The following is a 57004-nucleotide window of genomic DNA, read 5'->3' as shown; positions in this document are numbered from 1 at the left end:
CTGGCGTTGATTTTTGGCACGCTGTTGAGTTCTCAAGGAACGGACGCTTCCTTTGTACTCACCCTCTCGGGCTTTCCTCCGGGCGCTTCCCTTCGGTCTTGCGTTTCCGACTCTATCAGATCTTTTCTCGACCCGATTTCCTCGGTGCTTTCCAGGTTCCCGCTTTTGTTTCGCGGCTTCCTTTCCGGCGGTTCCGACTTTATCAGAAGTTCCGGGCCGCTCTGAACGGCCACTCGTTTTCCGATTCATCGGGAGGGGGCTTCTGCGGAATCAGCATTCCGAGTCGCCGATAGGTTCTCACCGTCACCGACCGGGTAGCACCCAGTTCCAGGCAACTGTTCGAATCTACCTCCCCGCGCAGTCCGTGTCAACGGCTCTTGCGGGGCGAAGAGGACAGTAGCAGCTCAGCGGGGTCGTTCGCACATCAGGCGGCTGTCGGCACGCTGGCGCTGCGTTCGGCGGCCTCGACGTCGCCCGTGTCGCCGGCGCGGACGGCCCTGGCGCCGAGTACCTGCACGTACACGAGGAAGGCCAGTTCGGCCGCGACGCCGATGGTGATGCGGGCCCAGGTGGGCAGGCCCGAGGGGGTGACGAAGCCTTCGATGGCGCCCGAGACGAACAGGACCAGGGCGAGGCCGATGGCCATGGCGATCGCGGCTCTGCCTTCCTCGGCGAGGGCCGTGCGCCGGGAGCGCGGGCCGGGATCGATGACGGTCCAGCCGAGGCGGAGTCCCGTGCCGGCGGCGACGAAGACCGCGGTCAGTTCGAGCAGACCGTGCGGGAGGACCAGGCCCAGGAAGGTGTCGAGCCTGCCCGCCGAGGACATGAGGCCGGCGCCGATGCCGAGGTTGAGCATGTTCTGGAAGAGGATCCAGAGCACCGGGAGACCGAGGAAGACACCGAGAACCAGGCACATCGCGGCGGCCTGGGCGTTGTTCGTCCACACCTGGGCGGCGAACGCGGCGGCCGGATGGCTGGAGTAGTAGGTCTCGTACTGGCCGCCGGGGCGGGTGAGCTCGCGCAGTTCGTCGGGGGCCGCTATGGACGCCTGAACGTCCGGGTGGGTGCCGATCCACCAGCCCAGGAGGGTGGCGACGACGGTGGAGAGAAGTGCGGTGGGGATCCACCAGTGGCGGGCGCGGTAGACGGCGGCGGGAAAGCCGGCGGTGAGGAAGCGGGTGACGTCTCGCCATGAGGCGCGGCGGGTTCCGGTGACGGCGCTGCGCGCGCGTGCCACGAGTGGGGTGAGCCGGCCGATGAGCTGGGGGTCAGGGGCGCTGGACTGGATCAGGGAGAGATGTGTGGCGGTGCGCTGGTAGAGGGTGACGAGTTCGTCCGCCTCGGCTCCGGTGAGGGTGCGACGGCGGCGCAGGAGGGCGTCGAGGCGGTCCCATTCGGCTCGGTGGGCGGAGACGAAGACGTCGAGGTCCATCGGTGTGCCTGCTCCTCGGCTGTTCGTCGGCTGCCGGTGGTGGATTCAGCTTGTCGTACTGCGGCGCGATGTGCCCTCAGCTTGGCAGACTGGCTGTTCCAGGGGCAGGCGGGGAAGGGGCGGCGGGCGTGAGTGAGCAGCTGGTGACGGGTGAGGCGGTGGCCTTGGAGCTGCAGCCCGCGAGGCTGCCCAGCAGGGCGCTGGCCACGTTGCTGGACCTGCTTCTGGTCCTGGTCGTCTATGTGGTCGTGAGTGTCGCGCGGCTGCTCGCTACCGCTTCCCTGGACGAGGCGGCGCGGACGGCGGTGTCGATCGCGGCGTTCCTGCTGGTTCTGGTGGGTGGCCCGATCGCGGTGGAGACGCTCAGCCGGGGGCGGTCGCTGGGGAAGATGGCGTGCGGGTTGCGTGTGGTGCGGGACGACGGTGGGCCGATCCGGTTCCGGCATGCGCTGGTGCGGGGTGCGCTGGGGGTGGTGGAGATCCTGCTGACGTTCGGGGTGGTGGCGTGTGTCGCCTCGCTCGTGTCGGCGCGGGGGCGTCGGCTCGGTGACGTCTTCGCCGGGACTCTGGTCGTGCGGGAACGGGTTCCGGTGGCGCGGGGTGGTTTCCTGCCTCCTCCGCCGCCGTGGCTGGCGGGGCTGTTCCAGGAGCTTGATCTGTCGGCGGTGCCGGACGGGCTGTGGTTGGCGGTCCGCCAGTACCTGGGGCGGATGCATCAGCTGGATCCGCAGGTGGGCTGGGAGTTGGCTGGGCGGCTGGCGGGCGATCTGGCGGAGCGGACGGGTGTCGCGGTGCCGCCGGGGGTCGCGCCGGCCGCGTATCTGGCGGCGGTGGTGCAGGAGCGGCAGGTGCGGGAGGCGCGGCGGGCCTTCGGGGGTGGTGCTGTGGCGGGCGGCCCGGGCGGGGGTGGGGCTGCGGCGGTCGGTGGGGCGGTCGCCGGGGCGGCGGGGGTCTTCGCGCCGCCGGCGCCGTCCGGGGCCCCCTCGGCGTACGGGCCTGCGGTGCCGTCCGGTCCCGCGGCTGTGTCCGGTGCCTCGACGGCGGGTGAGCCGTCGGTGGCGGTGGAGGGGGCGGAGGAGGTTCGGGAGAAGGGCCGGGGCACCGGGTTCGTGCCGCCTGTGTAGGGGGTGGGGTCGCGTTCAGGTGAACGTCGACGGGGGTGATTCGAGGTCCTCGAGTTCGATGCCGGGGGCGGCGAGGACGACGTCGCCGGCGATGTGCACGGCGTGCTGTTCGCCCGTGTCCAGGGCTGTGACCTGGTATTCGTCCACGGTCAGGGGGGCGTTGTCAGTGGCGTGTGTTTCTCTGTTCACCAGGGCCCAGGACTGGTCGACGGTGCGTGGGGCGAGGACGGGGTCGGTGAAGGCGACGAGGCGTACGCGGGTGGCCGCGGAGGAGGGGGTGAGGCGCAGGAGGCGAGTGGTGGCGACGAGGAACGCGGGGGAAGTGCCGGTGAAGGCGTGGGCGGGGGTGTTGCCTTCGGTGGCGTGGGTGCCGGTGGGGTCGGTGCGGACCCAGGTGACGCCGTCCAGGGCCGCGCCGCGGACCTGCCAGCTGCTCGCGTGGAGTTCGAGCCGGATGGGCCGGCCGAGGTCGTCGAGGGTGAGGTCGACGGATCCGGTGTGGTCGCCGGTGGGGGTGGTGAGCTGGGAGACGTAGCGCCAGCCGGAGGGGCCGGGGGCGCAGTGGAAGTGTTCGTGTGCGAGGGGGGTGTGGTCGTGCGGATCGTGGAGCGAATATCGGCCGCGGGGCATGGGGGTCCTGGGGTGTGACGGGCTGGTCGGGGCGCCGCGGCGGTCCGGCCGGGGGGCCGAAGGGGCAGGCCCCCGACACGGGGGTGCGGGGGCCTGTCTCCGAGGTGCTGCTGCGTGCTGGGGCGGCTGCGGGCTCAGGGGCTCGCGGTCGGCTCAGTAGCGGTAGTGGTCCGGCTTGTACGGGCCGTCGACCTCGACGCCGATGTAGGCGGCCTGCTCCGGGCGGAGCGTCGTCAGCTTGACGCCGAGCGAGTCCAGGTGGAGGCGGGCGACCTTCTCGTCCAGGTGCTTGGGCAGCGTGTAGACGCCGATCGGGTACTCGTCGGGCTTGGTGAACAGCTCGATCTGGGCCAGGGTCTGGTCCGCGAAGGAGTTGGACATCACGAACGACGGGTGGCCGGTGGCGTTGCCGAGGTTCAGCAGGCGGCCCTCGGACAGGATGATGATCACCTTGCCGTCGGGGAAGGTCCAGGTGTGGACCTGCGGCTTGACCTCGTCCTTGACGATGCCGGGGATCTTGGCGAGGCCGGCCATGTCGATCTCGTTGTCGAAGTGGCCGATGTTGCCGACGATGGCCTGGTGCTTCATCTTGGCCATGTCGGAGGCCATGATGATGTCCTTGTTGCCGGTCGTGGTGATGAAGATGTCGGCCTTGTCGATGACCTCGTCGAGGGTCGTGACCTGGTAGCCGTCCATCGCGGCCTGGAGGGCGCAGATGGGGTCGATCTCGGTGACGATGACGCGGGCGCCCTGGCCGCGCAGGGATTCGGCGCAGCCCTTGCCGACGTCACCGTAGCCGCAGACGACGGCGGTCTTGCCGCCGATGAGGACGTCGGTGGCGCGGTTGATGCCGTCGATGAGGGAGTGGCGGCAGCCGTACTTGTTGTCGAACTTCGACTTGGTGACGGCGTCGTTGACGTTGATCGCCGGGAAGAGGAGGGCGCCGTCGCGCTGCATCTCGTACAGGCGGTGGACGCCGGTGGTGGTCTCCTCGGTGACGCCGCGGATCTCCGAGGCGAGCTGGGTCCACTTCTGGGAGCCCTCGGTGATGGTGCGGTTGAGGAGTTCGAGGATGACGCGGTGTTCCTCGTTCTCGGCGGTGTCGACGGAAGGGACCTCGCCGGCCTTCTCGTACTCGACGCCCTTGTGGACGAGGAGGGTGGCGTCACCGCCGTCGTCGAGGATCATGTTGGGGCCGCCGGTGGGGCTGTCCGGCCAGGTGAGGGCCTGCTCGGTGCACCACCAGTACTCCTCCAGGGTCTCGCCCTTCCAGGCGAAGACCGGGACGCCCTGGGGGTTGTCCACGGTGCCGTGGGGGCCGACGGCGATGGCGGCGGCCGCGTGGTCCTGGGTGGAGAAGATGTTGCAGGACGCCCAGCGGACCTGGGCGCCGAGGGCGACCAGGGTCTCGATGAGGACGGCGGTCTGCACGGTCATGTGCAGGGAGCCGGTGACGCGGGCGCCGGCGAGGGGCTGGGCCTCGGCGTACTCCTTGCGGATGGACATGAGGCCGGGCATCTCGTGCTCGGCGAGGGTGATCTCCTTGCGGCCGAACTCGGCCAGGGAGAGGTCGGCGACCTTGAAGTCCTGTCGGTTGTCGACAGTCGTCATGGTGTGCTGCTCCTCGGGGGTTGGGTCGAGGTGTGGGTACGGCTGGTCTGCGCGGCGGCGGACACAGGGGTGCCCGTCAGGGGACACAGGCATGCCCGCGTGCGCGCAGCGCAGTCCGTCGGAGGCCCTCTCTCCCTCGGTCGGTCCGCAGGGGACCGCCCGACCGCCATCAGCAGCGACGTCTGGCTCCGTTCCAAGCTACACCGGAGGCGGCGGGCTGCCCCAGTCCGTCTGCGAACAGTTCGCGCCGATCACGGACGGTGAGGGGGAAGGCGGAAGGGCCCGCCGGTGGTGCGGCGGGCCCTGTCGGCGGTGCGGGGCGGGTCAGTGGTCGGCGGGTTGCGGGGCGGGGCCGCCGGGGGTGGCCTCGGGGTCGGGGCCCTTGGCGGCCTCGGTCTCGTTGTAGATGTCGGGCTCGAGGTAGATGACGCGGGCGATGGGGACGGCTTCGCGGATGCGGGCCTCGGCGGCGTTGATGGCGGTGGCGATCTCGGCGGCGGTGTCGTCGTGCTGGACGGCGATCTTGGCGGCGACGAGGAGTTCCTCGGGGCCGAGGTGGAGGGTGCGCATGTGGATGATGCCGGTGACGGTGTCGCCGTCGACGATGGCGGTCTCGATCTTCTTGACCTCTTCGAGGCCGGCGGACTCGCCGAGGAGGAGGGACTTGGTCTCGGCGGCGAGGACGAGGGCGATGAGGACGAGGAGGACACCGATGAGGACGGTGCCGATGCCGTCCCAGACGCCGTTGCCGGTGAGGATGGCGAGGCCGACGCCGCCGAGGGCGAGGATCAGGCCGATGAGGGCGCCGAAGTCCTCGAGCAGGACGACGGGGAGTTCGGGTGCCTTGGCGCGGCGGACGAACTGCGACCAGGAGAGGGTGCCGCGCAGTTCGTTGGACTCCTTGATGGCGGTGCGGAAGGAGAAGCCCTCGGCGATGATCGCGAAGAAGAGGACGCCGACCGGCCAGTACCAGTGCTCCAGCTCGTGCGGGTGCTTGATCTTCTCGTAGCCCTCGTAGATGGCGAACATGCCGCCGACCGAGAAGAGGACGATGGAGACGAGGAAGGCGTAGATGTAGCGCTCGCGGCCGTAGCCGAAGGGGTGCTGGGGGGTGGCTTCGCGCTGGGCCTTCTTGCCGCCGACGAGGAGGAGTGCCTGGTTGCCGGAGTCGGCGAGGGAGTGCACGCCTTCTGCGAGCATCGATGACGAGCCGCTGAACGCGAATGCCACGAACTTCGATGCCGCGATGGCGAGGTTGGCGCCGAGTGCCGCCACGATCGCCCTGGTGCCGCCTGACGCGCTCATGTGTTCGCGTTGTCCCTTCGCCTTCGTACGTGTGGGTCGCCGTCCAGGCTTTTGCCCGACCTTTGCCGGTGCATTCTTGCAGCCCGCTCCGGCGGCGGCTCGTCAGGTGTCCACAAGCGCGGTCAGACCATCACAGTGGCGCGGAAGACCGTGCCGGTGCCGGACAGTTCGGCCTTGTCGCCGGCCGGGACGAAGACCGACCGGCCGGGTGCCAGTTCGTGCTCCCCGGCCTGGACCGTCCCCGCCGTGCAGAGCAGGATCTGCGGGGTCCGGCTGGTCAGGTCGTGGACGGTGCCGCCCTCCGGGAGGACGTATCGGGACAGGCGGAACTCGTCGATGGGGGTCTCGTAGACCTCTTCGCCGTCGGGCGAGGCCTCCGGGCGCAGGATGCCCGGGTCGCCGGGTTCGAAGCGGACGACGCGCAGGAGTTCGGGGACGTCGACGTGCTTGGGGGTGAGGCCGCAGCGCAGGACGTTGTCGGAGTTGGCCATGATCTCGACGCCGAGGCCGCTGAGGTAGGCGTGCGGGATGCCGGCGCCGAGGAAGAGTGCCTCGCCGGGCTGGAGCCGGACGTGGTTGAGGAGCATGGCGGCGATGACGCCGGGGTCGCCGGGGTAGTGGTGGGCGATGCCGGCGTAGGGGGTGTAGTCGCCGCCGAGGCGGTCGCAGGCGGCTGCCGCGGCCGTGACGGTGTGGGTCATGTCCTCGGGGTCGGCGGTGAGGACCGCGGTGAGGACCTCGCGCAGGGCCGCTTCCTCGGGGTGGGCGTGCAGGAGGTCGACGTACGGCTTGAGGGAGTCGACGCCGAGGCCGTCGAGGAGGGCGGCGGCCCGGAGGGGCTGCCGGAAGCCGCACAGGCCGTCGAACTCGGTGAGGGCGCAGATGAGTTCGGGCTTGTGGTTGGCGTCCTTGTAGTTGCGGTGCGGGGCGTCGACGGGGATGCCGCGGCGTTCTTCGTCCTCGTAGCCCTTCCTGGCCTGGGCGAGGTCGGGGTGGACCTGGAGGGAGAGGGGGGCGCCGGCGGCGAGGAGCTTGAGGAGGAAGGGGAGGCGGGGGCCGAACCTGGCCACGGTGCGTTCGCCCAGTTCACGCTGCGGATCGGCGTCGATCACGGCGGCGAGTGTGCCGCGCTCGGTGCGTGAGGGTGCGCCCGGGTGGGCGCCCATCCACATCTCCGCCTGGGGTTCGCCGGTCGGCTCGGTGCCGAGCAGGTGCGGGATGGCGGTGGGGGAACCCCAGGCGTAGGGGCGGATGGTGTTGTCGAGGCGGTCCATCGGGTTCTCTGCCTGTCTGTCCGGCCGGATGGCTGGCTTGTCGTCGGGCGGTGGCGCGGGCCCGGGCGTCGCGCGCGTGTGGGCCTACCTCAGGCCTGTGAGGCGAGCGCCAGGTAAACGGCGGCGAAATCCGTGATGGCGATCAGTTCGGCGAGGGTGACGAGTTCGTCGCCGTCGTCCGGTTCGAGTTCGCTGATCGGCGTGTCGTGGCTGAGGGCCAGGTCGCGGGCGGCCGGGGCGGCGGTGAGGCCGCCGATCGGGCGGTCGCGCAGGAGCACTACGCGCGCGTGCAGTGCGGGGGGCTCCTCGACGCGGTCGCGGAAGAAGTCGTCCGGGTCGGCGCTCGCGGCGAGGGGGCCGGCGAGGAGGGTGCTGTGTTCGGCGAGGGCTTCGGGGAGTTCGGCGACCAGGGCGGGGCGGCCGGCGAGTTCGGCGAGGGCGGCGGCGAAACGGCGGCCCGCGGGGCCGGCGGAGGTGCCTTCGGTCCAGATCACCGGGAGGGCGTCGGCGAGTTCGGCGGCCAGGGTCTTCGCCGGGTTGCTGTAGGTGGCGATGGCCGGGCCGCAGCGTTCGGCGACGCGGTCGAGGCGGTCGGCGACCTTTTCGAGCGCGTCGGCCGGGGCGGAGAGCAGGGCGACGCGGTCGAGGAGGGCGAGCAGGGGGGTGAACAGGGCCCACAGGACGCCGGGGGCGGACGCGGCGACGGGCGGCTGCTCGTCGTGTTCGTACGGGGCGGTCGCCATCGGTACGAAGAGGCCGTGCGCGGCGTCGGTGGCCTCGGCGAGGGGCGTGCGGGCGGGGGCCACGGCGGCGACGGTGCAGCCTCGGCGGTAGGCCTGCTCGGCGAGGAGGCTGAGGCCGGGTTCGGTGCCGTCGGGGGTGGCGATGAGGAGGAGGTCCACGGAGCCGGTCCAGCCGGGGAGTTCCCAGCGCAGGGCGCCCGCGGCGGGGGCGACGCCGGTGGGGGCGAGGCGGATGACCGGGCAGGCGGCGCCGGCGAGGGTGCCGAGGAGGTCGGCGACGCAGGTGGCGGCGGCTCCGGGTCCCGCGATGAGGATGGCGCGGGGGCGGCCGTCCGGTTTGAGGTCGTTGACGCCGGCTTCGGCGGCGTGGCGGGCGGCGGTGCGGACGCGGGCGCCGGCCTCGGCCGCGCCGCGCAGGAGGGCACGGCTGTCGGCCTCGGCGAGGGCCTCCGGCGTGTCGAGCAGCGAGTCGTCGAGCATGGCGGGGGTCTCCGATCGCCGGGGGGTCGTCGGGGGGTGGAGGGGTGAGGGCAGGGCCGGGTCCGGCGGCCGGTGTCCGGTGGCTCGGGGCTTGCGGCGCCTGGCGCCGGTTCCCGGGCCTGGTGCGGCTGAGGCCTTCCCGTCCTGCCGCTCCCCGGTCGCGCGGGCGCGGTTACGCGGGGCGGCGGGCCTCGTCGACGAGGAGGACGGGGATGCCGTCACGGACCGGGTACGCCAGACCGCAGTCCTGGCCCGTGCAGATCAGCTCGGAGTCCTGCTCCTTGTCCTGCTCCTTGAGGGGAGCGTGGCAGGCCGGGCAGGCGAGGATCTCCAGGAGGCCGGCTTCGAGCGGCATGGGGTGTCCCTTCGGGTGGTCTGTGGGGTGGGTGGATGTGCCTGGTCAGCGTACCGCTGGTGGGGGTGGGGCGGCGGGCGGTGCGGTGGGGTGCGGGCGGGGGGAGTCGCTCCCCGCCGCCCTTGCCCGATGCCGTCTCCGGGGGCTTCGGTCCGCCGGAGGGTTCACGCTCGGATGATGGCCAGCGCCTCGTCCCTGATCTTGGCCATCGTGGGTTCGTCGCGGGCTTCGGCGTTGAGGCGGAGGAGGGGTTCGGTGTTGGAGGGGCGGACGTTGAACCACCAGTCGGCGGAGGAGACGGTGAGGCCGTCGAGTTCGTCGAGGGTGACGTCGGGGCGGTGGGCGTAGGCCGCCTTGATCGCGGCGATGCGGTCCGCCTGGTCGGTGACCGTGGAGTTGATCTCGCCGGAGCCGGTGTAGCGGTCGTACACGGAGACGAGGGAGGAGAGGGGGGTCTCCTGGCCGCCGAGGGCCGCCAGGACGTGCAGGGCGGCCAGCATGCCGGTGTCGGCGTACCAGAAGTCCTTGAAGTAGTAGTGGGCGGAGTGTTCGCCGCCGAAGATCGCGCCGGAGCGGGCCATCTCCGCCTTGATGAAGGAGTGGCCGACGCGGGTGCGGACGGGGGTGCCGCCGTTCTCCCTCACCACTTCGGCGACGGTCCGGGAGGTGATCAGGTTGTGGATGATCGTGCCCTCGCCGCCGTTCCGCGCCAGTTCGCGGGCGGCGACCAGGGCCGTGATCGCGGACGGGGAGACCGGAAAGCCCTGTTCGTCGACCACGAAGCAGCGGTCGGCGTCGCCGTCGAAGGCGAGGCCGAGGTCGGCCGACTCCTCGCGGACGCGCTGCTGGAGGTCCACGATGTTCGCGGGGTCGAGGGGGTTGGCCTCGTGGTGGGGGAAGGTGCCGTCCAGTTCGAAGTACATCGGGACGACGGTCAGCGGCAGGCCGTCGAACACCGTGGGGACGGTGTGGCCGCCCATGCCGTTGCCCGCGTCGACCACGACCTTCAGGGGGCGGATGGGGGTCAGGTCGACGAGTGCGCGCAGGTGCGCCGCGTAGTCCTTCAACGTGTCGGTCCGGGTGAGGGTTCCCGGCACGGCTGCGGGCTCGGGGCCGCCTGACTCCGACCAGCGCTCCACCAGGGCGCGGATCTCGGCCAGGCCCGTGTCCTGGCCGACCGGGGCGGCGCCGGCGCGGCACAGCTTGATGCCGTTGTACTGCGCCGGGTTGTGCGAGGCGGTGAACATCGCGCCGGGCAGGTTCAGGGCGCCCGACGCGTAGTAGAGCTGGTCCGTGGAGCACAGGCCGATCTGGGTGACGTGCACGCCGAGGGCCGCCGCCCCGCGCCCGAAGGCGCCGCTCAGGCCGGGTGAGGAGGGGCGCATGTCGTGGCCGACGACGATCGCCTCGGCACCGGTCACCTGGGCGAAGGCCGCTCCGAACAGTTCGGCGAGGGACTCGTCCCACTGGTCCGGGACCACCCCGCGTACGTCGTACGCCTTCACGATCTGCGACAGATCAGCAGCCACGGGCCAACCTTCCTCAAAGTCCTGTTCAGTCGCCACAAACTACCCGGAACGGTTCACCGCCTGCTGTGAGTCGGCCCGGTGGCCCCGCAGAAGCAGCCTTGCGCGCTAACCGGGGACGGTCCGAGACGGGGTCTCGGCGGCCTCGGGGGCGGATTCCGGGTCACGGGAACAGGGCGCTCGGCGGGAGCGGGCAGCGGGGGCTCCTCGCGGCGGAGGGCGCCTCTCGCGCGGGAGGTGCGGGCTCAGTTGTCCGGCGAGCGCAGGACCCGCAGGTGGCCGCGGCGGGCGACTTCCATGGGGTCCGCGGCGCGTCCGCCGCCACCGGCCTGCGCCGCGCGTTCCTGCGGGCGGGCCGCCTCGCGGACGGCGTTGGCGAGCGCTTCCAGATCGTCGCCGCTGGGCCGTGCCGGAGCCGAACCGTCCAGGAGCCGGACGACCTCCCAGCCGCGCGGGGCGGTGAGGCGCTCGGAGTGTTCGGCGCACAGGTCGTAGCAGTGGGGTTCGGCGTAGGTGGCGAGCGGGCCGAGGACCGCGGTCGAATCGGCGTAGACGTACGTCAGCGTCGCGACGGCGGGTCGGCCGCAGGCGGTTCGCGAACAGCGACGTACAGGGCTCACGACGTTGGACGGTACCGCACTCTTGAGCGGGCCGCGACGACTCTCCACCAGGTCACTCCACCGTGTCGTGTTGTGAAACGCCCCACGGGCCTCTCCAGTCATACCTCGCTGACCTGCACGAACACCAGTCATTCGCGGCAAGAAGACGGAGCCTCCTGGTCACCGGCCGGTACAAACAGGAGCAATTGCCATGAGTTCACCGGTCTCGGAGAGATACGGAATCGAGCCCAACCTTGGCTGGAATGGTCATCCTGCGACATGGGGGGCGGGGCGGCCGGGATGCCGCGTGGGGTCGGACGGCCGGTCGCGGCGGGGTCTACGCTTCGGTGGTGATGGACAGCCCCGTACCGCCCCGTGCCGCAGGCCCCGGGCCCCGCCGCCGCGACCGCCACGGCCGGGGCATGCGAGGACCGATCGCGCCTCCGCAGGTGCCGTTGGCCGCGAGCCGCGCCGAGGTGTTCGCCGATCTCGTGCAGGACTCCGTGGAACGGCTGGAGCGGCGCTGGCCGCAGCTCGCCGAGATCGACTTCATGGTGCTCGAGGTGCCGCGCCCGGCCGCGGCCGGTGAGCCGTGGAACGACGAGGCGGTGCCCCTCGGCGGGACGGTTCCCGCGCGCGAGGGACGGCGGGCGCGGGTGGTCGTCTACCGGCGGCCGGTGGAGATCCGCACCAAGGGGCGCGACGAACGGGCCGCGCTGGTGCACGAGGTCGTCGTGGAGCAGGTGGCGGACCTGCTGGGGCTGACCCCGGAGACGGTGGATCCGCGCTACGGCGAGGACTGACCACCGTCTCCCCCGGGTGACCCTCACGGGGCTACTTCTGCAGGACCGCCACGTCCTCGTCCGCCTCCGGGACCTCGACCGTGCCCCGGTCGTCCGGCAGGGTCTGGACGGTGAAGCCCGGGACGTCCTCCTTGCCCGCCGTCAGGGTGCGGGCGGCGTACACCGGGGTGTCCGTGAGGGGTTCCACCGTCAGGGCGAAGGTGCCCTTCAGGCCTGCCGGGACGGGGAGTTCGACCTCCTGGGTCGTACCGGACCTGATCGTGTACGTCCTGGACGCGGCCGTTCCTCCCTCGCTGCCCGCGGACGCGGTGACCTTGACCTTGGCGGTGCCCTTGGGCGCGGTCAGGGAGAGGGTGGAGCCCTTGGCGGAGTTGTCGGCGGCGGACGCGCGCGTGCCGACCGGCGCGGACGCCGGGATGAACGCCGACTCCTGGCCGTCGCCCTTGCCGCGCAGGACCCGTACGGCCGCGACGACCGGCACCGACTGGTCCGTCGGCGTCAGGACCAGCGAGCCCGCCTCGCCGCGGGTGACGTCGCCGAGGTCGACGGCGGTCGTCATGCCGCCCTTGACGTGCAGCGTCTCGTGTCCGGCCGGGGTGATCAGGCCGGTCGGGGAGGCGAGTTGGACCTTCAGGTCGGCGTCGGCGTCGCCGGGGGCGTAGGCGATCAGGCGGACGGCCGTGGCGTCCTTGGGGATGCCGGGGACGACCAGGCCGGGCGCCGGGTCGGTGGAGGCGGGCAGCCAGTCGCCGCCGAGCTTGTCGTCCAGGGCCTGCACCGAGGCGCCGGCCCGGCCGCTGCGGATGTTGACGTGGACGGTGAGGTCCTCCTGCTTCTCGTCGGTGAGCGTGGACAGCAGGATCGGCTCGCTGGAGTGCGGCGGGACCGTGATGCCCTCGCCCACCGTGGTCTGCAGGGCGCCGTCCTTGCCGTAGAGCTCGATGTCGGCGACGGCGGCGGAGTCGTCCGGGTTGGTGAGATGGACGTAGTCGGTGCGGTCGGCGGCGGTGCTGACGCCCGGGAACCAGAACTCCGTGTCCGCCGGGGTGCAGGTGACGCCCTGCAGGCCGCGGCCGCTGCCCGCGGCGACCTTGGTGGTCTCCTGGACCGTCCAGCCGGGCGCGAACTTCCCCTCGGCGGTGCCCACCAGCGCGGGTGACTCGCCGCCGGAGGCGTCCCCGGTGACGGGGGTGCCGGGCGTCTTCGGGCTCACGACGGGCTTCTCGGTCTTGCCGGTCTTGCCGGTCTTGCCGGTCTTCTTCTCGTCCTTGGCACTCGCGTCGGCATCCGCCGACTCCTCGGTCGCGGCGACGAGTTCGGCCGTGCCGTCACTGCCCGTGCCCTTGGTGACGGGCGTGAAGGACGTGTACGTCGTCTCGGCGATGTCGGAGGAGCTGGGCGGCGGGCAGAGCAGGCTCGCGCGCTCCACGGGCAGCACGGCGGCCGCCTTGGCCGTGTCGTCGGTGCCGGAGGCCGCGGGCTCGGTGAGCGTGGCGAACCCGGTGACGGCGGCGAGCGCGGCCGTGCCGGCGATCAGGGACAGGGTGGTGCGGTTCACTGCTGGCTCCCGTCGGGACGCTCGCTGCCGGTGCCGTGGGGGTTCTGCTGCGCCGGGTCGTAGGCGGGGTCGTAGCCCTGGTCGCCGTAGCCCTGGTCATAGCCGTACGTCTGCTCGTACGGCGTCTGCCCGCCCTGGCCGTCGTAGGTGTAGGGGTCGTACTGGCCGGCCTGGTAGGGGTCGTAGGACTGCTGGTCGTAGCCGCCGGCGGGGTACTGCTGAGCGCCCTGGTACTGCTCGCCGGGGTAACCGCCGTACTCGGCGCCCTGGTAGCCGGACTGGTCCCATGCGCCGTAGGGCTGCTGCTGCGGGACCGCGACCGGGGGCTGCGCCGCGGCCTCCTCCTGCGGAGGTGACGGGGCGTCGTCGTCCTGGGGCGCGGTTTCCTCCGCCTCCTCGGCCTGGGCGCGCAGACGGCGGGCGCGGCGGCCCTCGCCGTCGACGGCCTGAGCGGGGACCGGCTGCTCCTCGGGGAGGTCGTCGTCGACGTCCCGGCGGCGGCCGGGCAGGGCGAGGACGACGAGGACGAGGGCGAGGAAGCCCTGCGTCCACAGCCAGACTGTGTGGGTGAAGGGATCGTCGTAGGTGACGTCCAGCTTCCCGCCGGAGGAGGGCAGTTCGAAGCCCTGGGCCCAGCCGTCGACGGTGGTGCGGGTGAGCGGCCTGCCGTCCAGGGTGGCGGTCCAGCCGTCGGCGGCGCTGTCGGCCAGGCGCAGGATCCGGCCGCCGGAGCCGGCCGGGATCGTGGTGTGGATGTCGACCGGACCCGCGGCGACCGGGGTGGTGGTGCCCTTGCCGGACTCGGTGACGATCGCCGCGCGGGAGACCTCCTGGTCGACCCGCCACAGGGCGCCGCCGTTCTGCTGGCTGAGCCGCTTCAGGCCGGGTGTGGCGTCCAGGACGCGGGTGACCTCGCGGGGCGCGCCCTTGTGGACGAGGACGTAGCCCACGGCGAACTTGCCGAGCTGGTCGGCCTGGTCGGCGCCGGAGCCGGCGACGAGGTTGGCGACGACCTTGTCGAGCTGCTTGTTCTCGCCGTCGGCCGTGGCCAGTTCGGCGTCGCCGAGGCGGGCGCCGGAGCCGCGGACCAGCATGTAGCCGACGTGGGCGGCGGAGTCGCTGTCGAGGACGAGGGTGCGGGCCTGGTCGCGGTTGCCGGCCTCCTCGGCGACGAACGCGGGCACCTGGACGGGGTCGCGGCGCTCCAGGGGGCCGTCGGCGCCGCCGATCATCCAGCCGGCGGCGAGCAGCAGGGGGCCCGCGGCGGAGGCGAAGGCGATGAGGGCGGCGACCGGCTGGCGCCAGCCGAAGTTCTGCTCGGCGACACGCGTGCGTGCGCCGTCGGCGCCGATGACGGCGGCGGCCAGGAGCGCGAGGCCGTAGACGAGGGTGGCGGGTCCGGCCCAGGTGGAGCCGTTGGACAGGACCGCGAAGACGAGGGCCACCAGGGCGACCGCCCAGGCCGTCCAGATGCCGAACTGACGCTCTCCGCGCAGCAGGGCGGCGAGCGCGGCCAGGACGATGCCGATGAGCATCAGCCCGTCGACGGTGCCGGGCCCGCCGGGGCTGGCGGCGAGCAGGTCGAGCGCGGAGGCGGTGGACGGGCCGAAGTCCAGTCCGGCCTGGGTGAAGAAGCCGAACGGGAGCAGGGACAGCGACCAGGGCGCGAGGACCAGCAGGGGCGTGCCGAGCTGGGCCAGGAAGCGCAGGCCGTAGGCGGTGATGTCGGTGCGGCGCACGGCCAGGACGGCGAGGCCGAGGACGAGCGCGAGGGGCCAGACGATCGGCGTGAACGCCGTGGTGATCGTCAGCAGCAGGGCGTACGCCCAGGTGGCACGCCAGCTGCCGCGGGCGCCCGAGGTGTGGGTCAGGCCGCTCGCGGCGGCGCCCGCGCGGGCGATGAGCGGCAGCAGGACGGCCAGGACGGCGGTGCCGACGCGGCCGCCGGCGAGGGCGCCGGTGGCGGCGGGCAGGAAGGCGTAGACGACGGCGGCCCACGCGCGCAGGAGGCGGGACTCGACGAGGGGGCGGGAGGCGAAGTAGGCGGTGAGCCCGGCCAGTGGCACCGAGCAGACGAGCAGCACGGTCAGGGCGAGGCCGGTCGAGCCGAACAGCAGGGTGGCGAAGGCCGCGACGATCGCGAGGTAGGGCGGGGCGGACGGGGTGCCGCCCGCGCCGACCGGATGCCAGGCGTCGAGGTAGCGCGACCACAGCTCGGAGGCGTCGGCCGGGGCGGGCAGCAGGGCGCCGCCCGCGAGCGCGCCGCCGCCGAGGAGGTTGCGGCAGGCGACGAGGGAGACGAGCAGCAGGACGAGGAAGAGGACCGGGCCGGGCTTGCGGGCGATGCGCTTGAGCCGGGCGAACTGCTCGATCTCCAGGAAGTCGGCGTCGTCGCCGCCGGGCCCGGACTCCATTCCGCCGCCGTGCCGTCCGGCGCCGCCGGGGGTCTCGGTGTCGGAGGCGCCGAAGAGGTTGCCGGCGACCTGTTCGACGGTGGCCCGCACGGTCGCGCCGGGCGGCGGGAACAGCGGCCTGAGCTCGCCCCTGTCGACCCGCGGTGCGCCGCGCCTGCGCCGCCCGGCGACGATCCGCTCGGGCCGCAGCAGGGTGCCCAGCAGGCCGCGGATCTCGTCGACGGCCTGGCCGGGGACCTTGCCGACGAGGTAGGCGAGCGTGCGCAGCAGGGTGCCGAGGACCAGGCGCAGCAGGACCCAGGGCAGCAGGGCCGTAGGGCTGTTGACGAGGAGGGTGTAGACCGCGCCGGCCTTGTCGACCTTGTGCGGGGAGGCCGTGGTGCGGCCCGCGCAGTCGACGGCGCGGCGCTCGCGGGAGGCGGCCTCGGCGTGCCGTACGACGGCGTCGGGGGCGATGAGGACGCGGTGGCCGGCGGCGGTGGCGCGCCAGCACAGGTCGACGTCGTCGCGCATGAGGGGGAGCCGGCGGTCGAAGCCGCCGAGTTCCTCGAAGACGTCGCGGCGGACGAGCATGCCGGCGGTGGACACGGACAGCACGGGCCGGACGTGGTCGTGCTGTCCCTGGTCCTGCTCGCGGCGGTCCAGGCCGGTCCAGCGGCGGCCGGAGGGGGCGATGGTGACGCCGACCTCGAGGAGCTGGCGGCGGTCGTACCAGCCGCGCAGCTTGGGGCCGACGACGGCGACGTCGTCGCGGCCCAGTTCGAGTTCGTTGTCCACGACGCGCAGCAGTTCGGCCAGGGCGTCGGGTTCGGGGGCGCAGTCGTCGTGCAGCAGCCACAGCCACTGGACGGGCTCTCCGTGCGGCAGCTCCGGCATGTCGTAGGTGTCGTCGCGCCACGTGCGCGTGACGGGGTCCCAGCCGCTCGGCCGCTTCAGGTAGGGCAGTTCCTCGGGGGTGAGGACGGGGGCGGTGCGGTTGGCCTCCTCGACGGCCTGGCCGAAACCGGTGCGCCGGGCGAGGTGCAGCACGCGGTCGTCGCCGAGGGCCTCGGTGACCAGGTGCGCGGAGTCGTCCGAGCTGCCGGTGTCGGCGGCCATGACGAACTGGACGGGGCGCTCCTGGCCGAGCAGCCCGGCGAGCGCGTCGGGCAGCCAGCGGGCACCGTCGTGGGAGACGAGGACCGCGGTGACGACATGACGCGGGAACTCGGGCGGGCGGGACGGGTCAAACCCGGCAGTGGCAGCGTCGTGGTGGGCTGCCGTGTGGCTGTGCACGGACATCGAGGTACGGGCCCCGGTTCGATGGACTGTGGTGGACGCCTGCGCCGCGTGGGGGCGGCGGGGTGTCTCGGACGAGCGACCACACTATCGGCTGGGCACGACGGCGGCCCGCCGCCTGTGGACAACCCACCTGCGACGGGCCGTTGGGAGCCTCGTCCGCCCGCGAGGGGCGATCTTCAGACGGCGGCCTTCTTCAGCCTGCGGCGCTCCCGCTCGGACAGGCCGCCCCAGATGCCGAAGCGCTCGTCGTTGGCGAGGGCGTACTCGAGGCATTCGGAGCGGACCTCGCAGGCGAGACAGACCTTCTTGGCCTCGCGGGTCGAGCCGCCCTTCTCGGGGAAGAAGGACTCGGGGTCGGTCTGGGCGCACAGTGCGCGCTCCTGCCAGCCGAGTTCCTCGCCCGCGTCGTCGACCAGCAGTTGCTGCACCAGCTCGGTCATGTGCGCCCCTCGCTCTGTCTTTTCGCGTCCCCGTGTACGTGGCCGTAAACCGATGTCGGCGGCATGGCCCATTACCGATGTCGGCTGAACGACACGAGTGAAATTACAAGTGTGCTGCTCCGGGCGAGTCAAGCCGAGATCTGCTATTGGGCCCCTTATTCACTCTGCGGAACCAAGGCCGTGCGGTAAGTGTTCAAATCGCCATAAACCTTGACAAGCAGATGAAGCCCCGGAGGGCCTCGGGCCCCGCGCAGCGCTTGTACGAAGAAGGACGCCCAGACGTTCGATCCCGTTGCGACACGTGCGCGGAAGCGAACTGGATCACAGTCGGATCACGGGATCACAACGGCTTACGCGCCCGGCTTGTGCGCCTTGTGTCCCGGAGTCCGCGTGCACAAACCTTTCACCTCGCAGATGCACCGGTTGAGGTGAACCACGTCCCACATATCGGGCGTCGAGTTGACACTGACAGGTGTGAACCGATGTCCTAGTGGGCATGCTCGCGAACTCGGCACTCACCTCGACCCGCTCGGCCGGGTCCCACGGTGCTGCCCGCGCTCGCTGTAGCTGTTGTTGCTGTTCCAGCTGTTGAGCCCAACGCGCTCCGGCTGCCCCTCCTGAGTCCACCGCGACTCGGCTGCCGTTTCCCTCCGCCCGCACCAGGGCGCCCCTGTCCCGTCCGTGATCCGGGCGGACGGTCCGTGACACCCAGCCACCCCCCACTCCTTCCGCGAGGAACACCCCATCCCATGAACAGCGACAGCGACCTGCAGATCGCGGGCGACATCCTCGAAGTCCCCCACCTCCTCCAGGCCCCCCGGGAGCACCCGGTCACCGTGGCCGAGTTCGTCGGCCTGGCCCGCTCCGTCGCCGCCGACCGCGCCCAGTGGGAGCACCTGGTCCGCTACGACGCGACGACCCGCTGGTACCACCGGCTGCGCACCGGCCCGGGCTACGAGGTGTGGCTGCTGTCCTGGGTGCCAGGACAGGGCAGCGGACTCCACGACCACGGCCCCTCCTCCGGTGTGCTGACCGTTCTGGACGGCGAGCTGACCGAGCGCACGGAGCGGGGCAACCGGGTGCTGGGGGCGGGCGCGCAGCGGGTGTTCGCTCCGGGGTACGCGCACGAGGTGGTCAACGACGCGCTGGAGCCGGCGGTGAGCCTGCACGTCTACTTCCCCGGCCTGACCGAGATGCCGATGCGCTCCCCGTCCCGGCTCGTCCCGGCCGCGGAACCCGTCCTCGCCTGCACCGCCCGCGACACCTACGACGAGGTGGACGCCGTCACCGCCTAGAGGGTGCCGGGGCGTGCCCCGTACGGGTGGCCGGGTTGTCCACGGGCGGGCGGTTGTCCACAACCGCCCGGCGGGTCGTCACGGCGGCCTGCGAGACTGGCTCCCATGCGCATTGTGGTTCTGGCAGGCGGCATCGGCGGTGCCCGGTTCCTGCGTGGTCTGAAGCGGGCCGTGCCGGACGCGGACATCACGGTCATCGGCAACACCGGCGACGACATCCATCTCTTCGGGCTGAAGGTCTGCCCGGACCTCGACACCGTGATGTACACGCTGGGCGGCGGCATCAACGAGGAGCAGGGCTGGGGGCGGGCCGACGAGACCTTCCACCTGAAGGAGGAGCTCGCCGCGTACGGCGTGGGGCCGGAGTGGTTCGGGCTGGGTGACCGGGACTTCGCCACCCACATCGTGCGGACGCAGATGATCGCCGCCGGGTATCCGCTGAGCGCGGTCACCGAGGCGCTGTGCGACCGGTGGAAGCCCGGCGTACGGCTGATCCCGATGACGGACGACCGGGTCGAGACCCATGTGGCCGTCACGCTGCCCGACAGCGGCTCGGCCGCCGGCTCGGGGGAGCGCAAGGTGATCCACTTCCAGGAGTACTGGGTGCGGCTGCGGGCATCGGTACCGGCGGAGGCGGTCGTGCCGGTCGGGGCCGAGCAGGCGAAGCCGGCGCCCGGCGTGCTCGAGGCGATCGCCGCGGCGGACGTGGTGCTGTTCCCGCCGTCGAACCCGGTCGTCTCCATCGGCACGATCCTCGCGGTGCCCGGCATCCGCGAGGCGATCGCCGAGGCCGGGGTGCCGGTGGTGGGCCTGTCCCCCATCGTCGGGGACGCGCCCGTGCGGGGCATGGCCGACAAGGTGCTCGCGGCGGTCGGCGTGGAGTCGACGGCCGCGGCGGTCGCCGAGCACTACGGCTCCGGGCTGCTCGACGGCTGGCTCGTGGACAGCGTGGACGCGGCGTCCGTGGAGCGGATCGAGGCGGCCGGCATCCGCTGCCGGGCCGTCCCGCTGATGATGAGCGATCCCGACGCGACCGCGCGGATGGCCCGGGAGGCGCTGACGCTGGCGGAGGAGGTGCGGACGGCGTGAGCGGGCCGGCCGAGAGGGGGTACCGGGTCTGGGCCGTGGCCGGGCTGCCCGAGGTGCAGGCCGGGGACGACCTCGCCAAGCTGATAGCCGCCGCCGAGCCCGGCCTGGCCGACGGGGACGTGCTGCTGGTGACGTCGAAGATCGTGTCCAAGGCCGAGGGGCGCGTCGTACGGGCGGACGACCGGGAGGCCGCGATCGACGCCGAGACCGTACGGGTCGTGGCGCGGCGCGGGGCGCTGCGGATCGTCGAGAACCGGCAGGGGCTGATCATGGCCGCGGCGGGCGTCGACGCCTCCAACACCCCCGCGGGGACGGTGCTGTTGCTGCCCGAGGATCCGGACGCGTCCGCGCGGGCGATCCGGGACGGGCTGCGGGACGCGCTCGGTGTCGACGTCGGTGTCGTGGTCACCGACACCTTCGGGCGGCCCTGGCGCGCGGGCCTCACGGACGTGGCGATCGGCGCCGCCGGGGTGCGGGTGCTGGACGATCTGCGCGGGGGCACGGACGCGTACGGCAATCCGCTGAGCGCGACGGTCGTCGCGACGGCGGACGAGCTGGCGGCGGCCGGGGATCTGGTCAAGGGCAAGGCGGCCGGACTGCCGGTCGCCGTGGTGCGGGGGCTGCCCCATGTCGTGGGCGACGAGGCCGGCGACGGGGCGCGGGCGCTGGTGCGGGGGGCGCGGGAGGACATGTTCCGGCTCGGGACGTCCGAGGCGGTGCGGCTGGCGGTGACCCAGCGGCGGACGGTGCGGTCCTTCACCGACGAGCCGGTGGACCCCGGGGCGGTGCGGCGGGCGGTCGCCGCGGCGGTGACGGCGCCGGCGCCGCATCACACGACGCCGTGGCGGTTCGTGCTGCTGGAGTCGGCGCGGGCGCGGACGCGGTTGCTGGACGCGATGCGGGACGCGTGGGTCGCGGATCTGCGGCGGGACGGGAAGTCCGAGGAGTCGATCGCCAAGCGGATACGGCGGGGCGACGTGCTGCGGCATGCGCCGTACCTGGTGGTTCCGTGCCTGGTGATGGACGGGTCGCACACGTACGGGGACCCGCGGCGGGACGGGGCCGAGCGGGAGATGTTCGTCGTCGCGGCCGGGGCCGGGGTGCAGAACTTCCTGGTGGCGCTGGCCGGGGAGCGGCTGGGGTCGGCGTGGGTGTCGTCGACGATGTTCTGCCGGAACGTGGTGCGGGAGGTGCTGGGGCTGCCGCGGGAGTGGGATCCGATGGGGGCGGTGGCGGTCGGGCATGCGGCGGAGGAGCCTCGGGCCCGGGCGGCGCGGGAGGTGGAGGCGTTCATCGAGGTGCGGTGAACGGCACCGGTCCCGGTACGCCCGCTCTCGTGGGGACCCTCGTACTCTCGTAGGGTCCCTGTGGATTCCCCCAGGACCTCAGCCGTGTCAGGACGATAGCCGTGTCAGGACGATTCGCTCCCCGGCCCACGCGTACGACCGTGCGCGGGGGGCATGTCGGTGTGCCTGGCGGGGCTCGTGGTGGGGTTTCCGGCGGAGTGCCTCGGCCCGCGCGCGAGGCTGCGGCTGCGGCTGTGCGGAGGCTCGTGCGGGAGTGGGTGCCGGAGGGGCCGGTCGATCTGGGGCTGGTGCTGGGGCCTCTGCGGCGCGGGGCCGGGGATCCGACGTTCCGGGCGATGCCCGACGGGTCGGTGTGGCGGGCCAGTCTGACGCCCGTCGGGCCCGGGACCCTGCGGGTCTCGGTGCTGCCCGGTGAGGGCGCCGTGCGCGGAGAGGCGTGGGGACCCGGGGCGGAGTGGCTGCTGGAGCAGTTGCCCGAGCTGCTCGGGGCGGCCGATGAGCCGGAGGCGTTCGTGCCGCGGCACCGGGTGGTGGCGGTGGCGCGGCACCGGCGGCCGGGGTTGCGGCTGACGCGGACCGGGCTGGTGCTGGAGTCGTTGATCCCGTCGATTCTGGAGCAGAAGGTCACGACCGACGAGGCCTATCGGGCGTGGCGGTCGCTGGTGCGGAAGTTCGGGGAGCCGGCGCCGGGGCCTGCGGCGGGTGGGCGGCTGTGGGTGATGCCCGCGGCGCGGACGTGGGCGTTGATTCCGTCGTGGGAGTGGCATCGGGCGGGCGTCGACAACAAGCGGGCCTCGACGATTCTGCGGGCCGTGCGGGTGGCGGGGCGGATGGAGGAGGCGGTGCGGATGCCGGCGGAGGAGGCGCGGGCCCGGTTGGAGGTCGTGCCGGGGATCGGGCCGTGGACGTCGGCGGAGACGGTCCAGCGCAGTCATGGGGCGGCGGATGCGGTGACCGTGGGGGATCTTCATCTGCCGGGGATCGTGGGGTGGGCGCTGGCTGGGGACCGGGACGCGGACGACGCGGTGATGTTGGAGTTGCTGGAGCCGTATGCGGGACAGCGGCACCGGGCGGCTCGGCTGATCCTGCTGAGCGGGCGGGTGCCGGAGCGGAGGGCTCCGCGGATGCGGCGGGGGGACATCGGGGCGTTGTGAAGGGTGGGGGGCGGGCCTCGGGGTCCTCGCCCCCGCCGCCCTTGCCCTTGCCCTTCCCGGGGCCCCGCCCCGTGCCCCGCTGGAGGCTGCGCCCCCAGGCCCCGCTTCAGCCCCGGACGGGCCTCGTCCTCACACGCCGGACGGGATGCAGGGCACCGGACGGGCCAGGACTACTGGTCCGAGGAGAAGCGGACCGCTCCTGCCGGGATCCGGGCGTCGCACCAGATCCTCGCGCCCTCGCGGAGTTCGTTGTCGGGGCCGACCACGGCGCCGTCGCCGATGACCGTGCCGGTGAGGACGGAGCGTTCGCCCACGCGGGCGCGGGTGCCGATGAGGGAGTCGGTGATGACGGCGCCCGGTTCGATGACGGCGCCGGGGAGGATCGTGGAGCCGAAGACCCTCGCGCCCTCCGCCACGAACGCGCCCTCGCCGACCACCGTGCCGCCCGTCAGCTTGGCGTCCGCCGCGACCCTGGCGGTCGGGAGGATCAGACGGTCGCCGCAGCGGCCGGGGACCGCCGGCGACGGGGCGCGGCCGAGGACGAGGTCCGCCGAGCCCCGTACGAAGGCCGCGGGGGTGCCGAGGTCCAGCCAGTAGGTGGAGTCGACCATGCCCTGGAGGTGGGCCCCGGCGGAGAGGAGGTCGGGGAACGTCTCGCGTTCCACCGAGACGGGGCGGCCCAGCGGGATGGTGTCGATGACCGAGCGCCGGAAGACGTACGCGCCCGCGTTGATCTGGTCGGTGACGATCTCCTCGGGGGTCTGCGGCTTTTCCAGGAACGCCAGGACCTTGCCCGTCCCGTCCGTGGGGACCAGGCCGTAGGCCCGGGGGTCCGTCACCTTCGTGAGGTGCAGCGACACGTCCGCCGACGTCGCCTCGTGGGTGGCCACCAGCCGTCTGATGTCCAGGCCCGTGAGGATGTCGCCGTTGAAGACCAGCACCGGGTCGTCGGGGGCCGAGTGCAGCCGGGACGCCACGTTGCGGATCGCGCCGCCCGTGCCGAGGGGTTCCTCCTCCGTCACGTACTCGATGTGGAGGCCCAGGGACGAGCCGTCGCCGAAGTACGGTTCGAAGACCTCCGCCAGATAACTCGTCGCGAGGACGATGTGGTCCACGCCCGCCGCCTTCGCCCGCGCCAGTTGGTGCGTGAGGAACGGCACCCCCGCCGCCCTGACCATGGGCTTGGGCGTGTGCACCGTGAGCGGGCGCAGCCGGGTGCCCTTGCCGCCGACCAGGAGGATCGCTTCTGTCACCTTCGTCTCTGCTTCCTGCCGGGACCGGCCGAACTGTCATTCGACCGGCCAGTGTATGCAGACCGTCGTGTGGCGCTTTCCAGGCCGTGCGGTGTTCCGTCCCAGTCCCGAGGGGACTGTCCCCCCGACGGCTGATGAAATGTGCCCCCACCTGGATGTGTCTCCGGCCGTTCGGGTGCGTCCGGCCCTGCCGGGACCGGTGCGGTCACTCCGGGGGCCTCCCCCGGCCCCCGGAACTCCCGGTCCTCTCCCCCGCTCAGCGGCCCTGGTAGGACGCCGCGGTCGAGCGGGCCGAGCCGAGCTTGCCGTAGAGCTGCTTGCCGGGGCATTCCGTGGCGAAGCCGTCCCGATGGCCGGAGATCACATTCAGTCGTACGTTCTTTCCCTTTGCGTAGAGATTGCCACCCCCGGACTTCAGGTATGTCTTTCCTTTCGGATTGGCCCCGAAGAGGCCGAGCTTCCATGCCGTCAGACGGGCGATCGCCTTGACCGTGGCCGAGTTGGGCTTGGCGGAGGTGTACGTGCCGAGGACGGCGATCCCCATGCTGTTGGTGTTGAAACCGAGGGTGTGGGCGCCCATGACGGCCTTCGTCACCCCGCCGGCGCGGCCCTCGTAGATGGTTCCGCACTTGTCGATGAGGAAGTTGTAGCCGATGTCGCGCCAGCCCATGCTCTTGACGTGGTAGCGGTAGATACTGCGGATGACGGACGGGGCCTGGGAGCACTTGTAGTTGTTGCCCGTCGCCGTGTGGTGCACGAAGGCCGCCTTGACCGTCGTCGTGTAGCGGAAGCCCGTCTCCCGCATCGTCTCGTCCGCACCCCAGCCGCGCCGCGTGACGATGGTCGGCCGCGGGCCGATGTAGGGATTCGCCCGCTTTTTCTTCTTCTTCGTCAAGTCGCCGCCGCGCGGGGAGACAAGCTCCCGCCGGGTCTGCTCGCGGTTCAGGGCGGGGATCTCCGCGGCACCGAGGGGGGCGAGGTCCGCGTTGGCGGCGGAGGCGGCCACGGCCTCGCGGGTGGCCGGGGCCGCGGTTGCGGCGGCCGGCAGGGCCCGGCTGCGCGGCGGTCCCACCGGGACGTGCGCGGGGGCGGCGGCACCGGGGTCGACCAGTTCCAGACGCAGGCCGGCCGGCAGCGGGGCGGGGGCGGAGAGCGTACGGACTCCCCGGCCCGTCTCCTCCGTACGGCTGCGGGTGTCGGGGTGGACGCGGACCTCGACGCCGTCGGAGTCGCCGACCCACAAGGGGGCGGTGGCGCCGCGGACATGGCCCGAGGAGCGTTCGGCGGTGCCGGGGTCGGCGCCGTGGTCGGCGTTGTGGGTCTCCACGTCCTGCCAGCCGGACCAGGCGTTGCCGCCCGCCGGCCGGGTGCGCACCTGGACGCGGCCGTGCAGTTCGTCGTCCGGGTCGTCCCAGACGACGCCGAGGAGGGAGAAGCGCCGCACGTCACGGCGGGGCAGGCCCTGGTCGGCGCGGCCGAGCGTGCGGTCGCGGGCGAGGGGGGTGAGGGGCAGCGACTGGGTGCTGCCGGGGAGGGACGAGGCTCTGGTGTCGGCGGTGCCGGCCTCCGCGGTCGGCGCCGGTCGCACTGCCGCCGCCGTGGCGGGCGACGTCAGTGGCAGGGCGAGGGCGGCCGCGCAGGTGACACCGATCGAAGTAGCAAGCAATCCACGCATGCGAACGATCCTGGACATAGTCATACATATCTGTCCATCGGTGATGTGACGGGCCGTCGGACGTGTTCCGCCGAACCGGTGGCCGCGCGAGCGCCCGTCGTTCGGCCGAACCGGTGGCCCGGTGGTGGGTGCGGCGGCGGCCCGGCGCGTACGCTTGCGCGGGTGAACGCCACCGATCGCACCCCTGCCGACCTGCTGCGATCCGCGCTCGCCGCGGATCCCGCGCGCCCCCTGGTGACTTTTTACGACGACGCCACGGGCGAGCGGGTCGAATTGTCCGTGGCCACCTTCGCCAACTGGGTGGCCAAGACCTCGAACCTCCTCCAGGACGGGATGTCCGCCGAACCCGGTGACCGGGTCGCGCTGCTGCTGCCCGCGCACTGGCAGACCGCGGTGTGGCTGCTGGCGTGCGCGTCGGTGGGGGTGGTCGCGGACGTGGACGGGGATCCGGCGCGGGCGGACTTCGTCGTGGCCGGGCCGGGGCGGTTCGAGGCGGGGCTCGCGTGCGGCGGGGACCGGTACGCGCTCTCGCTCGCCCCGCTGGGGCGGCGGTTCGTGCCGGCGCCGCCGGACGGGTACGCCGACTACGCCGTGGAGGTCCCGACGTACGGCGACCGCTTCGTGCCGTACGCCCCTGTCGACCCCGAGGCGCCCGCGCTCGTCGTGGCCGGGGCGGAGTACACCGGGGCGGAGATCGTGGAGCGGGCGCGGGCCGGGGCGGGAGGGCTGGGGCTGACGGGGCCCGGGGCGCGGCTGCTGTCCGGGCTGCCGTACGACACCTGGGACGGTCTGAGCGCCGGGCTCTACGCGCCTCTGGCGAGCGGCGGGTCCGTGGTGCTGTGCCGGAATCTGGGGGAGGCGGGGGAGGAGGCCGTGGCCAAGCGGATCGAGAGTGAGCGGGTCACGGCTACCGCCAGGTAGGGCGGTGGGCCGCGGGCCGCTGGCCGCGGGGGTGCCGGAAGGGTTCGCCCCCGCCGCCCCTTCCCGTCCCGTCCCCAGGGGCTCCGCCCCTTCGGTCCCGCTGGGGGCTGCCGCCCCCAGGCCCCCGCTTCGGCCCTGAACGGGCCTCGTCCTCAAACGCCGGACGGGCTGACTTGCCGTGACCGGCGCTCCCGAGGCCACGCCGACCGTGCGGGGTTCACCCGGTCGGGTCAGTCCCGGCCGCGGGGCGGGGCGGGGCGGGGGATCGTCGTAGGAGCAGCGCGACACGCTCGTACGACCGACCGGACGCGGGAGGGGGTGAGCCGGACGTGAGCGGTTCCTCGGACATACGCCGGCCTCTGGGGCCGGGAGCCGGGGCCTCCGCCGACGGGCGGGGGCTGGTACGGCGGCGCCGGCGGTGGGTGGCGTACGGGGCGGGTGCCGTGGCGCTGCTGCTCGTGGGGAGCGGGGTGGTCGGGTGGGTGCTGTACGCGAAGCTCGACGGGAACATCACGCCCGACGAGGCGGCCGCGGCGGAGCTCGCGCGGTACGCGAAGGAGCGGCCGACCGCGCTGGTGAAGGACGCGCAGAACGTACTGCTGATCGGGTCGGACTCGCGGGCCGGGGCCGACAACGGCCAGTACGGGACGGACTCGGGCACCGAGCGGTCGGACACCACGATCCTGCTGCATCTGTCCGGCGGACGGCACAGCGCGACCGCCGTGTCCCTTCCGCGCGATCTGATGGTGGACGTGCCGGCCTGCCGGCGGCGGGACGGGACGCGCGGCGAGCCCATGTTCGCGATGTTCAACTACGCCTTCGAGACGGGGGGTTCGGCCTGCACCATCCGGACGGTGGAGAAGCTGACCGGGGTGCGGATCGACCATCACGTCGTCGTCGACTTCAGCGGGTTCAAGGACCTGGTCGACTCCGTCGACGGAGTCCAGGTGTGCCTGCCGGAGCCCATCGTCGACCGGGCCGCCAAGCTGCGGCTGCCCGCGGGGAGGGTGACGCTGGACGGGGAGCAGGCGCTCGGGTACGTCCGCGCCCGCAAGTCCCTCGGGAACGGCAGCGACACCGAGCGGATGGACCGGCAGCAGCGGTTTCTCGCGGCGCTCGTCGACAAGGTGCAGAGCAACGACATCCTGCTGAATCCGGTGAAGCTGTATCCGGTGCTGGACGCGGCCACGTCCTCTCTCACCACCGACCCGGATCTGGCGAGTCTGCGCGGACTCTACGAACTCGTGCGCGGCCTGCGCGACATTCCCACCGAACAGGTGCAATTCCTGACCGTTCCGCGGGAGTCGTACGTCTACAACGCCAATCGCGACCAACTCGTGCAGCCGGAGGCGGAAAAACTCTTCGAACAGCTGCGCACCGACGGCCCGGTGCGGGTTTCTCACCGACTTCCCATGAAATCGGGCTCTGCGGAGTCGGGCGATCACGGACCGTACGGACTGCGGACCGCCTCCCCCACGCCACCGGCGCCGACGTTCCGCGGAAACACCGCCGCCGACGACGGCTGCGGGTAAAGCGCTTGCCAAGTCGCATGGCCGCGACGAACCCCGGTCCAAAGAAATGGGGCGGATTGCCCGGTTGTAGGGACGTGGAATTTGTCACGGCCGTCGCTCCACGTTGAACTGGGCGGATAGTGTGAGCGATCCGGTGCACCCGGCCGCGAGGTCCGTCCTGGGGTCGTGCACTGAATGACCGAGTGAGACTGAGTGACCTTGACGACCCGAGCGCCTTTTGAGGGGGAAAGGCGCCGCGTGGCCCCGACGGAGGATTCGGAAACCGTGGACGCGCAAGGCCGTGGGCGGGCGGACGACATCGATCCCGCAGACCAGTGGGTGCTCAATCCGGACACCGGCGAATACGAACTGCGACTGACCCCTTCCGCACCGCAGTCGGCGGTTCCCGGACCCCGCAGAGCCGCCTCCCGTACGAAGACACCGGCCGGGGCCCCGGGCGCGGCGCGCGGCCGCACGGCGGCACCGCCGGACCGGGAGTCACCGGCGGAGGCGGCGGACCGGGTTCCGGGGCCGCGGCGCCGGCGGGGCGTGCCGGAGGAGCCGTTGCCGAACCGGCGCGGACGCCGGCCGGTGAAGAAGAAGTCGAAGACGAAGAAGATCCTGCTGTGGACCGGCGGGACGATGGCCTTCGTGCTCGTCGGTACGGCCGCCGCGGCCTATCTCTACCTCGAGCACCTCAACGACAACATCACGGCCGTCTCCGACGACGGCGCGAGCACCGGTGGCTTCAGCAAGGACAAGGCGATCAACATCCTGCTGATCGGCACCGACAAGCGCACCGGCTCCGGCAACAAGGGCTACGGCGACACCGACAGCGTCGGCCACGCGGACACCACGATCCTGCTGCACGTCTCCAAGGACCGTACGAACGCGACCGCGTTGAGCATTCCGCGCGACCTGATCGTGGACATCCCGGACTGCCCGACCACGATGGAGGACGGCACCACCAAGGTCATCAAGGGCGAGGAGGGCGTCCGCTTCAACACGAGCCTCGGCCAGGAGGAGCGCACGCCGAGCTGCACCGTGCGCACGGTCACCGAGCTGACCGGCATCCAGGCGGACAACTTCATGGTGGCCGACTTCAACGCGGTCAAGACGCTGACCTCGGCCGTCGGCGGCGTCGAGGTGTGCCTGGCCAAGGACATCGACGACCCGGACTCGCACCTGAAGCTGTCCAAGGGCACGCACACCATCGAGGGCGAGCAGGCGCTGGCCTTCCTGCGCACCCGGCACTCGGTGGGCTTCGGCGGCGACCTGAGCCGGATTCAGCTGCAGCAGCAGTTCCTCAGCTCGCTGATGCGCAAGCTGAAGTCGAACGACACGCTGACCAGCCCCACCAAGATGATCGACCTGGCGGAGGCGGGCACCAAGGCGCTGACCGTCGACTCCCAGCTGGACAGCATCGGCAAGCTCAAGGACCTGGGCCTGGAGCTCGGCAAGCTCAACGTGAAGAACCTGACCTTCACCACCGTCCCGGTGGTCGACAATCCGGCGGAGAAGGTCAAGGCGACGGTCGTCCTCAACGACAGCACCGCGCCCACCGTCTTCCAGATGATCAAGGACGATGTCTCCTTCACCGAGGTGAAGAAGAAGGCGAAGGCGTCCAAGGACGCGGCCGCCGCCGAGGCCGAGGCCCGGCTCAAGGGCACCAAGTCCGCGGCCTCCGAGGTCCGCGTGCGGATCATGAACGGCGGAGCCGCGGCCGGCAGCGCACAGGAGACTCTTAACTGGCTGCAGAATGATGAGGGCGTGACGAAGTCCGAGAACGCGGGCAACGCGCCGAAGGAACTGAGCAGGACGACACTCGAGTACGACCCGGACCAGGCGGACCAGGCTCGCAGGCTCGCCGCCATCATGGGGCTGCCCGGGACGGCGCTGAAGCCGGGTGAGAGCGTCGAGAACGCCCAGGGTCTGCCGACGATGACGCTGACGCTGGGCAAGGACTTCAAGGGCGCGGGCGTCTCGCTCACGGCGGCGACGGAGGTGCCGGACTCGGTCCAGAAGTCCACCGCGGACAAGGTCGAGTGCGCCAAGTAGGTAACCCTACGGGCCCGTCGTGCGTCTGACTTGACGCGGGACGGGCCCGTGTCAGGCGCACGGCGGGGAGGGGCAGGGGAATTGGCGACGACAAGCGGGGTACGGGGTGAGGTGCCGCCGGTCGAGGACACGATGTCCCTGACACCGGTGGACAAGGACGCGGCGGACGGCGGCGGCCTCAGAGGCGACCGCGGCGGGGACCGCAAGCGGCGCAGACGGCGTGTCCTGCGCTGGTCGGCGACCGTGCTGGCGGTGGTCATACTCGGCGGCGCGGGGGCCGGATACCTCTACTACGAGCACCTCAACGCCAACATCAAGAGCGACGACCTCAACCTCGGCGACGCCAAGGACCGCGCGGCCAAGACGCAGGCCAACGCGGCCGGGCAGACCGCGCTGAACATCCTGCTGATCGGCTCGGACGCGCGGGACACCGCGGAGAACCAGAAGCTGGGCGGCGCGCGGGACACGTACGGCGGCACCCCGCTCGCGGACGTCCAGATGCTGCTGCACGTCTCGGCGGACCGCAGCAACATGTCCGTGGTGAGCATGCCGCGCGACACGCTCGTCGACATCCCCAAGTGCACGGACCCGGACACGAAGAAGACGTACGCGGCGAGCACCCGGACGATGACCAACGAGTCGCTGGGCCGCGGCGGCCCGGGCTGCACGGTGGCCACCTGGGAGAAGCTCACCGACATCCACATCGACCACTTCATGATGATCGACTTCTCGGGTGTGGTGTCGATGGCGGACGCCATCGGCGGCGTCCCGGTGTGCGTGGACGCCAACGTCTACTCGCACACCAGCACCGGCAAGGGCTCCGGTCTGAAGCTGGAGGAGGGCACCCACTCCATCAAGGGCAAGCAGGCCCTGCAGTGGCTGCGCACCCGCTACGGCTTCGAGGACGACACCGACCTCGCCCGCGCGAAGGCGCAGCACATGTACATGAACTCGATGGTCCGCGAGCTGCGCGCCAACGCCAAGCTGACCAACCCCAACAAGCTGCGCAAGCTCGCCGAGGCGGCCACGAAGGCGATCACCGTCGACGACGGCCTGGGCACCATCACCAAGATGTACGACCTGGCGGGCGAGTTGCAGAAGGTGCCCACCGAGCGCATCACGATGACGACGATGCCGAACGCGTACGACACCGTGCAGACCGGGCGGGTGGTGCCCACCGAGGACGCCACGAAGCTGTTCCGGCTGGTGCGCGAGGACATAGCGCTCGACGGCAAGGACGAGAAGAAGACCACCGCCAGCCCCTCGCCGACGGTCACGGACACGGCCGCCGCGGACGGGGAGATCGCGGTGCAGGTGCACAACAGCACCCGTACGGGCACCTATGCCCCCGTCTCCGGCCGGGCGACCGCGGTGACCGAGCTGCTGAAGGACAAGGGCTTCACCGAGGCCGTCGCGGACACCTCCGCGGCCTCCTCCGAGGAGACCACGGTGATCCGCTACCCGAGCGCCGACCTCCAGGCCGACGCGCAGCGGGTCGCCAAGGCCCTCGGCATTCCGGCGAGCCAGGTGAAGAAGTCCACCGACGTCTCCGGCATCACGCTCTACGTGGGCGGCGACTGGCGGTCCGGCACCAAGTACGAGGCGCCGGAGAAGGACGAGGACGACAACACGACGCCCAAGTCGGCGCAGGCGATGAACGGCGCCGACGACACGCAGTGCATGCACGTGGACCCGAACTACACCTGGTAGTCCGGGCCCTGGTGCCGTCCGGCGGTGGTCAGCTCGACGAGCTGCTGAGAACCGCCGGGCGGCGCGACGCGATGACCTTCTTCGCCAGCGACCTCGGGCTGGTCAGGAAGCCGAACCCCCACGACATGTGCATGGTGGCCAGGGCGACGGGTATCCGGAGCCGTGCCTTCAGCGGCAGCCCCCTGCCGGCCGGCACCGATCCCGCGACGATCGCCGCGAGGTATCCGCCGGGGATCAGGAACCCGAGCGGGGTGACGGCGGCGCCCACGACCAGACCGGCGGCCATCGCGCAGACCGCGGTGGGCGGGGCGAGGTAGCGCAGGTTGATGGAGCCCTCGTGGTAGCGGGCGACGACGTGCCGCCAGCGGCCGTAGTCCTTGTACTGCTTGGCGAGCGCCTTCACGCTGGGCCGCGGCCGGTACGACACCCTCAGCTCCGGCGAGAACCAGATCAGCCCGCCGGCCTCCCGGATACGGAAGTTCAGCTCCCAGTCCTGGGCGCGGATGAACTCCTCGTTGTACCCGCCCTGCTGCTCCAGCGCCTGGCGCCGGAACACCCCCAGGTACACGGTCTCGGCGGGGCCGGCCTGTCCTCCCGTGTGGAAGGCGGCGTTGCCCACGCCGATCTTCGAGGTCATGGCGGCGGCGACCGCGCGCTCCCAGTCGTTCTCGCCCTCGGCGTGCATGATGCCGCCGACGTTCTGCGCGCCGGTCTCCTCCAGGAGCCGTACGGCGGTGGCGATGTAGTCCGGGGAGAGCATGCCGTGCCCGTCGACGCGGACCACGACCGGATGCCGTGAGGCCTTGATCGCGGCGTTGAGGGCGGCGGGCGTGCGGCCGGTGGGATTGGGCACGGTGTGGACGCGCGCGTCTTCCGCGACGAGCTCGGCGGCGATCTCGTCCGTGCGGTCCGTGGACGGACCGAGGGCGATCACGACCTCCATCTCGCCGGCGTACTCCTGCGCGAGGATCGCTTGGACGGCTCCGCGCAGATGCCGCTCCTCGTTGAGGACGGGCATGATGACGGACACGGCGGGGAGCTGCACGTCGGGCTTGGCGTTCATAGGGGGCTCACGTTACCGCGAACGGGGGACACGGGTGCGCCCCGCCGGGTGCGCTGCCCCGGGCGACAGATCGTACGGGCCTACGGTACTCACGGCTCCCCCGCCCGGGCCCGTACGGCCCAGGCCGTCGCCCGGAGGTGTCCCGTCATGCCCACCCCACCGCACCGGCCCCGGCGCCGACCGCCGCGCCCCCCGGTCCGCCCCGTTCGCAGGAGAGGTCCCCGCTGGGTCATGCGGGCGGCGACCACACTCTCCGTCGTCGTCCTGGCCTCGGCCGGGATCGGGCACTCCGTGGTCACCAGCCTCGATGCGGACATCGCCCGCGTCGACCCCTTCAAGGACATGAAGAACCGGCCGCGGGCCGGTCACGGCATGAACGTCCTGCTGGTCGGCACCGACGGGCGGGACAAGATCACGGAGGCCGAGCGGCGGCGGTTCCGGCTCGGCGGCGCGCCCTGCCACTGCACCGACACGATCATGATCGTGCACATCTCGGAGGACCGGGAGCGGGCCAGCGTGGTCAGTCTGCCGCGCGACTCGTACGCCGAGACACCTCCGCACACCGACCAGAACAGCGGCGACGAGCACCGCGGCCACCCCATCAAGCTCAACGCGGCGTACGCGGAGGGGGGCCCGCAGCTGACCGTGCGCACGGTCGAGAGCATGACGCGCGTGAAGATCGACCACTATCTGGAGGTGGACTTCACCAGCTTCATGAAGACGGTGGACGTGCTGGGCGGGGTGAAGATCTGCACCGCGCAGCCCCTGAGGGACACGTACACGGGTCTGGACCTGGCGCCGGGCGAGCACACCCTGCGGGGCGGCGCGGCCCTGCAGTACGTCCGTTCCCGGCACGCGGACGCCTCCTCCGACCTGGGCCGGATGAAGCGTCAGCAGCGCTTCCTGGCCTCACTGGTGGACCAGGCGACGTCGTCCGGGATCCTGCTGAACCCGCTGAAGTTCCGGGACGTGACGCGGGCCGTGCTGGGTTCGGTCCGCGCGGACCGCGGCTTCGGCACGGACGAACTCCTCGACCTGGGCCGGGCGATGCGCACCTTCTCCCCCGCCTCCTCCGAGTTCACCACGGTGCCGATCGGCCGGATGGGCCTCGCCGTCCCGGGCATCGGCTCGACCCTGAAATGGGACCCGGTGAAGGCGGAACGCCTCTTCCGGTCCCTGCGCGAGGACAAGCCCCTCGCGACGACCCCGCCGCGGCCCGGGCCCAGCCCGCGCGAGGAGGCCGTGCCGGTGGAGGTGGCGCCGCGGCAGATCCGGGTCCAGGTCGAGAACGGCACGACGACGAAGGGCCTGGGCAGGCGCGTGGACGAGGCCCTCGCGGCCACGGGCTTCCGTACGACCCACCGCCCGGTCGACGCCCCCGGCCGGACCCTCCGGCGCACGGTCGTCCTCCACGACCCCCGCTGGGACCGCTCGGCCAGGTCCCTGGCCGCCGCCCTGCCCGGCAGCGAACTCCGCCCGTCCCCGGGACTCGGCCCGGTCCTGAAGGTCCTCGCGGGCGCGGACTTCCGCACGGTGCGGAAGGTGCGGGCGCAGGAGCCGGTGGGGCGGGAGTCGGAAGTGGTGCGGGGGAACGAGGTGGGGTGCGCCTAGAGCGTGCCGGGCGCCACCTCCGCGACAGGGCCGGTAGGGCCGAAGGAGCGCACCCCGATGGCGGACGGGGCCGTGGGGGCGTAGGACGGAAGTGCACGGGGCCCGCCCCCGGGCCCCTCACCCCCCAGGAGGAGCCATGACCATGCACCAGTCCGGAGCCATGACGGCCATGAGCAAGGAGATGCAGGACTGCGTCCAGGCGTGCATGTCCTGCCACAGCGTCTGCGAGGAGACCATGAGCTCCTGCATGCAGATGGGCGGCCAGGCCCAGATGCAGATCATGCGCGCGCTGATGGACTGCTCCGAGATGACCCGCATGTGCGCCGACATGATGATGCGGCGCTCGCCCATGTCGGCCGAGATGTGCGCGATGTGCGCCAAGGCCTGCGACATGTGCGCCGAGGCGTGTATGTCCATGCCGGACGATCCGCAGATGATGCGCTGCGCGGAGGCGTGTCGCCGCTGTGCCGAGATGTGCCGCACGATGGCGGGCGCCCGGATGTGATCCGCGCCTGAACACGGCTCAGGGGCACCCGCCCGGGTGCCCCTGAGCCATGGCCGCGCTCTCACCCGAACAGCGGCTCCAGCTCGCGCTCCAGGTCCGCCGGCGCACGGAAGTGGACGGCCCGCATGCCCAGTGCGGCGGCCGCCGCGACGTTCTCCGGGCTGTCGTCCACGAACAGGCACCGCTCCGGCCGTACGCCCGCCCGGGCCGCCCCGAGCTCCAGGATGCGCGGGTCGGGCTTGGCGAGGCCGACGCGGGCGCTGCTGACGACGTCGTCGGCGAGGTCGGTGAGGCCCATCGCGGCCAGGTCGGCCTCCAGGCCGGTCGTCGCGTTGCTGACGAGGACGAGCGGTACCCGGGTGCGGGCCCGGCGCAGCAGCGCGACCACGTCGTGGTCGGCGTGGAACGGCGACTCCAGCAGCGCGGTGCCGAGCGACCAGGCCGTCTCCTCGTCCTCCACCAGCCCGGCGAGCCCCTGGGCGATGGCGGCCACCCACTCCTGCTCGGTGATCCGCCCGAGCAGCAGCGGCCCGTCGACCTCGGGGGAGAACGCCACCTTCTTGGTGGTGCCCTCCGCCAGCCCGCAGGCGCGTTCCAGCGCCTCCAGGTGGGCGGAGTCGAAGTGGCGGATCACATTGTCGATGTCACAGAGCACGGCGTCGAAGGGGCGGCCGGACGGATGTCCGTCACCGGGCCGGCCGGCGGCCCGGTCGATGATCCCGTCAGTCACTCGTCACCGTGACCTTCTCGTCGTTGTTCAGCTCCTCCACCAGCTTCTTCACCTTCGTCTTGTCCCAGACGAGGTTGCCGCCGGAGGAGCCCGAGATCGGCATGTTCATCGACACGCCGTCGCCGCCGTTGACGCCCTTCATGGCGAAGAACATGGACCCGAGGTCGTACAGCCCCATGTCCTTGTCGACGATCAGGGAGTCCAGGCCGGCGCCCATCGTCGGGTACAGCTTGAAGGGGTTCAGGACCGTCGACGGGGTCGCCACCTGGTGGGCGAGGGCGGCGAGGAACTTCTGCTGGTTCTTGGTGCGCTCGAGGTCGGACGCGGCGAAGGCGTGCCGGGTCCGGACGAAGGCGAGCGCCTCCTCGCCGTTCAGCGTCTGCTTGCCCGCCTGGAAGTCGGCGCCCGAGTACTTGTCCTTGAACGCCTTGTCGATGGTGATCTCGACGCCGCCGACCGCGTCCACGATGTTCGCGAACCCGGCGAAGCCGATCTCGACGTAGTGGTCGATGTGCAGCCCGGTGTTGTACTCGACCGTGCGGACGAGCAGTTCGGGGCCGTCCTCCGCGTAGGCCGCGTTCAGCTTCACGTGCCGGCCGGTGCCCTTGTAGGTCTTGCCGGACTCCGAGCCCACGTACGTCGGGATCTCCACGTCCGAGTCGCGGGGCAGCGAGATCAGCGTGTCGCCGTTGGACCCGACGTGCAGGATCATCATCGAGTCGGTGCGCTTGCCCTCGGCGGAGCCGGTGTGCAGCTCCTTCTTGTCCGCGGCGGACAGGCCCTCACGGCTGTCGGAGCCGACGATCAGGTAGTTGGTGCCCTCGCCGGTCCCGGGCCGGTCGATGACCTTCGACAGGTCGACCTCGCGGCGCAGCTTTCCGTCGGCCCAGAAGTAGGTGCTCACCGTGGTGACGAGCAGCACGGCGGTGACGGTGATCGCGGTCCACTTGATGCGGCGGCGCCAGTCCGGCGCGGGGCGGGCGCCCTGCGGGTACGCGCCGCCCGGTCCGCCCGGCTCACCCGGGCCGCCGGGCGCGCCGTAGACGTGGCCCGTGCTGTAGCCGCTGTCGTACCCGGTCTGCTGGGCGTTGGTGTAGTCGCCGTACCCCTGGCCGTTGACGTACGACGGCTGCTGCGGGACGCCGGGGCTGTGCGGCGGGGCGGCCGGGCCGCGGCGGACCTGGCGCATGACGCGCGCGCTCTCCGGCTGGGCACCGGCGCTGCCGCTTCCGTAGCGGGGGCCGCCGTTGTTGTCGGACCATCCCTCGGGCCAATCGTTCATGCGCCCCAGTGTGCCGGTCCGGGCCGTGTCCCTTACAAGGGGCGTCGGAGAATCAGGGCCCCGCTGTTGCCAAGCTGACACAAAATCCCGGGTTGTCCCCCTCGGCATAAGGTGGAGGTCATGACAGACCAGGTCACCGCAGCGGACTCGGGAAACCCGGACATCCCGGGCAAGCCCACCTCCGCCTCCCGCACCACCCTCAGCCACATCATGACCCACAACGACACCAACCTTCTGGGGACGGTGCACGGCGGTGTGATCATGAAGCTCGTCGACGACGCGGCGGGCGCCGTGGCAGGCCGGCACTCCGGCGGCCCCGCCGTCACCGCGTCCATGGACGAGATGGTGTTCCTGGAGCCGGTCCGCGTCGGTGACCTCGTCCATGTCAAGGCCCAGGTCAACTGGACCGGCCGGACCTCGATGGAGGTCGGTGTCCGGGTGCTGGCCGAACGCTGGAACGAGTCCACCCCGCCCACCCAGGTCGGCTCGGCCTATCTGGTCTTCGCCGCCGTGGACGCCGACGGCAAGCCCCGCACGGTCCCGCCGGTCGTCCCCGAGACGGAGCGCGACAAGCGCCGCTACCAGGAGGCCCAGATCCGCCGTACACACCGGCTGGCGCGCCGGCGGGCGATCAGGGAGCTGCGGGAACGGCGGATCGCCGAGGGCTACGAGGACTGACGTCCGCCGCAGTTCAGGGCGGGCTGAGCAGCCGCTCCAGCTTGCCGAAGCTCTGGGTCCAGCCCTCCTCGTGCAGGGCGCGGCGCCGTTCGGTGGCGAATTCCCCCTGGGTGAGCACCAGCCCGGCCGCGCCTTCGCCCAGGTCGCGCAGCTCCAGCGTCACCACCGTCTCCCTGTCCTCGGGGTCGGGCTCCTCCCAGCGGAAGGTGTAGCGCAGCAGCCGCGGGGGGTCGACGTCGAGGAACTCGCCCGCCAGATGGAACAGGGCGCCCTCGGGCGGCCGCATGTCGATCCGGTAGGCCCCTCCCGGCCGGAGGTCGCTCTCCACGGCCGGGATGGTGAACCCGTCGGGCCCCCACCACCGGGCGAGCTCCCGCGGTTCGGTCAGGGCGCGGAACACCTCCGCCGACGCGGCGGGCAGCTCGCACCGCAGATGCAGCACCAGCCCGGCGTCGTTCGTCATGACTCCATCGTGACCGCGGGTACCCTCGCACGCACGTCGCCCTCCGGCCGGTGACCCGGCGGAGGGCGACGGACGGCACTTCGGGGCGGACCCTACGGCAGGTTGCGCGCCATGACGATGCGCTGGACCTGGTTCGTGCCCTCGTAGATCTGGGTGATCTTGGCGTCGCGCATCATGCGCTCGACCGGGTAGTCGCGGGTGTAGCCGTACCCGCCGAGGAGCTGGACGGCGTCCGTGGTGACCTCCATCGCCACGTCCGAGGCGAAGCACTTGGCGGCCGCGCCCTGGAAGGTGAGGTCGGCGTCGCCGCGCTCGGACTTGGCGGCCGCCGCGTACGTCAGCTGACGGGCGGCCTCGATCTTCATGGCCATGTCGGCGAGCATGAACTGGATGCCCTGGAAGTCGGCGATCGGCTTGCCGAACTGCTTGCGCTCCTGGACGTAGCCCTTGGCGTAGTCGAAGGCGCCCTGCGCGACGCCGAGGGCCTGGGCCGCGATGGTGATGCGGGTGTGGTCGAGGGTCGCCATGGCCGTCGCGAAGCCGGTGCCCTCCTCGCCGATCATCCGGTCGGCGGGGATGCGGACGTTGTCGAAGTAGACCTCGCGGGTCGGGGAGCCCTTGATGCCCAGCTTCTTCTCCGGGGCGCCGAAGGACACGCCCTCGTCGGACTTCTCGACGACGAACGCCGAGATGCCCTTGGAGCGCTTGGTGGGGTCGGTGACGGCCATCACCGTGTAGTACTCGGAGACGCCGGCGTTGGTGATCCAGCGCTTCACGCCGTTGAGTATCCAGTGGTCGCCGTCACGGACCGCCTTGGTCTTCATACCGGCCGCGTCCGAACCGGCGTCCGGCTCGGAGAGGCAGTACGAGAACATCGCGTCGCCCTTGGCCAGCGGCGTCAGGTACTTCTTCTTCAGGTCCTCGGAGCCGGAGAGGATCACCGGCAGCGAGCCCAGCTTGTTCACCGCGGGGATCAGCGAGGAGGAGACGCAGGCGCGGGCCACCTCCTCGATGACGATCACCGTCGCCAGGGCGTCCGCGCCCGCGCCGCCGTACGACTCGGGTACGTGCACCGCGTGCAGGTCGCTCGCCACCAGCGCGTCCAGCGCCTCCTGCGGGAACCGGGCCTCCTCGTCCACCGCGGCGGCGTACGGCGCGATCTTCGCCTCGGCCAGGGAGCGGATGGCGTCGCGGAGCATGTCGTGCTCCTCGGACGGGCGGTACAGGTCGAAGTCAGCCGATCCGGCCAAGATTGCTCACGCTCCAAAGACGCTGCGATTACCGACGCTAATTACCGTTAAGTAACTCAAATTTTAGAGCCCCTACCGCGCGTCTGACACGTGAGGTGGACAACAAGGGGAAGCCTTGGGGGGAAAGCGCCCGGTGAGGGGCTCCGGCCCGCCCCGATATGCTCGGGCGCGCACCCCCGGCTTAACTTTCCTGGAGCGTCCATGAGCCTCAAGATCACCGTGATCGGCACCGGCTATCTCGGGGCCACGCATGCCGCGGCCATGGCCGAATTGGGCTTCGAGGTGCTCGCCCTGGACGTCGTCAAGGAGAAGATCGAGAAGCTGGAGCGCGGCGAGACGCCCATGTACGAGCCGGGGCTGGAGGAGCTGCTGCGGCGGCACGTCGCCGGGTTCGAGGGCTCCACCGGGCGGCTGCGCTTCACCCTGGACTGGGCCGAGGTGGGCGCCTTCGGCGACATCCACTTCGTGTGCGTGAACACCCCGCAGAAGCACGGCGAGTACGCCTGCGACATGTCGTACGTCGAGTCGGCGATCGGCTCGCTCGCGCCGCATCTGACCCGGCCCGCGCTCGTCGTCGGCAAGTCGACCGTGCCCGTGGGCTCCGCCGAGCGCCTCGCCCGGACGATCGCCGAGCTGGCGCCCGCGGGGGCCGATGCCGAGCTGGCCTGGAACCCGGAGTTCCTGCGGGAGGGGTTCGCCGTCGACGACACCCTGCACCCGGACCGGATCGTCGTCGGCGTGCGCAGCGAGCGGGCCGAGAAACTGCTGCGCAAGGTGTACGCCACCCCGATCAAGGAGGGTTCGCCGTTCGTCGTCACCGACTTCCCGACGGCCGAACTGGTGAAGACCTCCGCGAACTCCTTCCTCGCCACGAAGATCTCCTTCATCAACGCGATGGCGGAGGTGTGCGAGGCCGCCGGCGGTGACGTCGCCAAGCTGGCCGAGGCCATCGGTCACGACGACCGCATCGGCAGGAAGTTCCTGCGGGCGGGGATCGGCTTCGGGGGCGGCTGCCTCCCCAAGGACATCCGGGCCTTCATGGCCCGCGCCGGTGAGCTCGGCGCCGACCAGGCGCTGACCTTCCTGCGCGAGATCGACTCCATCAACATGCGCCAGCGCGGCCAGATGGTGGAGCTGGCGCGGGAGGCCCTCGGCGGCGGCCCCTTCCTGGGCCGCCGGGTCGCCGTGCTGGGCGCCACCTTCAAGCCGGACTCGGACGACGTACGGGACTCGCCCGCGCTGAACGTCGCCGGGCAGATCCACCTCCAGGGCGGCCAGGTGACCGTCTACGACCCCAAGGGGATGGAGAACGCCCGGCGGGTGTTCCCGACCCTCGGGTACGCCTCCTCGGCCCTGGAGGCCGTACGGGGCGCCGACGTCGTCCTGCACCTGACCGAGTGGCGGGAGTTCCGTGAGCTGGACCCGGCGGCGCTCGGGGAGGTCGCGGCGGCCCGGCTGATCCTCGACGGGCGCAACGCGCTCGACCCGGCGCTGTGGCGCAAAGCGGGCTGGACGTACCGGGCGATGGGCCGGCCCACGGCCTGAGGGCAGGGTGACGCCGGTTCGGCCGAGGCTCAGTCGGCCGAACCGGCGTCTGCCTGCATTCTGCCGCACCCGGGAGCCGTGTGCCGTGTGAACTTCCTGTGGGTTACGCGGAACGCCCGCCAGGGCACCCGTCCCGCATGGCATCCGAGGTGCGTTTCCGTTCCGTCGTGCTCGACTGTCCCGACCCGCGCGCGCTCGCGGACTTCTACGCGGCTCTCCTGGGCGGCACCCCCTGGGCCGAGGAGGGCGAGGAGGACTGGTACGTGCTCCAGGTCCCCGGCGGCCCCCGGCTGGCCTTCCAGCAGGTCGAGGGGTACACCCCGCCCGAGTGGCCGCGCGCCGACCGCAACCCGCAGCAGTTCCACCTCGACCTCGACGCCGGGGCCACCTGGGCGGAGATCGACGCCGCCCATGAGCGGGTGCTGGCGCTGGGGGCGCGGCCGCTGGACCTGGAGGACCGGGAGAAGAAGGACTTCCAGGTGTACGCCGACCCGGCGGGGCATCCGTTCTGCCTGTGCCGGATCGAGCGCCCCTAGGCCGTGTCCGCAAAGTCCCGCCTGCCTCGCGACGCCCGGCACGTGCTCTCGCCGCACCGGGCGAAAGCCCGAGTACACCCAGTACGAGGCCTTCCGCCCGGCACGCCGAGAGCACGCACCGGACGCCGCGAGGCCCGCCCTGCGGGCGAACGGCGGGACTTTGCGGACGCGACCTAGCGCGCGTCCGCTCAGCCGTCGAGGGACTCGATCGTGGCGTTGGACGGGGCACGGGTCGTGCGCAGGTCACGGGCGACGTCCTCCGCGGCGCCCAGCACCCGGACCGCGTTCCGCCAGGTCAGCTTGGCGAGGTCGGGCCTGGACCAGCCGCGGTCGAGGAGTTCCGCGATCAGGTTGGGGTAGCCGGAGACGTCGTCCAGGCCGGCGGGGGTGAAGGCCGTGCCGTCGTAGTCGCCGCCGATGCCGAGGTGGTCGATGCCCGCCACCTCGCGCATGTGGTCCAAGTGGTCGGCGACGGTCGCGACCGTGGCGACCGGACGGGGGTTCGCCTCCTCGAAGGCGCGGTGGACCTTCATCGCCTCGGGGGTCGTGTCCAGGTCGAAGAAGCCGTGGGCGCGCAGGTTCTCACCGGCCGCCGCCGTCCACTCGACCGCCGCCTGGAGGACGAACTTCGGCACGAAGGTGACCATCGCCACACCGCCGTTGGCGGGCAGCCGCTCCAGGACGTCGTCCGGGATGTTGCGGGGGTGGTCGCAGACCGCGCGGGCGGAGGAGTGGGAGAAGACCACCGGCGCCGAGCTGGTGTCCAGGGCGTCGCGCATGGTCGTCGCCGCGACGTGCGAGAGGTCGACCAGCATGCCCAGCCGGTTCATCTCGCGCACGACCTCACGGCCGAAGGACGTCAGGCCGCCCGCCCTCGGCTCGTCGGTCGCGGAGTCCGCCCAGTCCACGTTGTCGTTGTGGGTGAGCGTCATGTAGCGCACCCCGAGCGCGTACAGGCCGCGCAGGGTGCCCAGCGAGTTGGCGATGGAGTGGCCGCCCTCGGCGCCCATGAGGGAGGCGATACGGCCCTGTGCGCGCGCCGCCTCCATGTCCGCGGCGGTCAGGGCGGCCCTGAGGTGCCCGGGGTGACGGTCGACGAGCTGGCGGACGCAGTCGATCTGCTCCAGCGTCGCCGGGACCGGGTCGGGCCGGTCCGCGCGGACGAACACCGACCAGAACTGCGCGCCGACGCCGCCCTGCCGCAGGCGCGGGAGGTCGGTGTGCAGGTGGCCGGCCTGGGAGGTGGCGATGTCGCGGGCGTCGAGGTCGTAGCGGACCTGTTCGCGCAGTGCCCAGGGCAGGTCGTTGTGGCCGTCGACGACCGGGAACTCGGCGAGGAGTTCCCGGGCTGCCTCCAGAGAGCTCAAGGCCGTCACTTCCCGAAGCCGAAACCGTTGCCGGAGCCCTCGACCTTGGTGCGCAGGCGCTTGCCCTTCTCGGTGGCCTGGTCGTTCAGCTCCTGCTGGAACTCGCGCATCCGGGCCAGGAGGTCCTCGTCGTGGGCGGCGAGGATCCGGGCGGCGAGCAGGCCCGCGTTGCGGGCGCCGCCGACGGAGACCGTGGCCACGGGCACACCGGCCGGCATCTGCACGATGGACAGGAGGCTGTCCATGCCGTCGAGGTACTTCAGCGGCACGGGCACGCCGATGACCGGCAGCGGGGTGACGGAGGCGAGCATGCCGGGGAGGTGGGCGGCGCCGCCGGCGCCCGCGATGATCACCTTCAGGCCGCGGCCGTCCGCCTGCTCGCCGTAGGCGATCATCTCGCGGGGCATGCGGTGCGCGGAGACGACGTCGACCTCGTAGTCGATCTCGAACTCGTCGAGGGCCTGGGCGGCGGCCTCCATGACGGGCCAGTCGCTGTCCGAACCCATGACGATGCCAACAACGGGGCTCATTCGGTGATCGTGCCTCTCAGGTAGCCGGCTGCGTGACGGGCGCGCTCCAGCACGTCGCCGAGGTCGTCGCCGTAGGTGTTGACGTGGCCCACCTTGCGGCCGGGCTTCACGTCCTTGCCGTACATGTGGATCTTCAGCTGCGGGTCGCGGGCCATGCAGTGCAGGTAGGCGGAGTACATGTCCGGGAAGTCGCCGCCGAGCACGTTCACCATGACCGTCCAGGGCGCGCGCGGGCGAGGGTCGCCGAGGGGAAGGTCGAGGACGGCGCGGACGTGGTTGGCGAACTGGGAGGTGATCGCGCCGTCCTGGGTCCAGTGGCCGGAGTTGTGCGGGCGCATCGCCAGCTCGTTGACGAGGATGCGGCCGTCGCGGGTCTGGAACAGCTCGACGGCGAGGTGGCCGACGACGTCCAGTTCCTTGGCGATGCGCAGGGCCATCTCCTCCGCCTTCAGGGCGAGGGAGCGGTCCAGGTCGGGGGCGGGGGCGATCACCGTGTCGCACACGCCGTCGACCTGCTGGGACTCCACGACCGGGTAGGCGACCGCCTGGCCGTGCGGGGAGCGCACGACGTTGGCGGCGAGCTCGCGCACGTAGTCGACCTTCTCCTCGGCGAGGACGGGGACGCCCGCGCGGAACGGGTCCTCGGCCTCCTCGGCCGAGTCGACGACCCAGACGCCCTTGCCGTCGTAGCCGCCGCGGACGGTCTTGAGGACGACCGGGAAGCCGTCGCCCTCCGCCGCGAAGGCCACCACGTCCTGCGGGTCCGTCACGATGCGGTGCCTCGGGCACGGCACGCCGATCGCGTCGAGCTTCGCGCGCATCACGCCCTTGTCCTGGGCGTGCACGAGCGCGTCCGGGCCGGGCCGGACGGGGATGCCGTCCGCCTCCAGGGCCCTGAGGTGCTCGGTGGGTACATGTTCGTGATCGAAGGTGATCACATCGCACCCGCGCGCGAAGTCACGCAGCGTGTCGAGGTCGCGGTAGTCGCCGATGACGACATCGCTCACGACCTGCGCCGCGGAATCCTGGGGTGTGTCACTGAGGAGCTTGAACCTGATGCCGAGCGGGATGCCTGCCTCGTGTGTCATACGAGCGAGCTGGCCTCCGCCGACCATGCCGACTACCGGGAACGTCACGCCCCCAGGGTATCGGCCACGCGGGCGCGGCCGGATCCCGCGCCCGCCGGGGAGCGGGCCCACGCTTCTCACCAGGCTTTCGACCGGCTCATACCGGCCGTTTGCCGCCTTCTTCCCGACCCGTCGCCGACCTGTGAGGGGCGAGCACAGGAAACCGACAAGAGTGGTGGTTAGCATGGCTGGGTTGACGAAATCGAGACCCGGACGGGGGCCTGTACGACCATGGCACATGGTTCCTCGGGGCAAGGACGGCTGCGGCGGATGGCCCGTGAGCTGGTCAAGTTCGGGGCGGTCGGCGGTGCCGGGGTGCTGGTCAACCTCGGCGTGTTCAACCTCGTCCGGCACCTGACCGATCTCCAGGTGGTGCGGGCCAGCGTCATCGCGACCGTCGTGTCGATCGTCTTCAACTATCTCGGGTTCCGGTACTTCACCTACCGTGACCGCGACAAGAGCGGGCGTACGAAGGAACTGACGCTGTTCCTGCTGTTCAGCGCGGTCGGGCTGGTCATCGAGAACGGTCTGCTGTTCGCGGCGACGTACGGCTTCGGCTGGGACAGCCCGCTGCAGAGCAACGTCTTCAAGTTCCTCGGCATCGGGGTCGCGACCCTGTTCCGCTTCTGGTCCTACCGGACGTGGGTGTTCCGTGCGCTGCCGGCGAAGGAGACCGTGGCCAGCGCGGAGTCCTTTCTGACGGAGGAGTCGCTCATCGGCGAACAGGCCCGCAAGGCCGCGCCCCGCCAGCACGTCGGCTGACCCGCGGGGCGGAACGGGGTACGGAGCGGGAGAACCGGACCCCTACCGCACCGTCGGCTCGTCGTCCTGCGCCGTCCGCTTCTGGGGCGCCGTGCGGGAGAGGAACAGGCCGAAGACCGGCGGCTGGGCCTGGAGCATTTCGAGGCGGCCGCCGTCGGCCTCGGCGAGGTCGCGGGCGACGGCCAGGCCGATGCCCGTGGAGTTGCGGCCGCTGATCGTGCGCTCGAAGATCCGGGCGCCGAGGTCGGCGGGGACGCCGGGACCCTCGTCGGTGACCTCGATGACGGCCTGGTTGCCGGTGACGCGGGTGCGCAGGGCGACCGTGCCGCCGCCGTGCATGAGGGAGTTCTCGATCAGGGCGGCGAGGACCTGGGCGACCGCGCCCGGGGTGCCCACCGCCCGCAGGTGCCGCTTGCCGGAGCTGACGATGGCGCGGCCCGCGCTGCGGTAGGCGGGACGCCACTCGGCGAGCTGCTGCTGGATGACCTCGTCCAGGTCGAAGGAGACGGCGGAGCCGGTGCGCGGGTCCCGGGCGTTGGTCAGGAGGCGCTCCACCACGTCCGTCAGGCGTTCCACCTGCGTCAGCGCGATCGTCGCCTCGTCCTTCACCGTGTCCGGGTCGTCGGTGAGGGTGATCTCCTCCAGGCGCATCGACAGCGCCGTCAGGGGGGTGCGGAGCTGGTGGGAGGCGTCGGCCGCCAGTCGGCGCTCGGCGGTGAGCATACGGGCGATGCGCTCCGCCGAGGAGTCCAGCACGTCGGCGACACGGTCCAGCTCGGGGACGCCGTAGCGCTTGTGCCGGGGCCGGGGGTCGCCCGAGCCGAGGCGTTCGGCGGTCTCGGCCAGGTCGGTGAGGGGGGAGGCCAGCTTGTTCGCCTGGCGGATGGCGAGGAGGACCGCCGCGACCACCGCCAGGAGGGCGACCAGGCCGATGATGAGGAGGGTGCGGCCGACCTCGCGGGTGATCGTGGAGCGGGGCTCCTCGACCCGGACCGTCTCGCCGCCCTCGCCCCGCTCCTCGGCATGGATGACCTCACCGGTGGGCCGGGAGCCGACCTCGATCGGCTCGCGTCCCGGTATGCGGATCACGGCGTAACGGTCCTGTGTGACCTGGTCGCGCAGGATCTCGGCGGTGACCTCCTCGGAGCCGAGCAGCCGGCTGTCCACGATGCCGACCAGCCGCACCGCCTCGGAGTCCACCCGCTCCTGGGCGCTGTTGCTGATGGTGCGGCTCTCGACGATGACCAGGGAGACACCGAAGACGGCGATCACCACCAGCACCACGGCGAGCGTGGACTGGATCAGTCGGCGGCGCATGTGCCCGTGGCTCTCAGCTGTCTCAGCTCTTCTCGAAGCGGAAGCCCACGCCGCGCACCGTGGCGATGTAGCGCGGGTTCGCCGCGTCGTCGCCCAGCTTCTTGCGCAGCCAGGAGATGTGCATGTCGAGGGTCTTGGTGGACGACCACCACGTGGTGTCCCAGACCTCGCGCATCAGCTGGTCGCGGGTGACGACCCGGCCGGCGTCCCGGACGAGGACCCGCAGCAGGTCGAACTCCTTCGCCGTCAGCTGCAGCTCCTCGTCGCCCATCCAGGCCCGGTGCGACTCGACGTCGATGCGCACGCCGTGGGTGGCGGGCGGCTGCGCGGGCTCCGCGGCGCCGCGCCGCAGGAGCGCCCGTACGCGGGCGAGCAGCTCGGCGAGCCGGAAGGGCTTGGTGACGTAGTCGTCCGCGCCCGCGTCGAGGCCGACGACGGTGTCCACCTCGTCGGCGCGCGCGGTCAGGATCAGGATCGGCACGGCATGGCCCTCGGAGCGCAGCCGGCGGGCCACCTCCAGACCGTCCATGCCGGGCAGCCCGAGGTCCAGCACGACCAGGTCGATGCCGCCCTGCATCCCGGCGTCGAGCGCGGTCGGTCCGTCCTCACGCACCTCGACCTCGTACCCTTCCCGGCGCAGTGCGCGGGCCAGCGGCTCCGAGATGGACGCATCGTCCTCGGCGAGCAGTACACGGGTCATGCGCTGATGGTAGTCCGCACGGGGCACGGCCCGAAGTGTGATCGGCGCAGCCGTTTCTTACCCAGGGACATGCCGGACAAGCGGGGCGCCACGCCGTCGCCGCCGTTGGTACGGACCTACAGTCGAGTGATGGCAGGATGGTACGGACCTTCGAAACCCTCCCACGGCTCCTTGATCACCTGTGATCCGTGTCTCAAACCCTTCCATATCCGGCACTCTCCTGACGTATGGTGAGACAACGCCTGTAGCACCACGGGGACCTTTGGCGCACTTGACGCCGAGGGTCTCTTTTGTGTGCGGGCCGGTGCGGGATCCTTCCCCGCCGGCCTCGAAAGGAATGACCTCTGGCCGGGCCCTGCTCGCGCGACGCGCGTAGAGGCGTGGATCCCGGTGGTCGCCGTCCACCGCCCCGCGATCCGGGGCGGACTCCCCAGGGCGTGGGGCGGACGGAACGACCCGCCGGTGCCGGCCGCCCCCCACCGGGCGCGCATCCGCTCACGAACGCGTCCCGACCAGCAAGGAACGACCATGGCGTCCAGCCTGACGAAGGACTCGGTCCGTCCGGGCACCCCCGGCTCCGGGAAGACCTTCTTCGGCCACCCCCGCGGACTGGCCACTCTCTTCATGACCGAGATGTGGGAGCGCTTCTCCTACTACGGCATGAAGGCCCTGCTCCCGCTGTACCTGGTGGCACCGGGCGGCCTGCACCTGAGCGCGGCCACCGCGACCGCGATCTACTCGGTGTACCTGTCCCTCGTGTACCTGCTCGCCCTGCCCGGCGGCTGGTTCGCGGACCGTGTCCTCGGCCCCCGCAAGACCGTCGCCGTCGCCGGCGCGGTCATCATGCTCGGCCACCTCACCCTGGCCCTGCCCAGCGCCGGCACCTTCTACGCGGGCCTCGGCCTCGTCGCGATCGGTTCCGGTCTGCTGAAGGCCAACATCTCCACGATGGTCGGCCACCTCTACGAGGGCCCGGACGACCCGCGCCGTGACGGCGGCTTCACCGTCTTCTACATCGGCATCAACCTCGGCGCCTTCGCCGCCCCGCTGGTCATCGGCACCGTCGGCGAGAACGTCAACTGGCACCTGGGCTTCGCCCTGGCCGCCCTCGGCATGGCGCTGGGTCTGGCCCAGTTCCTGCTCGGCAGCCGTCACCTGAGCTCCCGCTCGAACGTCGTGCCCACCCCGATGACCCCGGCCGAGAAGACCGCCACCCTGCAGAAGGCGGGCCTGTGGGCCGCCATCGCCGCCGTCTTCTACGGGATCGTCGGCTTCACCGGCCACTACACGCTGAACTGGCTGCTGGTCCCGATCACCGTCGCCGGTCTCGTCATCCCGGTCATGGTCATCGCCCGTATCAAGCGGGACCGGGACCTGGACCGTGCCGAGCAGTCGAAGATGTCGGCGTACATCTGGTTCTTCGTCGCCGCGGCCGTGTTCTGGATGATCTACGACCAGGGCGGCTCGACCGTGTCCCTGTTCGCCGACTCCTCCGCCGACAACACCGTCTTCGGCTGGGAGTTCCCGGTCTCCTGGTACCAGTCGGTCAACCCGGTCATGATCATGGCGCTGGCGCCGGTCTTCGCCTGGGCCTGGCTGGCGCTGGCCCGGCGCGGCAAGGAGCCGAGCACCGCGACCAAGTTCGCGATGGGCCTGGTCATGATCGGCGCGTCCTTCTTCCTGTTCCTCGCCCCGCTGGCGATCGCCGACGGCGGTCACAAGGCGGCCGCGATGTGGCTGGTCGCGATCTACTTCGTCCAGACGATCGGTGAGCTGACCCTCTCCCCGGTCGGTCTGTCGGTCACCACGAAGATGGCGCCCGCGAAGTACGCCTCGCAGATGATGGGCGTCTGGTTCCTGGCGGTCACCGCCGGTGACGCGACCACCGGTCTGCTGTCGATCGCCGGTGTCGACCTCAACAAGACGGGCATCGTGGCCTTCCAGGCGGTGCTCGCCGTGATCGCCGGTGCGGCGGTGTGGATGTACCGCAAGAAGGTCAAGCAGCTCATGGGCGACGTTCACTGATCGTCTGCTGACAGAGGGCCATCCCGTTCCCGGAACGGGGTGGCCCTCTTGTGTTCCCGGCTTTCTTTCGCGGGCGGCCGGTCGCGCGGGTGCCCGCGCTCCTTCAGGCGGGCTGTGTCACCGGAGACGCCTTCTTCCCGGCATGAAGGTGAACACCGCCGCACCGAGCAGGACCGCCGTGCCGGCCACCAGGCCGAGTGCCTTCAGGGTGCCGTGGTCGCCGGCGCCCGTTTCGGCGAGGCCGCCGCTCGTCGTCGTACTGCCGCCCGACGAGGAGCCGCTGCCGCCGGACGCTCCGCTCGCCTGTTCCTCGGTGGTCAGGGTCAGGGAGACGGCCGTGCTGTCCGGGGTGCAGGTGGTGGTCGTGCCCATGGCCTCGATGACCAGGACACCCGGGGAGAGCGTGGACTCGCCGCTCGCGCCGGGCTTGTAGGTGCCGGTGAGGTCCGGGATCTCGATCGGCCGGCCCTGGGGGATCGCCTCGGAGTTCAGCGGGCCCTCCACCTTCACCGTGCCCTCGTCGGCGCCGCCCAGCACGACCTGCATGGTCGGCTTGACCTTCCCGGCCGGGATGTCGATCGGGCTGTCCATCACCGACTTCTTGAACTGCACGGTGAGGTCGTAGCTCCCGCCGTCCTTCCTGGCGTTGATCTGGATCGGCGAGGTCGCCTTCTTCTCCCCGATGGGCGACTGGCAGGTGTACGGGATGTCCACGACCTTGCCGGTGAAGTCGGTCCGGCCGTCGTCACCGCTCGCGCTCGCGGACGCGCTGGGCGTCGTGGACGTGCCGGGCGAGGCGCTGCTGGACGGGGACTGGCTCTGGCTCGCGCTCTGGGAGGGGTCGGAGGACGCGCTCGAACTCCCCTCCCCCGCGGTCACCGTGATCGTCGCGGCCGGCTGGACGCCCTCCGAGGGCGTGCAGGTGGTGTTCGTCCCCAGCGCGTTGACGACGTACGCGTCCGGCGTCAGCGTCACCTGCCCCGCCGCCGTCAGCTTCAGCGTGCCCTTCATGTCGGACAGCACCATGGCGCCGCCCTTGGGGATCGCCGGGTTCTCGCGCGGGCCGGTCATCTCGACGCTCGTGGTCTGCGCGCCGGCCGCCTTGAGGGTGCCGGACGGCTGGACCGAGTTCGCCGGCAGGTCGATGATGTCGGGGTTCTTCGACGCGGCCTGGGTGAACTTCCAGACGATGTCGACGGTGTCGCCGACCTTCGCCGTGGCCGGCGCCGTGACGTCGACCTTGGTGGTGCCGTCGATCTCGGGCAGGCCCACGCCCGAGGGCGGCACGCAGTGGGTGGCGTAGGACACCTCGGCGGCCTGGGCCTGCCCCGCGGTCACGCCGAGCAGCGCGGCGGCCCCGGCGAACAGGACGGCGGCGCCCGCCGCTGCCGCGCTCTTCCGCCCGGCCCCTCGCGGGGGTGGTACGGCTCTCTCACTCACTGGGGTCCCTTCCTGCCGGGAGTCGTGGACTCGTCGGGTGGTCGTCGTGCGGTGCGGAGAGCCGGCCCGCCGCGGCCGGACCGGCGTCCGGGGTGAACCACGGCAGGGTCGTCGAGGTGGTGGGGGCCGGGGCGGGGCTGTCCTCCGGCTGCCCGCGAGAGGTCCGGCGGCTGCCCGGGGTACGGCGGGGCCGGCGCGTCCGTGGCCGGACCCGGTCCACCACGGCCATCCCGACCCGGAACACCGCCGCCGGCACGACCAGACAGAGCAGGATCCAGAACAGGGTCACGCCCCAGGGGCGGCCCACACCCCAGGGCTGCTCCGCGAGGACCTTGCCGCCGTACTCCAGGGAGACGGTGTAGTCGCCGTGGGCGCCGGCGGACAGCTCGACGGGCAGCTTCACGCGCGCCTTCCCGCCGGGCGCGATCGTGCCCCGCCACGGCCGCTCGTCCCACTGCGGGGCGAACACCCCGTGCGCGGTGCCGACCCGGAAGACCGGGTCCTTCACGGTCGTGGTGCCGAGGTTGCCGACGGTGAAGACGAGCGTGCGGGTGGGCGGCGCCCCGAACCAGGTGAGCAGCCCGCCGGAGCCGTCCAGCCGGGTGTCGGTGAGGACGGCGAGCCGTCCGTCTCCGTCCGCTTCCGCGGGCAGGGGTTCCACGGCGTGCCCGGCCACCTGGAACACCGCGTCGGCCTGCGCCTTCGCGCCGGTCGCGGTGGCCACGTGCACCACGCAGGGGCACGGCACCGGCGGCTCGGCCACCGGCAGCCGGCGGCTGAAACGTCCGTCGGCGTCGGTGGTGACGGCGCGTCCGTCGGCGTTGGCGCAGGAGTTGGTGCCGCCGATCACCCCGCGCGCCGGGGTCGCCTGTCCGCAGACCAGCAGCATCAGCAGGGTGCGCGGGCGCCACCCGCCGCCGCTGACGGCGATCGAATCGCCGGTGCCGGCCTGGGCATCGGAGAGGGTGACCGTCGGTTCCCCGGCCGCCGCTGCCGGGGCCGTGCTCGCCAGCGCGAACAGCGGGAGCAGAAGGAGGAGAAGAGGGATGAGGAGAGGGCGGAGAAGGGGACGGACCGCCATCACGGTCCGCGGTCTGCCGTTCATGTGCCCGCTCCCCTCGCATCGGCCCGGCGCCCGGGACCGGCCGCACCGGTCGGGTCACGGAAAGGCGCCGGCACCGGGCAGGGCCGGGGAGCCGGGTCCGGCCCGTGCGGCCGGCCGGCGGAGGGTGTCGACGCGACGGAGGTGTCCCCGTGCGAGCCGGCCCGCACGTGCGAACCGGCACGGACATACGGGAGCCGGGCCCCGTCGGCGCCGCCCCCGCTGGAGGAGGACGCGCCCGGCCCCTCGGCCGCGGCGCGACCGCCCGGCCGCGTCCTGCGACGCCGTACGACCACCAGGGCCCCCGCCACGACCGACAGCACGCCCCCGGCCGCGCCCGCCGCGACCGACAACGGACCCGGTGTGCGCGTGCCCGGCCCCGCGGCCTCGGCGCGATCGCCCCGACGGCCCCTGCGACGCCGTACGACCACCGCGGCCCCCACCACGACCGACAGCACGCCCCCGGCCGCGCCCGCCGCACCCCACGGCACGAAGCGGGCCGACGCGAGGCCCGTGGCCCGCGGGGCGCCGGGCGCGGTGACCGTCAGACGTACGGTGACCGCGTCCAGGGCGGGGCGGTCGGGCCAGGGCTCGTCGAGCTTCAGCCGGCAGCCGGGCGGCAGCCGGACGGGCAGGGTGCGCGGGGCGCGGTCCAGTACGGTGCCGAGGACCCCGTCCGCGCGTACGGCGAGCCGGGGGACGAGATCCGTCGTACCGCGGTTGACCAGCTCGTACGTGATCCGGTCGCCGTGCACGGCCACATGCTCGACGGTCAGCGCGGTCAGCCGTGGGCCGCCGACCCGCACCAGCAGCCGGACGGTGACCCGGCGGCCCGTGGACTCCCGTACGACGACCGCGCCGGAGCGGGCGCCGGGGGCCGCGTCCGCCGGAACCGTCACCGTGAACGGCACCTCGGCGCGGGTACGGGCGGGGACCCGGATGGCGCTGTCGGCGAAGGCGACCGGGAGCCCTCCGAGGCCGGTGCCGCGCAGGCGTACGGTGAGCGGCCGGGTGCCCCGGTTGGTCACGGCGACCGTGTCCTGGAGCACCGCCCCGGGCGCGCCCTCCGCGTAGAAGGACGGCCGCCCGCCGCCGGAGGGCGCGGCCGACCAGCCGCCGGCGGTGGCGGGGCCGGCGGCCACGAGCAGGGGCAGGGACAGGGGCAGGGACAGCAGCAGGGCACGGGCGGCGCGGGCGTACGGCATCGGCGGCTCCGGTGGCTCTTCTTGCCGGCTCTCTCGGGAGGGTGGGGCGGACGAGGACGGCGTCAGCGGGGCTGGTTCCGCCGGGTCAGCCACAGGACGCCCGCCGCCCCCGCGAGCAGCACGGTGCCGCCGAGGGTGCCGAGGGCGATCGCCGAGTCCTCGGGGCCGGTCTGCGGGAGTGCGCCGCCGCTGCCCCCGCTGTCACCGCTGCCACCACTGCCGCTGCCGCCGCTACCGCCACTGTTCCCGCCGCTCGACGCGGTCACGTCGAGGGTGAGGGAGGGGCCGGGGCTGTTGGTGGGCGTGCAGGTGGTGGTCGTACCGAGGGCCTTGATGGTGAGGATCCCGGCCGTGAAGGTGACCTTGCCGGTCTTCTTCGGGGTGTACGTGCCGCTCAGGTCGTTGATCTTGATGGGGGTGTTCTCGGGGATCGCCGCCTGGTTGGCGGGGCCGGTGACGGCCAGGGTGCCGCTGTCGGCGCCGCCCAGCTTGATGGTGGCGCTCGGTTTCATCGAACCCGCGCCGAGTTCCACGGGGCTGGAGGAGACGCCCTTCTGCCAGGACATGGTGATCTTGTAGCCGCTGCCGCTCTTGACACCCTTGATGTCGATCGGCGAGACGGCACTCTTGTCGCCGATGGGCGTCTTGCAGGAGTAGTTGACGTCGACGACCTCGGCCATGGCCGCGGGGGCGGCCGTCCAGACCGCCGCACCGGCCAGGGCCGCGGCAGTCGCGAGCGCGGCGGTTCGCTTCCGGTTCGGCACGGTCCCCTCATTTCCTGACGAGGCATCAGATCGAGCCGTCAAGGTACGCCCGGGGGGATGAGGAGGGAAGAGAAGAGGAGCGCCGGAGTTGTGACGATCCGGCGTGCGGGTTCCGGGGGTGGTGAGGAGAGGGGTGCCGCAGGACGTCGTACGACGCCGACCGGCGCCACGGCCCTGGAGTGCGGCGCCGACCAGGGCGCAGCGCCGGCCCGGCCGCGCCGCCGACTCGCGAGCCGCCGGCTCGCGCGTCACCGGCTCGCGCGCCGCCGACCAGACGGGTGCGCCTCCGTACCTCGCGGCCTCAGCCGGGAGCGGGTGCGGGCACGCGGGGGCGAGGCGGCGCCGAGGGCCGGGCCCGGGTGGCCATGCGGCCAGGGGGCCGGGGGCGGGCCTGGGGTGGCCGGGGGGGCGGGCCAGGGTGACCGGGGGCGGGCCCGAGGCGGCCGGGTGGCCGAAGGTCGGGCCTGGCCGGGGACGGGCCTGGGGCGGGCCCGGTGGCCGGGGGGCGGGCCCGGCCGGGGGCGGACCCGGGGCGGCCCGGTGATCGAAGGCCGGGCCCGGCCGGGGGCGGACCCGGGGTGACCCGGTGGCCGAAGGTCGGGCCTGGCCGGGGGCGGGCCCGGGGTGACCCGGTGGCCGAGGGGTCGGGTCGGGGTCAGGCCGGGGCGCCCAGTTCCGCCCAGACCGTCTTGCCGGCGAGGCCGGGGCTGCGGACGACGCCCCAGTCCAGGCAGAGCCGCTGGACGATGAACATGCCGTGGCCGCCGGGACGTCCCGCCCGATGGGGGGTGCGGGGGGCCGGCTGGCCGGTGCCGCGGTCGGAGACCTCGACGCGGATCACCTTCTTGTCGCAGCCGAGGACCATCCGCTCCGGCCCCTCGGCGTGCAGGCACGCGTTGGTGACCAGCTCGGAGACGACGAGCAGCACGTCCTCCGCGGCGGCCCGCTGGTCGGCGGTGGCCGCGGGCAGCCAGCCCCACGCGTACAGCGCCTGACGCGCGAAGTCGCGGGCCGCCGGAACGACCCCGCTCACGCCGTCGAAGCTCAGTCTGCGGACCTGACGACCCGCCGACTCCCCGGAAGCGCCGCCGGCCTCCGGCTCCTGCTCCGGACCGCGGTCGCCCGGCGAGTAGGACCGGGTGGTGCTCATCAGCGCTTCACCTCACCGATTCACCGGTTCACAATTCAACATTCACTCCAGCACAGAGTGCGGTACAGAGCAGTACGTGGCCCGCCGGCATTTCCGTCGATGTTCCGTCGATGTGTCCACCGAGAGTGCCGCCGACATGTTCGCGTTCAGGATGTCTCCTGCCCGACGGAACCGGCGGAACACCCCCCGTCCACAGCACGACGGACAGAACGGCGATCCCGCCCGTCCACCGCCGCCCCAGTCTCCCTCAGCCGTCCTCGTCGGCGAGCGCCGCGGCGAGATCGTCATGGACGACGAAGACGGCGTCCGCTCCGGTGATCTCGAAGACCCGGGCCACGACGGGCTGCATCCCCGCCAGATGGACTCCGCCACCGGCCGCCTCCGCCTTCAGGCGCGCTCCGAGCAGGACGTTCAGGCCGGTGGAGTCGCAGAACTCCAACCGCGAGCAGTCCACCACCAGCCTGCTGAGTCCTCTGGAGAGGCACTCCTCAAGTGGTTCGCGCAACAGATCGGCGGTGTGGTGATCCAACTCACCCGCCGGAGTCACGACGGCACTGGAGCCCTCGTCCCGCACCTCGACCAGAAGCCGGCCCGACTGTGCGCTGCCGACCGTCCCGCCACCCATGCGTCTCTCTCCCGGGTTGCTCACTGCTTGGTGATTACCTGCCGACAGCCTGCTGAACCACCTGCCGGACGCCCTCGAACACTACGCCTTCGTCACGTGCTCCAACAGCCGAACAATCACGCACAAACGGACATAAGCCAACAAAACGCACTTGCGGAGAGCTCGGTAAAGCCGGTAGGCCTAGTAGGAACACGTAACCGACACGGCCGGCTTTGGAGGCGCCGCACACCGTAGTGCGCTCACTGGCTTCGGCAGCCATATGCCGAGAACGATGGAGGACATCATGTCACCCCGGCTCGACGCATCGCATACCCCGACAGCGACGTCGACACCCCCACCGGTTCAGGAACATCTGGATCCCATCGCGGAGCTCCCCGAGATTCCTCCGTACGAGGAGATCGGACAGATCGGCGCCGTCGACGCGCGCGCCCTGTCCAAGACGCTGTTCGAGCGGCTGGAGTCGCTCGAGGAAGGCACGTACGAGTACTCGTACGTCCGCAACACCCTCGTCGAACTGAACCTCGCCCTGGTCAAGTTCGCCGCCTCCCGCTTCCGTTCGCGCAGCGAGCCCATGGAGGACATCATCCAGGTCGGCACGATCGGCCTGATCAAGGCGATCGACCGCTTCGAACTGTCCCGGGGCGTCGAGTTCCCCACTTTCGCGATGCCGACCATCGTCGGTGAGATCAAGCGCTTCTTCCGCGACACGTCGTGGTCCGTACGCGTCCCGCGCCGGCTCCAGGAGCTGCGGCTCGACCTGGCCAAGGCGGGCGACGAGCTCGCGCAGAAGCTGGACCGCTCCCCCACCGTGGCGGAACTGGCGGAGCGCCTCGGCCTCACGAACGAGGAGGTCGTGGAGGGTATGGCGGCGTCCAACGCCTACACGGCGTCCTCCCTGGACGCGCAGCCCGAGGAGGACGACGCGGAGGGCGCCCTCGCCGACCGCATCGGCTACGAGGACCACGGGCTCGAAGGCATCGAGTACGTCGAGTCGTTGAAGCCCCTCATCGCCGAACTCCCGCCCCGTGACCGCCAGATCCTCTCCCTCCGCTTCGTCGCGGGCATGACCCAGTCGGAGATCGGCGAGGAGCTGGGCATCTCCCAGATGCACGTCTCGCGGCTGCTGTCGCGGACCCTGGTGCGGCTGCGGAAGGGACTGACGGTCGAGGAGTAGACCCGGCCGGCAGCAGCGGCCGGGCCGGGAGCGGCCCGCCGCGCCAGCCCCGGAGACCGAAGCCCCGCCGCCGGGGCCGTGCACAGCCCCGTGCACGGCCCCGGCGGCGAAGGCTTACCCCCGGAAACCTCCCCACGGCACCCCTCTCGCCACTAGGGTCACCTCCACTTCAGACTGACCAGTACGTCAGCGATGGTGAGGAGGCGGCTCGTGGTCCGTGCCGACGGAGACGGCGGACACGCCGATGACTCCACTGATTCCCCCGGCTCTCCTGGTTCGCCCGGGCTGACCGACTCCGGGGATTCGGACGCGCGGCTGACGGACCTGCTGCGGGGTGCGCCCGCCCGGGCGTACCCGGCGCTGCGCTCCCTCCGCACCCGCCATGAGCCCGCCGTCCTGGCGTACGCCCGGCTGTGCACGACGAGCGAACCGGCCGCACGCCGCCTGGCGGCGGAGGCGTTCACCCGCACGGCCCGCGAGACCGCGGGCGGCAGCGAACCGGGCG

General features: G+C 72.0%; 50 protein-coding genes (1 of these 50 only partly in view). 20 read left to right on the top strand and 30 right to left on the bottom strand.

From position 1 onward, the window contains the following. Positions 1-225: hypothetical protein (locus ACFY2L_RS36200; RefSeq protein WP_390824457.1), on the top strand; the 225-nt coding region annotated here is incomplete at its 5' end. A 199-nt stretch (positions 226-424) separates the two neighbouring features. Here ACFY2L_RS36200 and ACFY2L_RS36195 read toward each other — a convergent pair. Beyond that, positions 425-1432 (bottom strand): stage II sporulation protein M, encoded by a 1008-nt coding sequence (locus tag ACFY2L_RS36195; RefSeq protein WP_390824456.1) that lies wholly within the window; start codon positions 1430-1432, stop codon positions 425-427. 128 nt (positions 1433-1560) lie between these two features. On the opposite strand from ACFY2L_RS36195, the gene ACFY2L_RS36190 reads away from it, so the two are divergent. After that, a complete protein-coding gene (locus ACFY2L_RS36190; RefSeq protein ID WP_390824455.1) occupies positions 1561-2556 on the top strand; it encodes an RDD family protein in 996 nt (331 codons plus the stop codon). Positions 2557-2571: 15 nt separating this feature from the next. Here the strand turns inward: ACFY2L_RS36190 and ACFY2L_RS36185 are convergent, their stop codons facing one another. From ACFY2L_RS36185 to ACFY2L_RS36150, 8 genes are all read right to left on the bottom strand, one after another. Next, on the bottom strand, positions 2572-3186 hold the full coding sequence (locus ACFY2L_RS36185; RefSeq protein ID WP_390659000.1) for a hypothetical protein: 615 nt from the start codon (positions 3184-3186) through the stop codon (positions 2572-2574). Between the two features lie 153 nt (positions 3187-3339). Next, entirely contained in the window at positions 3340-4797 is a 1458-nt protein-coding gene (gene ahcY, locus ACFY2L_RS36180; RefSeq protein WP_390824454.1) for an adenosylhomocysteinase, read from the bottom strand. A gap of 324 nt (positions 4798-5121) precedes the next feature. Next, positions 5122-6102, bottom strand: a complete 981-nt coding sequence (locus tag ACFY2L_RS36175) for a cation diffusion facilitator family transporter (RefSeq protein WP_390659002.1) — start codon at positions 6100-6102, stop codon at positions 5122-5124. A gap of 122 nt (positions 6103-6224) precedes the next feature. Further along, positions 6225-7376 (bottom strand): mannose-6-phosphate isomerase, class I, encoded by a 1152-nt coding sequence (gene manA, locus ACFY2L_RS36170; RefSeq protein WP_390824453.1) that lies wholly within the window; start codon positions 7374-7376, stop codon positions 6225-6227. Positions 7377-7465: 89 nt separating this feature from the next. Further along, complete coding sequence (locus tag ACFY2L_RS36165) at positions 7466-8599, bottom strand: SIS domain-containing protein (RefSeq protein ID WP_390659004.1); 1134 nt, start codon at positions 8597-8599, stop codon at positions 7466-7468. A gap of 172 nt (positions 8600-8771) precedes the next feature. After that, complete coding sequence (locus ACFY2L_RS36160; RefSeq protein ID WP_390659005.1) at positions 8772-8954, bottom strand: Trm112 family protein; 183 nt, start codon at positions 8952-8954, stop codon at positions 8772-8774. Between the two features lie 164 nt (positions 8955-9118). Then, positions 9119-10483 carry a phosphomannomutase/phosphoglucomutase gene (locus ACFY2L_RS36155; protein ID WP_390824452.1) on the bottom strand — a complete coding sequence of 455 codons (1365 nt, stop codon included), beginning with the start codon at positions 10481-10483 and terminating at the stop codon, positions 9119-9121. A gap of 242 nt (positions 10484-10725) precedes the next feature. Then, positions 10726-11148: a DUF3499 domain-containing protein gene (locus ACFY2L_RS36150; RefSeq protein WP_053760356.1), complete on the bottom strand. Its 423-nt coding sequence runs from the start codon at positions 11146-11148 to the stop codon at positions 10726-10728. A gap of 284 nt (positions 11149-11432) precedes the next feature. Here ACFY2L_RS36150 and ACFY2L_RS36145 point away from each other — a divergent pair, with 284 nt between their 5' ends. Beyond that, on the top strand, positions 11433-11882 hold the full coding sequence (locus tag ACFY2L_RS36145; RefSeq protein WP_390659479.1) for a metallopeptidase family protein: 450 nt from the start codon (positions 11433-11435) through the stop codon (positions 11880-11882). Between the two features lie 31 nt (positions 11883-11913). Here ACFY2L_RS36145 and ACFY2L_RS36140 read toward each other — a convergent pair whose 3' ends face one another. The 3 genes from ACFY2L_RS36140 to ACFY2L_RS36130 form a co-directional block, all read right to left on the bottom strand. Then, positions 11914-13440 carry a DUF5719 family protein gene (locus tag ACFY2L_RS36140; protein WP_390824451.1) on the bottom strand — a complete coding sequence of 509 codons (1527 nt, stop codon included), beginning with the start codon at positions 13438-13440 and terminating at the stop codon, positions 11914-11916. Then, a complete protein-coding gene (locus ACFY2L_RS36135) occupies positions 13437-17135 on the bottom strand; it encodes a glycosyltransferase (RefSeq protein WP_390824450.1) in 3699 nt (1232 codons plus the stop codon). The genes ACFY2L_RS36140 and ACFY2L_RS36135 overlap by 4 nt, the downstream gene beginning before the upstream one ends. Positions 17136-17311: 176 nt before the next feature. Further along, complete coding sequence (locus ACFY2L_RS36130) at positions 17312-17575, bottom strand: WhiB family transcriptional regulator (protein ID WP_030792866.1); 264 nt, start codon at positions 17573-17575, stop codon at positions 17312-17314. A gap of 749 nt (positions 17576-18324) precedes the next feature. Between ACFY2L_RS36130 and ACFY2L_RS36125 the strand changes: the two genes are divergently transcribed. The 4 genes from ACFY2L_RS36125 (at position 18325) to ACFY2L_RS36110 (ending at position 22420) form a co-directional block, all read left to right on the top strand. Next, complete coding sequence (locus ACFY2L_RS36125) at positions 18325-18870, top strand: cysteine dioxygenase (protein WP_390659009.1); 546 nt, start codon at positions 18325-18327, stop codon at positions 18868-18870. 105 nt (positions 18871-18975) lie between these two features. Then, positions 18976-19959 (top strand): 2-phospho-L-lactate transferase, encoded by a 984-nt coding sequence (gene cofD, locus ACFY2L_RS36120; protein ID WP_390659010.1) that lies wholly within the window; start codon positions 18976-18978, stop codon positions 19957-19959. After that, positions 19956-21266, top strand: a complete 1311-nt coding sequence (locus ACFY2L_RS36115; protein ID WP_390824449.1) for a coenzyme F420-0:L-glutamate ligase — start codon at positions 19956-19958, stop codon at positions 21264-21266. Before cofD ends, ACFY2L_RS36115 begins: the two co-directional genes overlap by 4 nt. A gap of 101 nt (positions 21267-21367) precedes the next feature. After that, positions 21368-22420: a DNA-3-methyladenine glycosylase family protein gene (locus ACFY2L_RS36110; RefSeq protein ID WP_390824448.1), complete on the top strand. Its 1053-nt coding sequence runs from the start codon at positions 21368-21370 to the stop codon at positions 22418-22420. Positions 22421-22590: 170 nt separating this feature from the next. Here ACFY2L_RS36110 and ACFY2L_RS36105 read toward each other — a convergent pair whose 3' ends face one another. After that, positions 22591-23673 carry a sugar phosphate nucleotidyltransferase gene (locus ACFY2L_RS36105; protein ID WP_390824447.1) on the bottom strand — a complete coding sequence of 361 codons (1083 nt, stop codon included), beginning with the start codon at positions 23671-23673 and terminating at the stop codon, positions 22591-22593. A 256-nt stretch (positions 23674-23929) separates the two neighbouring features. Next, entirely contained in the window at positions 23930-25348 is a 1419-nt protein-coding gene (locus ACFY2L_RS36100) for a peptidoglycan recognition protein (protein ID WP_390659014.1), read from the bottom strand. Positions 25349-25510: 162 nt separating this feature from the next. Here ACFY2L_RS36100 and ACFY2L_RS36095 point away from each other — a divergent pair, with 162 nt between their 5' ends. The 4 genes from ACFY2L_RS36095 (at position 25511) to ACFY2L_RS36080 (ending at position 31548) form a co-directional block, all read left to right on the top strand. After that, positions 25511-26269, top strand: a complete 759-nt coding sequence (locus tag ACFY2L_RS36095) for a TIGR03089 family protein (RefSeq protein ID WP_390659015.1) — start codon at positions 25511-25513, stop codon at positions 26267-26269. A gap of 329 nt (positions 26270-26598) precedes the next feature. Further along, positions 26599-27801: an LCP family protein gene (locus ACFY2L_RS36090; protein WP_390824446.1), complete on the top strand. Its 1203-nt coding sequence runs from the start codon at positions 26599-26601 to the stop codon at positions 27799-27801. A 264-nt stretch (positions 27802-28065) separates the two neighbouring features. Further along, on the top strand, positions 28066-29838 hold the full coding sequence (locus ACFY2L_RS36085) for an LCP family protein (RefSeq protein WP_390659017.1): 1773 nt from the start codon (positions 28066-28068) through the stop codon (positions 29836-29838). A gap of 132 nt (positions 29839-29970) precedes the next feature. After that, positions 29971-31548, top strand: coding sequence for an LCP family protein (locus ACFY2L_RS36080; protein WP_390824461.1), 1578 nt, complete (start codon positions 29971-29973; stop codon positions 31546-31548). Between the two features lie 28 nt (positions 31549-31576). Here ACFY2L_RS36080 and ACFY2L_RS36075 read toward each other — a convergent pair whose 3' ends face one another. Further along, positions 31577-32611: a glycosyltransferase family 2 protein gene (locus tag ACFY2L_RS36075; protein ID WP_390659018.1), complete on the bottom strand. Its 1035-nt coding sequence runs from the start codon at positions 32609-32611 to the stop codon at positions 31577-31579. A 231-nt stretch (positions 32612-32842) separates the two neighbouring features. Here ACFY2L_RS36075 and ACFY2L_RS36070 point away from each other — a divergent pair, with 231 nt between their 5' ends. Continuing rightward, positions 32843-34222: an LCP family protein gene (locus ACFY2L_RS36070; RefSeq protein WP_390824445.1), complete on the top strand. Its 1380-nt coding sequence runs from the start codon at positions 32843-32845 to the stop codon at positions 34220-34222. A gap of 136 nt (positions 34223-34358) precedes the next feature. Beyond that, positions 34359-34727 (top strand): four-helix bundle copper-binding protein, encoded by a 369-nt coding sequence (locus ACFY2L_RS36065; protein ID WP_390659020.1) that lies wholly within the window; start codon positions 34359-34361, stop codon positions 34725-34727. A gap of 61 nt (positions 34728-34788) precedes the next feature. Here ACFY2L_RS36065 and ACFY2L_RS36060 read toward each other — a convergent pair whose 3' ends face one another. Then, entirely contained in the window at positions 34789-35457 is a 669-nt protein-coding gene (locus ACFY2L_RS36060) for an HAD family hydrolase (protein WP_390659021.1), read from the bottom strand. After that, a complete protein-coding gene (locus tag ACFY2L_RS36055) occupies positions 35450-36739 on the bottom strand; it encodes an LCP family protein (RefSeq protein WP_390824444.1) in 1290 nt (429 codons plus the stop codon). Before ACFY2L_RS36055 ends, ACFY2L_RS36060 begins: the two co-directional genes overlap by 8 nt. Before the next feature lie 120 nt (positions 36740-36859). Here ACFY2L_RS36055 and ACFY2L_RS36050 point away from each other — a divergent pair, with 120 nt between their 5' ends. Further along, positions 36860-37417 carry an acyl-CoA thioesterase gene (locus tag ACFY2L_RS36050; protein ID WP_390659023.1) on the top strand — a complete coding sequence of 186 codons (558 nt, stop codon included), beginning with the start codon at positions 36860-36862 and terminating at the stop codon, positions 37415-37417. A gap of 13 nt (positions 37418-37430) precedes the next feature. Here ACFY2L_RS36050 and ACFY2L_RS36045 read toward each other — a convergent pair whose 3' ends face one another. Both ACFY2L_RS36045 and ACFY2L_RS36040 read right to left on the bottom strand, forming a co-directional pair. Further along, complete coding sequence (locus ACFY2L_RS36045; RefSeq protein ID WP_390824443.1) at positions 37431-37880, bottom strand: SRPBCC domain-containing protein; 450 nt, start codon at positions 37878-37880, stop codon at positions 37431-37433. 92 nt (positions 37881-37972) lie between these two features. After that, positions 37973-39130, bottom strand: a complete 1158-nt coding sequence (locus tag ACFY2L_RS36040; protein ID WP_390659025.1) for an acyl-CoA dehydrogenase — start codon at positions 39128-39130, stop codon at positions 37973-37975. A 201-nt stretch (positions 39131-39331) separates the two neighbouring features. Here ACFY2L_RS36040 and ACFY2L_RS36035 point away from each other — a divergent pair, with 201 nt between their 5' ends. Both ACFY2L_RS36035 and ACFY2L_RS36030 read left to right on the top strand, forming a co-directional pair. After that, positions 39332-40675 carry a UDP-glucose dehydrogenase family protein gene (locus tag ACFY2L_RS36035; protein ID WP_390659026.1) on the top strand — a complete coding sequence of 448 codons (1344 nt, stop codon included), beginning with the start codon at positions 39332-39334 and terminating at the stop codon, positions 40673-40675. Positions 40676-40812: 137 nt separating this feature from the next. Then, positions 40813-41211, top strand: a complete 399-nt coding sequence (locus tag ACFY2L_RS36030) for a VOC family protein (protein ID WP_390659027.1) — start codon at positions 40813-40815, stop codon at positions 41209-41211. Positions 41212-41399: 188 nt separating this feature from the next. On the opposite strand, the gene ACFY2L_RS36025 is transcribed toward ACFY2L_RS36030, so the two are convergent. Genes ACFY2L_RS36025 through ACFY2L_RS36015 form a run of 3 tightly spaced genes read right to left on the bottom strand, consistent with a single transcriptional unit; the run spans position 41400 to position 44244 of the window. Then, positions 41400-42587, bottom strand: coding sequence for a dipeptidase (locus ACFY2L_RS36025; protein ID WP_390824442.1), 1188 nt, complete (start codon positions 42585-42587; stop codon positions 41400-41402). Then, positions 42584-43108, bottom strand: coding sequence for a 5-(carboxyamino)imidazole ribonucleotide mutase (purE, locus tag ACFY2L_RS36020; protein WP_390659029.1), 525 nt, complete (start codon positions 43106-43108; stop codon positions 42584-42586). Before purE ends, ACFY2L_RS36025 begins: the two co-directional genes overlap by 4 nt. After that, positions 43105-44244, bottom strand: a complete 1140-nt coding sequence (locus ACFY2L_RS36015; protein ID WP_390659030.1) for a 5-(carboxyamino)imidazole ribonucleotide synthase — start codon at positions 44242-44244, stop codon at positions 43105-43107. The genes purE and ACFY2L_RS36015 overlap by 4 nt, the downstream gene beginning before the upstream one ends. Positions 44245-44466: 222 nt before the next feature. Between ACFY2L_RS36015 and ACFY2L_RS36010 the strand changes: the two genes are divergently transcribed. Beyond that, positions 44467-44997, top strand: a complete 531-nt coding sequence (locus tag ACFY2L_RS36010; RefSeq protein ID WP_390659031.1) for a GtrA family protein — start codon at positions 44467-44469, stop codon at positions 44995-44997. Positions 44998-45039: 42 nt separating this feature from the next. On the opposite strand, the gene ACFY2L_RS36005 is transcribed toward ACFY2L_RS36010, so the two are convergent. Together ACFY2L_RS36005 and ACFY2L_RS36000 are read right to left on the bottom strand one after the other, a co-directional pair. Beyond that, positions 45040-46314: an ATP-binding protein gene (locus ACFY2L_RS36005; RefSeq protein ID WP_390659032.1), complete on the bottom strand. Its 1275-nt coding sequence runs from the start codon at positions 46312-46314 to the stop codon at positions 45040-45042. A 22-nt stretch (positions 46315-46336) separates the two neighbouring features. Further along, a complete protein-coding gene (locus ACFY2L_RS36000; protein ID WP_055720913.1) occupies positions 46337-47014 on the bottom strand; it encodes a response regulator transcription factor in 678 nt (225 codons plus the stop codon). A gap of 528 nt (positions 47015-47542) precedes the next feature. Between ACFY2L_RS36000 and ACFY2L_RS35995 the strand changes: the two genes are divergently transcribed. Beyond that, on the top strand, positions 47543-49039 hold the full coding sequence (locus tag ACFY2L_RS35995; protein ID WP_390659033.1) for an oligopeptide:H+ symporter: 1497 nt from the start codon (positions 47543-47545) through the stop codon (positions 49037-49039). Between the two features lie 117 nt (positions 49040-49156). Here ACFY2L_RS35995 and ACFY2L_RS35990 read toward each other — a convergent pair whose 3' ends face one another. The 6 genes from ACFY2L_RS35990 to ACFY2L_RS35965 form a co-directional block, all read right to left on the bottom strand. Then, positions 49157-50407 (bottom strand): hypothetical protein, encoded by a 1251-nt coding sequence (locus ACFY2L_RS35990; RefSeq protein WP_390659481.1) that lies wholly within the window; start codon positions 50405-50407, stop codon positions 49157-49159. Between the two features lie 64 nt (positions 50408-50471). After that, the gene (locus ACFY2L_RS35985) at positions 50472-51560 is read right to left on the bottom strand and encodes a hypothetical protein (RefSeq protein WP_390659482.1); all 1089 of its coding nucleotides are present in this window, start codon (positions 51558-51560) and stop codon (positions 50472-50474) included. A 20-nt stretch (positions 51561-51580) separates the two neighbouring features. Next, entirely contained in the window at positions 51581-52786 is a 1206-nt protein-coding gene (locus ACFY2L_RS35980) for a hypothetical protein (protein WP_390824441.1), read from the bottom strand. A 62-nt stretch (positions 52787-52848) separates the two neighbouring features. After that, positions 52849-53550: an LPXTG cell wall anchor domain-containing protein gene (locus ACFY2L_RS35975; RefSeq protein WP_390824440.1), complete on the bottom strand. Its 702-nt coding sequence runs from the start codon at positions 53548-53550 to the stop codon at positions 52849-52851. Positions 53551-54205: 655 nt separating this feature from the next. Beyond that, positions 54206-54700, bottom strand: a complete 495-nt coding sequence (locus ACFY2L_RS35970; protein WP_390659036.1) for an ATP-binding protein — start codon at positions 54698-54700, stop codon at positions 54206-54208. Between the two features lie 247 nt (positions 54701-54947). After that, on the bottom strand, positions 54948-55325 hold the full coding sequence (locus tag ACFY2L_RS35965; RefSeq protein ID WP_390659037.1) for an STAS domain-containing protein: 378 nt from the start codon (positions 55323-55325) through the stop codon (positions 54948-54950). 283 nt (positions 55326-55608) lie between these two features. Between ACFY2L_RS35965 and ACFY2L_RS35960 the strand changes: the two genes are divergently transcribed. Together ACFY2L_RS35960 and ACFY2L_RS35955 are read left to right on the top strand one after the other, a co-directional pair. Continuing rightward, on the top strand, positions 55609-56499 hold the full coding sequence (locus ACFY2L_RS35960; RefSeq protein ID WP_390659038.1) for an RNA polymerase sigma factor SigF: 891 nt from the start codon (positions 55609-55611) through the stop codon (positions 56497-56499). A gap of 210 nt (positions 56500-56709) precedes the next feature. Further along, positions 56710-57004, top strand: partial view of a ricin-type beta-trefoil lectin domain protein gene (locus ACFY2L_RS35955; protein WP_390824439.1) — the beginning only. 1277 nt of this gene lie beyond the right edge of the window; only the first 295 of its 1572 coding nucleotides appear in the window; its start codon is at positions 56710-56712; its stop codon lies off the right edge, out of view.

Origin of the sequence: Streptomyces sp. NPDC001381, assembly GCF_042895685.1 — a bacterium.
Classification (GTDB): Bacteria; Actinomycetota; Actinomycetes; order Streptomycetales; family Streptomycetaceae; genus Streptomyces.
This window is presented reverse-complemented; position numbering and strand designations above follow the sequence as displayed.

Coding starts and splice junctions, on each gene's coding strand:
- ACFY2L_RS36145 (WP_390659479.1), top strand. CDS start 11,433: ATGGACAGCCCCGTACCGCCCCGTGCCGCAGGCCCCGGGCCCCGCCGC.
- ACFY2L_RS36075 (WP_390659018.1), bottom strand. CDS start 32,611: ATGAACGCCAAGCCCGACGTGCAGCTCCCCGCCGTGTCCGTCATCATG.
- ACFY2L_RS36080 (WP_390824461.1), top strand. CDS start 29,971: ATGTCCCTGACACCGGTGGACAAGGACGCGGCGGACGGCGGCGGCCTC.
- ACFY2L_RS36055 (WP_390824444.1), bottom strand. CDS start 36,739: ATGAACGATTGGCCCGAGGGATGGTCCGACAACAACGGCGGCCCCCGC.
- ACFY2L_RS36175 (WP_390659002.1), bottom strand. CDS start 6,102: ATGAGCGCGTCAGGCGGCACCAGGGCGATCGTGGCGGCACTCGGCGCC.
- ACFY2L_RS36000 (WP_055720913.1), bottom strand. CDS start 47,014: ATGACCCGTGTACTGCTCGCCGAGGACGATGCGTCCATCTCGGAGCCG.
- ACFY2L_RS36005 (WP_390659032.1), bottom strand. CDS start 46,314: ATGCGCCGCCGACTGATCCAGTCCACGCTCGCCGTGGTGCTGGTGGTG.
- ACFY2L_RS36135 (WP_390824450.1), bottom strand. CDS start 17,135: ATGTCCGTGCACAGCCACACGGCAGCCCACCACGACGCTGCCACTGCC.
- ACFY2L_RS36100 (WP_390659014.1), bottom strand. CDS start 25,348: ATGCGTGGATTGCTTGCTACTTCGATCGGTGTCACCTGCGCGGCCGCC.
- ACFY2L_RS35960 (WP_390659038.1), top strand. CDS start 55,609: ATGTCACCCCGGCTCGACGCATCGCATACCCCGACAGCGACGTCGACA.
- ACFY2L_RS36195 (WP_390824456.1), bottom strand. CDS start 1,432: ATGGACCTCGACGTCTTCGTCTCCGCCCACCGAGCCGAATGGGACCGC.
- ACFY2L_RS36125 (WP_390659009.1), top strand. CDS start 18,325: ATGAACAGCGACAGCGACCTGCAGATCGCGGGCGACATCCTCGAAGTC.
- ACFY2L_RS35995 (WP_390659033.1), top strand. CDS start 47,543: ATGGCGTCCAGCCTGACGAAGGACTCGGTCCGTCCGGGCACCCCCGGC.
- ACFY2L_RS35980 (WP_390824441.1), bottom strand. CDS start 52,786: ATGCCGTACGCCCGCGCCGCCCGTGCCCTGCTGCTGTCCCTGCCCCTG.
- cofD (WP_390659010.1), top strand. CDS start 18,976: ATGCGCATTGTGGTTCTGGCAGGCGGCATCGGCGGTGCCCGGTTCCTG.
- ACFY2L_RS35970 (WP_390659036.1), bottom strand. CDS start 54,700: ATGAGCACCACCCGGTCCTACTCGCCGGGCGACCGCGGTCCGGAGCAG.
- ACFY2L_RS36010 (WP_390659031.1), top strand. CDS start 44,467: ATGGCACATGGTTCCTCGGGGCAAGGACGGCTGCGGCGGATGGCCCGT.
- ACFY2L_RS36160 (WP_390659005.1), bottom strand. CDS start 8,954: ATGCCGCTCGAAGCCGGCCTCCTGGAGATCCTCGCCTGCCCGGCCTGC.
- ACFY2L_RS35965 (WP_390659037.1), bottom strand. CDS start 55,325: ATGGGTGGCGGGACGGTCGGCAGCGCACAGTCGGGCCGGCTTCTGGTC.
- ahcY (WP_390824454.1), bottom strand. CDS start 4,797: ATGACGACTGTCGACAACCGACAGGACTTCAAGGTCGCCGACCTCTCC.
- ACFY2L_RS36030 (WP_390659027.1), top strand. CDS start 40,813: ATGGCATCCGAGGTGCGTTTCCGTTCCGTCGTGCTCGACTGTCCCGAC.
- manA (WP_390824453.1), bottom strand. CDS start 7,376: ATGGACCGCCTCGACAACACCATCCGCCCCTACGCCTGGGGTTCCCCC.
- ACFY2L_RS36050 (WP_390659023.1), top strand. CDS start 36,860: ATGACAGACCAGGTCACCGCAGCGGACTCGGGAAACCCGGACATCCCG.
- ACFY2L_RS36165 (WP_390659004.1), bottom strand. CDS start 8,599: ATGCTCGACGACTCGCTGCTCGACACGCCGGAGGCCCTCGCCGAGGCC.
- ACFY2L_RS36070 (WP_390824445.1), top strand. CDS start 32,843: ATGCGGGCGGCGACCACACTCTCCGTCGTCGTCCTGGCCTCGGCCGGG.
- ACFY2L_RS36045 (WP_390824443.1), bottom strand. CDS start 37,880: ATGACGAACGACGCCGGGCTGGTGCTGCATCTGCGGTGCGAGCTGCCC.
- ACFY2L_RS36185 (WP_390659000.1), bottom strand. CDS start 3,186: ATGCCCCGCGGCCGATATTCGCTCCACGATCCGCACGACCACACCCCC.
- ACFY2L_RS35985 (WP_390659482.1), bottom strand. CDS start 51,560: ATGGCGGTCCGTCCCCTTCTCCGCCCTCTCCTCATCCCTCTTCTCCTC.
- ACFY2L_RS36035 (WP_390659026.1), top strand. CDS start 39,332: ATGAGCCTCAAGATCACCGTGATCGGCACCGGCTATCTCGGGGCCACG.
- ACFY2L_RS36065 (WP_390659020.1), top strand. CDS start 34,359: ATGACCATGCACCAGTCCGGAGCCATGACGGCCATGAGCAAGGAGATG.
- purE (WP_390659029.1), bottom strand. CDS start 43,108: ATGAGCCCCGTTGTTGGCATCGTCATGGGTTCGGACAGCGACTGGCCC.
- ACFY2L_RS36130 (WP_030792866.1), bottom strand. CDS start 17,575: ATGACCGAGCTGGTGCAGCAACTGCTGGTCGACGACGCGGGCGAGGAA.